Here is a 55,118-nt window from a genome sequence, read left to right as displayed (position 1 = left end):
GAATTCATGCTCGTCCTGCCGAGAACGTCTCTTGCCGAGGGGCGGGACATTGTAGAGCGGCTGCTGCAGCGAGTTCGGCTTTCGCGACCTCTCGCGGATTTTCCGGATTTTTCCTACAGCTGCTCGGCCGGCATGACGGCCTATCGGACGGCGGAAAGCGCGGACGATATTTTCACGCGTGCCGATCAGGCCCTTTATGCGGCCAAGGAGAAGGGCCGCGACCGGCTTCTGGCGGTAACGGTTTAGATGAGTTCCGCCGCAACCAGCCCATGCAGCGAATTGCCGACGAAGAGCCTGCGGCCGGCAATGTCTTCCGGCCTCAGCGCCTGGCCACGCGCCTTGCGTTCGCGGATCAGATCGGCGCGCAGCACGCCCGGCAGAATGCCGCTGTCGAGCGGCGGCGTCAGCAATTGCCCATCTGGCATTTCCACGAAAATGCTGGTCGATGATCCCTCGCACAATTCACCGCGTTCGTTGAGCAGCAGCACCTCGTCGGCCTCTCCGGCTGAAAATTCAGCACGGGCGGCGTCATAGGGTTCGCGGCGCGAGGACTTGTGGCGATAGAAGGTATCAGTGGAATCGAGTGTGACGTTCCGGGCGATACGAACCCGCCAGACCGCATCCTGTCGCAGGGGCTCGAACTCGGTGGTTTCGATGTCCAGTTCCCCCTTGTAGTTCATCACCAGCCTGACGCAGAGCGGCTTGTCGCCGCCCACCGCCTTTTCCAGCGCCTGAACCGCATTGGCCGGGGCACGGAAACCGAGCGCGTCGGCAGAGCGCAGCAGCCGGCGGATATGCTGGTCAATGCGCTGAAAGCCGGTCTGTGGCTCCCAGCGCAGCGTTTCCCTCAAGGTCAGATCGGCGGGTTTGCGTTTCATGGCCTGTGCTCGTCGTCCGAAATTGATGACCGGCATCCTGTGCCGGCACCATCAACCGGCAAAGCTTGTCCGAAACAGGATAGCCCTGCCGGTGGATGAGATTAAGCCTGCCTGTTATCCAGCGCTTCCAGCTCGTCGATCAGCCCCTCGATCATCGAAAGCCCCTTGTCCCAGAAGGAGGGATCGGTCGCATCAAGGCCGAAGGGCTTCAGGAGTTCCGAATGGTGCTTGGTGCCGCCCGCCCTCAGAAGCTCGAAATACTTCTCCTGAAAGCCCGACTCGGCCTTCTGGTAAACCGCATAAAGCGAGTTTACCAGGCAATCGCCAAAGGCATAGGCGTACACATAGAAGGGCGAGTGGATGAAATGGGGGATGTAGGTCCACCAGGTTTCATAGCCTTCGGAAATCCGGATCGCCGGACCCAGGCTCTCGGCCTGAACCGAAAGCCACAAGTCGCCGATCTGCTCGGAGGTCAGTTCACCCTGCTTGCGCGCGGTATGAAGCTTGCGCTCGAATTCATAAAAAGCAATCTGGCGCACGACCGTATTGATCATGTCCTCGACCTTGCGGGCGAGCATGGCCTTGCGTTCCCGAACATCCTTCGTGTCATCGAGCAGTTTGCGGAAGGTCAGCATTTCCCCGAACACCGAGGCCGTTTCAGCCAGAGTGAGAGGCGTCGCGCACATCAGGGCCCCCTGTTCGCCGGCCAGAACCTGATGCACGCCGTGGCCAAGCTCATGGGCAAGCGTCATCACGTCGCGTGGTTTGCCGAGATAGTTGACCAGCACATAGGGATGGGCCGAGGGCACGGTGGGATGTGCGAAGGCACCCGGCGCCTTGCCGGGGCGGGCAGGGGCGTCGATCCATTCTTCATCGAAGAAGCGGCGGGCAATATCGGCCATTTCCGGCGCGAAGTCGCCATAGGCGGAAAGTACGGTATCCTTTGCCTCATCCCACGAAATGATCGTGTTCGACGTATCGGGAAGGGGTGCGTTGCGGTCCCAATAATTCATCTGCTCCATGCCAAGCCACTTCGCTTTCATGGCGTAATAGCGATGCGAAAGGCGCGGATAGGCTTTTTTGACTGCCGCCGCCAGCGCATCGACAACCTCGCGCTCGACGCGGTTCGCCAGGTGGCGGCTATCGGCAATATCCTCGAATTTGCGCCAGCGGTCGGAAATATCCTTGTCCTTGGCGAGCGTGTTGGTGATGAGCGTGAAGACCCGCAGATTGGCCTTGAAGGTGGCGCTCAGCGCTTCCGCCGCCTTCTTTCGGGTTTCCGGTTCCGGCTCCTGAAGCATGTTGAGCGTCACTTCCAGCGGCAAGCTTGCACCGTCTATGTCGAAACGCAGATCTGCCATCGTCTCGTCGAAGAGGCGGTTGAACGCCGCCGCGCTGGTCATCGATTTTTCGAGGAAAAGCTGTTCAAGCTGATCATCGAGCTGGTGCGGCTTGTCCTTGCGCAAATCCACGAGCCAGGGGCGGTAATGCCCTGCAGCTGCATCATTCGCCATGCAGGCGTCCATCGTGGCGTCGTCGATGCGGTTGAGTTCGAGCGTGAAGAACAGGAGGTGGGAGGAAATATCCGTCAGTTTCGCCTGGGCGTCGCCGTAGAGTTTGCCGTTTGCCGGATTGGATGTGTCGGAAAAATAGGTGAGCCCGGCAAAAGAGCCGATGCGGCCGATAAGATCGTCCAGCGCTTCATATTCCTTCAGCGCCGCGCCGATGCCCTTTTCGCCTGTCGCCTTTGCGGCGGCCTCAAGCTTGCCCCTCCATTTCTGCTCAAAAGCAGCCGCCATCGACGCCGCTTTCTCCAGGTCACCCCTGTATTCGGCCGAATCTCCCGACGGATAAAGGTCCGAAAGCTTCCAGCCGGGCAGGTCGCCGAGCACTGGGGCGGCTGTTTCGGCGAGGGCGAAGACAGGCTGCGGAACGGGTTGGTTGAGGGTCATCGGATATGTCCTTCTGATTATGCTTTGCGCAGCATATGGGGCCTTTGTTTCCCGCGGCAATGGATAAAATGCAAGCAATTCTCAAAACTGGATGTTCAAGTCTCCCGTGCCAGAGTGCGGCACAAGGGACCGCATGACGCAGGTCCATAAACCGGAAACCGGAGCTAAAAATGACCGCGCATGTTCTTGTGATAGACGACGATCCCGTCCAGCGCCGCCTGCTCAAAAATGCGGTGGAACGTTATGGGCACCTGGCCCTGCTTGCCGAGAACGGCAAGGCCGGCCTGGAGCTCCTCAAGCAATATAGCGGTGAAATAAATGTCGTCGTCCTCGATCTCATGATGCCGGAGATGGATGGTCTCGGTTTTCTGAAAGCCGTTGGTGAACTGGGCGTCGACGTTCCGGTCATCGTCCAGACGGGGCAGGGCGGCATAGACACGGTGGTGCAGGCAATGCGCGCCGGCGCCTTCGATTTCGTCGTCAAGCCGGTCTCACCGGAAAGGATCGGCGCCGCCATCTCCAATGCGCTCAAGCTCGACAGAAGAGAGGCAAAGGCCCGCACGGGCAGGCGCGGACGGAGCAATGCAGTGAATTTTACCGATATCGTTTCCGCAAGCCCCGCAATGCTGAGGGTGATCGAACTGGCGCAGCGCGCCGCCCAGTCCAGCATTCCCGTGGTGCTTGAGGGTGAGTCGGGCGTGGGCAAGGAAATGGTCGCCCGGGCCATCCAGTCCGCCGGCGACCGGGCGAACAAGCCCTTTATTACAGTCAATTGCGGCGCTATTCCCCATAATCTCGTGGAAAGCATTCTCTTCGGTCACGAGAAGGGCGCCTTCACCGGCGCGACGGAAAAGCACGTCGGCAAATTCATGGAAGCGGATGGTGGCACGCTGTTCCTGGACGAGATCGGCGATCTGCCGCTGGACGTGCAGGTCAAGCTGCTGCGCGCCGTCCAGCAAGGCGAAATAGAAACCGTCGGTTCCGCTCGGGTGCAGAAAGTAAATGTGCGGCTGATCTCGGCCACCAACAAGAATCTCATCGAGGAGGTCAAGGAAGGCCGCTTCCGCGAGGATCTTTATTATCGCCTCAACGTCTTTCCGATTACCATTCCCGCCTTGCGTCGCCGGAAGGAAGATATCCCCCACCTCGCACGGGTGTTTGCCGAACGTTTTTCCGCGGAGCAAAAGCTGCCCAATCCCGTCGGCCTGGATGCCAGCGCGCTGGCGCTGCTGACCGCTTATGACTGGCCCGGCAATATTCGCCAGCTTGAAAATGCCGTCTTCCGCGCCGTCGTGCTGTCGCAGGGCGGGGAACTGTCGGATGCCGATTTTCCGCAGATCGCGCTGCAACTGCCGGAATTCTCGACAGGCGATGACGCGGAGGATGTCATCCGCTCGCCATCCGGATCGTCACTGAAGCTCGCAGCCTATTCGCCACCGGCACCAGCCGTCGAAAACCATGTCGTCACGGATGAACCGGCGGATGTTTCCACCACCATTTACAGGGGAGGAAGCCTGATCTCCAGCACGGATGAGACAGGCAACATCCGCAAGCTGGCGGAGATCGAAGAGGAGCTTATTCGTTTCGCCCTGCGTTTCTATCGCGGGCAGATGAGTCAGGTCGCCAGAAAGCTCGGCATCGGCCGCTCGACACTTTATCGCAAGCTGAAGGATTACGGCATCGATCCCGATGATCCGCTTCGAGACGTCGCATGATCGCGCAAGGCACTTATTCGAGGGCAGATCGCAAAATTCGTTAACTTCTGAGCAAGGATATCCGCTTACCGTCTATAAACCTCTTGTTAGTGGCTGATTCACTATATAGAGGAAGGTTGTATGTGTGTGGCAATTTTGCCATCGTGTCACCGTATTTGACGTTCATTTGAGGCAATGTGACAGAAATTGTCTTCCAGGCGGGGATCGAATTGCCATATCTGCATCGGAATAACGCGCTTTCAGGCAAGATGGCGCGCGGCTTGATCAAGGATATATGCACGAAGCTGTCGGCACGCGCTGTCACCTTTGCCTGCCTGATGCTCGCCGCAATGCCTTTCGTTGGTGTTTCGGCGACGGAAGCCGCCGCCGAAACGCGCAGTCTCAAGCTGTATTATATCCACACACGCGAGAAGGCGGTCATCACCTTCAAGCGCAATGGAAAATATGACCAGAAGGGTCTGCAGGAGCTGAACCGATTCCTGCGCGACTGGCGTCGCAACCAGCCGACACGCATGGACCCGCGCCTTTTCGATCTCGTCTGGGAAGTCTATCGCCGCAGCGGTGCCACTGATTATATCAACGTCGTGTCGGCTTTCCGCTCGCCTGAAACCAATGGTCTTCTGCGCACGCGCACCAAGGGTGTCGCAGAAAAGAGCCAGCACATGCTGGGCAAGGCCATGGACTTTTATATCCCCGGCGTGAAACTTTCCCGTCTTCGCGAGATCGGCATGCAGATGCAGATCGGCGGCGTCGGTTTCTATCCGACATCGGGATCTCCTTTCGTGCATATGGATGTCGGCGGCGTTCGTGCCTGGCCGCGCATGAGCCGCCAGGAACTCGTCCGCATCTTCCCGAATGGCAATACGCTGCATCTTCCTTCCGATGGTAAGCCGCTTCCCGGTTATGAGCAGGCGCTTGCCGATTACAAGAAGCGCGTCAGTTCCTCTTCCATTCAGGTTGCTTCCAGTGCCGGTGCCGGTCCGGCCTCTTCGGGCGGCGGCAAGCGCAAGACCCTGTTGCAGGCCCTGTTTGGCGGCGGTGACGAGGATGAAGATCCCGATAGCATCGCAGCGCCCGAGCCCGCCGAACGTCCGGCGGTTGCTCGCCCGGCAGCTCCGCAGCAGGCGGCTCCTGAGCCCGAACCGACAATCGCCGTTGCTTCGGCCCAGGCACTTCCGGGTGTGACCGATGCCCCGTTGCCCACGGCCCGTCCCGCATTCGGCAACCAGCCGCCTGCCAATACCGGCCTTGCGACCGCGCTTTATTCGCCGGCGCGTAACGCAGCCCAGGATGCGCTGCAGGCAGCGACCACACCGACGCCCACATCCGCGCCTGCCGAGCGTCAGCAATTTGCCGATCTCGCCGAGGTTTCAGTTCCGGTGCCGACGCTTCTCGGGCCGCGTGGCATGAAGGGGGATGCCGAGGGTTCTGTTCTCACCGCTTCCGCTGAAGGCGCAACGCCCGCAGCAACGAGCGAACTGGCCTCTGTTCCGGTCCCCGCCAACCGTCCGGCTGTTGCGGAAGCCCTGCTGGCGGCCGCGAATGCCGATCCGGAGGGTGAAGACGACCTCGCCGAGACGCAGCAGGACACCCTTTCACCAACGGTGGTCGCAGCTCTGGAACAGAGCGGTCAGGCTGCCCGGTCGCAGGTTCAGTCAGCCGTCACGCCGACAGCCGCTCCTTTCCCGGCCGCCGTCAATCACAAGGTCACGGTCGCACCTGCTGAAACGGCCAAGGCAGAACCACAGTCCGGCTTCGGTGACGCTTTCGATCTGAAACCTGCCATCAATAGTGGTCTCACTGCCGGCCTGCCGACCAAGGGTGCACGCCCGAGCAAGCAGGATGCTGCGGTTTCCCACCAGGCCATGGTCGGCGGCGGGCGTCTGACACAGGACCTGATTTCGGATTGGGCCCTCAATCAGAACAAGGGCACGACCGGGCGCTCGGTCAAGGCGCCGCGGGTTGTCGCCAACCGCATGCTGAGCCACGATATGTCGGCTTCCGCGACGTCGGCAAGCTTCAAGCCGGGCGCGGTCGCCATCGAATCGAGCCGCTTCAGCACGCCGGTCAAGATGCACTGAGCCTTCATTGCCAATGCGGCCCGAGAGGCCAATAAAAAACCCGCCGGTGACGGCGGGTTTTTTTGTTCCTGATATCTGTCCGTCAGACGCCGCTCTGGCCGTCCGAGCCGATATAGGCAATACGCACCATGTTGGTCGCGCCGGGTGTGCCGAGCGGAACGCCGGCGGAGATGATGATACGGTCACCCGGCTTGCCGAAGCCTTCGGAAACGACGATGCGACAAGCGCGGTTCACCATGTCGTCCAGATCGCTGGCGTCGCCGGTGACGACGCAGTGCAGACCCCAGACAACCGACAGTCGGCGTGCGGTCTGGATGATCGGCGAGAGGGCGATGATCGGAACCTGCGGCCGCTCACGCGACGCGCGCAGACCTGTCGTGCCCGACGATGTGTAGGTGACGATCGCCGCAAGCTTCAGCGTTTCGGCAATCTGGCGGGCGGCCAGCGAAATCGCGTCGGCGCCTGTCGGTTCCGGCTGGGCGCGCTGCGCGTAGATGATGTTGGAATAATGCGGATCCTGTTCCACGGTGCTTGCGATGGAGGCCATGGTGGAAACGGCTTCGACCGGATAATCGCCAGAGGCAGACTCGGCAGAGAGCATGATCGCGTCAGCGCCTTCGAAGACGGCGGTGGCGACGTCGGACACTTCAGCGCGGGTCGGTACAGGCGCTGTTATCATCGATTCGAGCATCTGCGTGGCAACCACGACCGGCTTGCCTGCGCGGCGGCAGGCGCGGGTCAGCTGCTTCTGAATGCCGGGAACTGCTTCCAGTGGCATTTCGACGCCAAGGTCGCCACGGGCAACCATCAGGGCGTCAGAAAGCTCGATGATTTCTTCGATGCGCTCGACCGCCTGCGGCTTTTCAATCTTGGACATAAGGCCGACGCGGCCGCGTGCGATCTTGCGCACTTCAGCCAGGTCCTCAGGACGCTGGACGAAGGAAAGCGCGACCCAGTCTACCTCGTTGGTTTCCAGCACGGCATCGAGGTCGACGCGGTCCTTGTCGGTGAGAACGCCGACGCCGAGCAGAGTGTCGGGCAGGCTGATACCCTTGCGGTCGGAAATGCGCGTGCCGGAAATGACCGTGGTGACGATGCTCTTGCCGTCGCTCTTTTCAGCGCGCAGATGCAGCTTGCCGTCATCGATCAGCAGGCGATGGCCCGGTTTGACCGCCTCGAGAATTTCGGGGTGCGGCAGGAAAACGCGGGTGTTGTCGCCAGGTGCGTCGTTGTTATCAAGGGTGAAGGTCTGGCCAGGTACGAGCTCGACCTTGCCTTCCGCAAATTTTCCGACGCGCAGCTTGGGACCCTGCAGGTCGGCCAGAATGCCGATGGGGCGGCCGTTGCGGCTCTCGACCGAACGGATGCGCTGAATGAGCGTCCGCATCAGGTCGTGGCTCGCATGGCTCATGTTGATCCGGAAAAGATCCGCGCCGGCGAGATGCAGCTTTTCGATCATGGCCTCATCGGAGGAGGCAGGGCCGAGAGTTGCAAGAATTTTGACTTTGCGGTTACGCTTCATCAGTTTTGATTTCCCTGTGTGCCTGGCGTATCGGAAAGCTGGACCATCCAGCTGCCCTGTCTGCCCGTGTCATATTCCTTGAAACCCATTCTCTGGAAGCTGCGGGCATAACAATCATCCACACCGGTGATCTTGAACTCGTTTTCCGCCACGCACATGTTGACGTCACCGGTCCAGCGGCCGCCATGAGCGGCATCCTCGGCATAGAGATAATAATAACGTGACTGCAGTTCACCTTCGATCAGCGTCGCGCAGGTCGAGGCGGGGACCTGCCACCAACCTTCGCTGACCCAGCCCTCCTGTGCCCGATAGCCAATTGCGACCCCCACGAGATTCTGCGTGCTGTTGCAGACGCGAAAATCCGCATACGCGGGCGCCGCGATCATGAAAGGGGTCAGAAACAATGCCGCTATGGAAAAAAGACGGGCGAGGTGCCTGATGTGGCGGGGACGAGCGAGAGATGACTGAGTCACGGCTTCCATCCGGATTCCATGGTTATAATGAACACACTTCTTGGCGTGGCCGCCCAAGAAAGTCAACGCGAGTTTAATCGATTATATTGTTCGTGGGATCGTGAGTGCGATAAGGTAGATGGCTGTTCTTCCGCCGTAACTTGCGCCCGGCCTCAAGCCATGCCATCAAGCTTCTCTCCTCAATGCTGCCCCAGAAAAATCATCGATGAACGACTTCATACCCTATGAAATCATAGAAGGCGATTATGACAAAGGCATGGTTCTGCTGGCAGACCACGCCATGAACCTTCTGCCGGCACACTACGGCAATCTTGGTCTTCCGCAAACCGCTTTTCATCGCCACATCGCATTTGATATCGGTATAGAGGGGCTAACGCGCTCGCTGGCTGCGCGCCTTGGCGTGCCGGCGGTGCTCGGGCGTTTCTCGCGGCTGCTGATCGATCCGAATCGTGGTGAGGATGATCCAACTCTCATCATGAAAATCTCGGACGGAGCGATCATCCCCGGAAACCATCCGATTTCCGACGAGGAATGGCAAAGGCGGATCGAGACTTTTCACCGGCCTTATCACAATGCCGTGGACAGCGTGCTGACCCGTGTGGCCGAGGCCTCGGAAGAAGCGCCGCTCGTCCTGTCACTGCATTCCTATACACCGTTCTGGAAGGAAACGCCGAGGCCATGGCATGCGGCGGTTCTGTGGGATACGGATCATCGCGCGGTCGATCCGCTGCTGGCGCATCTGCGCGCTACCGGCGACATTCTCGTCGGCGACAACGAACCCTATGACGGAGCACTCAAGGGCGATACCATGTATCGTCATTGTATGGCGAAGGGTATACCGCACGCACTTCTGGAGGTCAGGCAGGATCTGATCGGGAACGAGGAGGGGATCGCCGAATGGTCAGACCGGCTCGCTCCCATTTTTGCCGCAATGAATGACGATCCGGTTCTGCATGAATATCAGCTGTTCGCTTCCCGCACCGGCCCCTATTGAGCCTGGAGTTTCGCCATGACAAATGAGAACGACAACGGGCAGATCGAGTTTGAGGCGGCCGCATTCCGGCGTCTCGTCAAACATCTTCGTGAACGCCACGATGTGCAGAACATCGACCTGATGAATCTCGCGGGCTTCTGCCGCAACTGCCTTTCCAACTGGTACCGTGAAGCGGCCGAGGAAGCGGGTGTTCCGCTCAGCAAGGAAAAATCCCGGGAAATCGTCTACGGCATGCCCTATGAGGACTGGAAAGAGAAATACCAGGGCGAAGCGAGTGGCGACCAGAAAGCCGCTTTCGAGCAGAACCGGCCCAAGGAATAAGTCTTCACCGACGGAATCGACTTGACGGGACGCCTTTCAGTGGGCAGTTCACAGGCCTGAATTTTGCTGCCTGCTGGCAGCGACCGGCGAACGCCTTGCCAGTTTGAATGAACAAGGCCCACATGCGGGCCGCCAATGAAGGATGATATGATGGACGAAACCAGCACCACCGAAACCGTCGCCGCCGCCGAACTGCGTCAGTTCATCGAGCGCGTCGAGCGCCTCGAAGAAGAAAAGGCTGCTATTCAGGGTGATATCAAGGATGTCATGGGCGAAGCGAAGGGGCGTGGGTACGATACCAAGGCCATCCGCACCATCATCCGCCTGCGCAAGAAGGATGCCAACGAGCGCATCGAGGAAGAAACGATTCTTCAGACTTATATGGCCGCGCTCGGCATGGAATGATCGGCTGAAAATGCCTCAATGAAAAATCGCCGCTTCTGCGGCGATTTTTGTTTAAACTGCCCTCGACATCAGCCGCGCGTGCCAGCCAGCTTTTCTGAAAGGTCGATGGCTTCCTTGCGGGCATCCTTGTCTGCAGGATAAAGCGCCAGATAACGCTCCCAGGCTTTTAGCGCCAGCTCGTCGCGGCCGGAGGCTTCGAGGATGTTGGCCAGGCTTGCGAGGGCAGGGAAATAGCGCGGCTCTTTTTCCAGCGTCAGGTTGATATCCGCCATTGCCTTGCGGGTGTCGCCATCGGCGAAATGGACCATGGCGCGGCGATAGGGCGCCTGCACATAGTCGGGATCGAGCAAAACAACCTGGTCGAGAAAATCGTAAGCGGCGGCGTTGCGCTTTTCGTCGGCAGCTTCGCCTGCCCATTGCATCAGGAGATTGATCGTTGCGCTGCCGGAATCATTCCATTCGGAGGCGATCTGGTTGGCGATGCTGCGCGCCTTGACCGCATTCCGTTCCTTTTTCAGCGAAGCGAAAAGCGTGTCGATTGTCTTGGCGGGTGATGGCGCTGATTCGACAGCAACAGCTGGCTTTCCGTCTGCCGCTTGAGCAACAGCAGCCGTTCCCGCAAACGCGAGGCTTGAGACCATGAAGCCCTGAGCAATAATAAGAGCGGTGCAAAAACGATTTGGGCGCATGGGTTAAAGCTTAACCCGACTGCGCCCAATATCAAATGCAAACTTCTGGTCTGTCAACAAAGTGATCCGCGATCTGATCGCGAACCGCAGTCGCAGTCAATCAGCCCTGACGAGCCTTGAAGCGCGGGTTCTGCTTGTTGATGATGTAGACGCGGCCCTTGCGGCGAACCAGGCGGTTATCGCGATGACGGGCCTTAAGCGCTTTAAGCGAATTCTTGATCTTCATTTTACTGGTCCGCAGTTTTGCACGGTTTGTGCCGTGCTATTCAAACAATCAAAAGCGCGCAACGGGGCGCGCTCTTTTCGGTTGGCAGGCAGATACCTGTTTGAGCCCTGCCTGTCAACACTTGCCCGCGTCTTTGCCTTAAAAGACTAGGCTTTTCCTGTGTGCAGAAGCTGCGTCACGTGGCCCATCTTGCGGCCCGGCCGTGCTTCCGTCTTGCCGTAGAGGTGGACGAGACAGTCTTTTTTCGACAGCCATGCCGGTACGTCGTTGATGTCATCGCCGATCAGATTGGTCATGATGCAGTCGGAATGGCGATCAGTGTTGCCGGGGTTAAGGCCCGATACGGCTCGGATATGCTGTTCGAATTGCGAGATCACACAGGCCGCCTCCGTCCAGTGGCCAGTATTGTGCACGCGGGGCGCCATTTCATTGGCGACCAGCGATCCATCCGGCAGGACGAAAAACTCAATGCCGATAACGCCGACGTAATCCAGAGCGGCCAGCAGCTTTTCCGCCGATTTCACGGCAATATCCCTTGCGGCATCCGAAAGTGCGGCCGGCACGGTGGATGTGTGCAGGATGCCGTTCAGATGAACGTTCTCGGCCGGATCGTAACAGGTCACGGTCCCGTCCCGGAAGCGGGCGGCGATGATCGAAATTTCGCGTTCGAAGGCGATGAAGCTTTCAAGAATCAGGGGCACGCCGCCAAGCGCTGCAAACGCGCCCGCGAGGTCTTCGCCACCCCGGAAGAGGCGCTGGCCCTTGCCGTCATAACCCATGCGACGGGTTTTCAGCACACCTTTGCCGCCAAAGGCGGCCAGCGCGGCTTCCAGTTCTTCCTGGCTATCCACGGCGCGGAAATCGGCGGTTGGAATGCCGCAATCGTTGAGGAAGCGTTTTTCCGTCAAGCGATCCTGTGAGGCGCTGAGCGCCTGTGCCGGCGGATAAACGGGAACCGAGGCGCTGAGTTTTTCTGCTGCGGCAACGGGCACGTTCTCGAACTCGTAGGTCACGACATCACAGCGGCTTGCGAGTTGCGCAAGTGCGTTTTCGTCATCATATGCTGCCACGATCTGGTCGTTGCAGGCCTGTGCCGCGGGACAATCCGCCTGCGGCTCCAGCACGATGGTACGATGGTTGAGACGCGCCGCGGCCATCGCCAGCATGCGGCCGAGTTGCCCGCCACCGATGATGCCGATGGTGAGGTTGGTTGTCTTTGCCATGTCGTGTGTCGTCACTGGGCGCTGTCCATGGGGTATTCCGCGACAGCCGCCGACTGGCGCGCACGCCAGGCGTCCAGACGATCGGCAAGGTCTTCATCGCCAAGCGCCAGCACCGCGGCCGCGAGAAGGGCCGCATTGATCGCGCCGGCCTTGCCGATCGCGAGCGTGCCGACAGGGATGCCGGCGGGCATCTGCACGATGGAATAGAGGCTGTCCTGACCGGACATGGTCTTCGATTGGACCGGAACGCCGAAGACCGGAAGCGGCGTCATGGCAGCTGTCATGCCCGGCAGATGGGCAGCGCCGCCGGCGCCCGCAATAATGACCTTGAAGCCTTCGTCTTTCGCGCCGTTGGCGAAATCGTAAAGCCGGTCAGGGGTGCGATGGGCGGAAATGATGCGGGCTTCGTATTCGATGTCGAGCGCATCCAGCGTGTCGGCGGCGTTCTTCATGGTCTCCCAGTCGGACTGGCTGCCCATGATGATGGCGACGGGGGGCGTTTCTGCTGTCACGTAATGTCTCCGGGCTCAGGCGATGATATCGGGAATGACCTGATCTTCCAGCTGGGTCATCTTGTCCTTGACGGCCAGCTTCTTCTTTTTCATGCGTTGTATCCGCAGCGCGTCGCAGCTGGTCTGGATCATCGCATTGATCGCCGCGTCATAATCCTCATGCTCCTGGCGCAGCCGCGCCAGCGTGAGCCTGATGTCCGCCTGGTCCTGATCGGGCATCTTGTCATCCCCATTTTATGCCAGCCGGATAGCCTCCGGCGCGTATGTGATCGTTCACGAGCCTCTATCATCAAATCGCGGTAACGGGAAGTTATCCGTTGCGACCAAATTGCCCACTTATTGCCTTCATTTCGCCTTCGACAAGCCGACCGATCCGTGTCACATTGTCGTCGCAAACCTGAAACTCCAGCGATGGAGAGCTGGAGGTAGGTTCAAAAAGGAAGGACGTGCCGCATGACCATTCAGGCTCATATTGCATCGCTCGAAAAGAAACACGGTGCTCTGGAGGAGGAGCTCGAAAGTATTCTTGCTTCCCCGTCGTCTGACGATAGAGAGATCGCGGACCTTAAACGTCGTAAACTGCGCCTGAAGGATGAACTTCAGAGGCTCAAAGCCTCCACAAGACATTGATTTATGGCAGATCGCTGGCCCTCGATGAATGAGGGGTCGGCGGTCTGACCCTTTCGAGCTCTGGCGGCGAAAACCTGCTGCCAGAGCTTTTTTATTGCCGTATTAGAACGGCAGTCCGTCCCACAGCAGTTTCAGTGCCGCAATCAACGCCATGGCATACATCAGCGGGTAAAACACGGATGGTTTAAGGTATTTCACCACTCTTGCACCGGCCAGCGTCGCCAGCATCGCGACGGGCAGCAGACTTGCCGATGTCTTGAGGTTGGTGGCGTCGAGCGCGCCAAGTGCGAAATAGGGTATGAGCTTGATCGCATTCATGATGGCGAAGAAGCGCACGCTCATGCCGGTATAGGTCTTCGGGTCGAGTTTCAGCGGCAGAACGTAGATCTGGAAGGGCGGTCCACCCGCATGGGCCACGAAACTCGCATAACCGGACAGGCTGGACCAGAGCGTGGCGGCGGCCGGCCTTTGCGGTTTTGCCGGAATTTCCTGACCGTTGCGGCTTTTGAAACTCTCATAAAAGTAACGCAACACGAACAGGATCGTGACCGAGGCGACGACGAGACGCATGGCATCTGCGGAGATCATGCTCGAAGTTGCCCAGCCGAGCGCAATGCCGGCGATAGCCCCCGGCAGCATGATAAGGAGCGTCTGGCGATGGTTGTAGTGCCGCCAGGCGAAGAGCGCGACAATATCCATGACGATCAGGATCGGCAGGAATATCGCCGCCGCCTGCACGGGCGATACGGCAAGCGCCATCAGTGGCACGCCCATCAGCGCCAGCGCGCCGCCCAGTCCCCCTTTGGAAAGGCCGACGAGAACCACTGCGGGAATGGCGACGAGATAAAAATGAAAATCGGTCAGCATGGATGTATGGTTGATCCTTTCGCCGGTCCGGTTTATCGGATTTGTCATATGAAAACGAGTGCAGATCGCGTCGGAAGCGTCGTCTGCCTGAAATGGACGAAACGATGAGCATTGTTGAAGACCGTTGCCGCCTTGTCCTGATCGTCCCGCAATCGGACGATGCGCAAAAGCAGGCGGCAGATGTGGAAGCCGCGCTGCGGGGAGGCGATGTCGCTTCGGTCATCATTCCGCAATACGGCCTGGATGACGCCGCTTTCCAGAAACGCGCCGAACTGATCGTACCCCTCGTCCAGGCGTCGGGTGCCGCAGCGCTCATTGCCGGTGACAGCCGTGTCGCCGGCCGGGTGAAGGCGGACGGGCTGCATGTGGTCGGTAACGCCGAGGCGCTTTCGGAGGCTGTGGAAAAATTCACCCCGAAACTGATCGTGGGCGGCGGAAATGCCGATGACCGCCACAAGGCGCTGGAGCAGGGCGAGGCCAATCCGGATTACGTGTTTTTCGGGAAGCTCGAAGGCGACATCAAGCCCGAGGCGCATCCCAAGAACCTGGCGCTCGGTGAGTGGTGGGCGTCGATGATCGAAATCCCCGCCATCGTCATGGGCGGCACGGACCTCTCGTCCGTGGTTGCCGTGGCGGAGACGGGCGTGGAGTTCGTGGCTATGCGCAGCGGTGTTTTCGATAATGTCGGTGGCGCCGCCCAGGCCGTTTCTGAAATCAACGCTTTGCTTGACGAAAAAGCGCCACGGTTTGACGGTTGATACAGGCGATGATCATGCGCTCGCTTCATTTCTGCCTCTCTGTTTCGCTGCTGGCGTTTGCTTTCGCCGCGCCGGCGGGTGTCGCTCTTGCTCAATCCGGGCCGCAGAGTGAAAACAATGCGCTTTCCCGACAGCTGGAAAATGAGGCTCAGCCGACCCGTCAGGGCAGGGTGCAATCTGAAGAGCAGAAGGACTTGCAGCCCTCAGCCGGCGTGAACGTCTATCAGCGCATGGGTGCGGATCTGCCGGCACTGCCGCCTGAGAAGGAATTCAAGGGCCGGGTGGATGAGGCCTATGGCCATTTCCAGCGCGGCGAATATGTGCAGGCGCTTGATAAGGCACTGAACCGCGCGCAGAACGGTGACGCACCCGCCCAGACGCTGGTGGCGGAAATGATGTCGCGCGGACTTGGCATTGCGCGTGACGAGAAAACAGCCGCGTTCTGGTATCAGCAGGCCGCACAGGGCGGCGATCCCGTCGCCATGTTCAAATTTGCCCTTATCCTGATGGAAGGAAAATTCGTTACGCGTGACAAGGCGAAGGCCGATGATTTCATGCGTCGTGCAGCGGAAGCCGGCAACGCCTCTGCCCAGTTCAACTGGGGCCAGATATTGGTTTCGGAAAATCCGGGCGCCAAGGGTCTGCTGATGGCTTTGCCCTTCTATGAAAAATCCGCCGAACAGGGCATTGCCGATGCGCAATATGCGGTATCGCAAATTTACTGGTCCGTGAAGGATGTGCCGGCCGAGAAAAAGGCAAAGGCGCGCGACTGGTTGATGCGCGCCGCAAAGGCCGGCTATGACACTGCACAGGTCGATCTCGGTATCTGGCTGGTCAACGGATTTGGTGGCGAGCGTAATCTCGACGAAGGCTTCCGCTGGCTCTATGGCGCAGCACAGCGCGGTAATGTCGTGGCGCAGAACAAGGTTGCGCATCTCTATATTCAGGCACTCGGTACCCGGCCTGATCCGGTTGAGGCAGCCAAATGGTACGTGCTTTCCCGCCGCGCCGGATTGAAGGATCCGTCCCTCGAGGACTTCTATCTCGGCATCAATGACGAGCAGCAGAAGAAGGCGATCGAGGCCGCAAATCGTTTCCGTCCGACCTAATGGAAGGGTTGCGTTCCCTGACCGGGGTTGACCCATGGGCTTTTTACCTTGAATTTCCGCGCGTTTTGTGGTCTTGAACCGCAAACTTTCAATTCAAGAAAATAATGACGTGCCTGCCCGGTGAGCTTCCGGGCGGTTCGCAAGCTTTCCAGGAAAAAACATCGATGGCCCGTTCAGCCCTTCTCAATGTCATGGTTCAGGCCGCCATCAAGGCGGGTAAGTCTTTGTCGCGTGACTTCGGCGAAGTGCAGAACCTGCAGGTCTCGGTCAAGGGACCGAGCGACTTCGTTTCGCAGGCGGATCTGAAGGCCGAGAAGATCGTGCGCGAGGAGCTGATGAAGGCGCGCCCGACCTATGATTTCCTTGGTGAGGAAGGCGGCGAGGAAAAGGGAACCGATGGTGCACATCGCTGGATCGTCGATCCGCTCGATGGCACAACAAACTTCCTGCACGGCATTCCGCATTTTGCGGTTTCCATCGCACTGGAGCGTAACGGCGAAGTCGTCGCCGGTGTGATCTTCAATCCTGCTACCGACGAACTCTACACCGCCGAGCGTGGCGGCGGCGCGTTCCTCAACGATCGCCGCATCCGCGTTGCCGCGCGCAAGGCGCTGACGGATTGCGTCATCGGCTGCGGCGTGCCGCATCTCGGCCGCGGCAACCACGGCAAGTTCCTGGTCGAGCTTCGTCACGTCATGGGGGAGGCTGCAGGCATCCGTCGCATGGGTGCGGCGTCGCTCGATCTCGCCTACGTTGCCGCTGGCCGTCTCGACGGTTACTGGGAAGCCGATCTTTCGCCGTGGGACATGGCGGCAGGCCTCGTGCTGATTCGGGAAGCCGGTGGTTTCGCCTCCGACATCAAGGGCGGCACGGATATCTTCGGCAGCAGTTCCGTTGCTGCAGGCAACGAATATATCCACAAGGCGCTCGTTGAGGTGGCCAACCGCCCTATTCCGGGCCGCTGATTGGTTTTCAGCAGAAAACCTGCCGTTTTCTGCAAGTTTTCGATGCCCGGCGAATGTTCGCCGGGCGTTTTTGTTTTCCCTCGCTCGGCTCCATGCCTTTTTTCGTGAAAGGCCTGTCACGAAAGACCGGCTTTTCGCTTCAAATCGTCGCAATTTTCAAATAGCTTCCGCTGGATAGCTGACCAAAGGGAATGCGAACGTTATGGCGGATTCGGAGCTGCTCGATCTTGGCGTCGAGAAACCGGTGACCACACGGGAATACAGCCACAAGCTGTCCAGCCCCACACCGTTTCTCTGGACGATGGTTCTGTTTCTGATCCTCGTCGGTTTTCTGGCAGCGATTCTCTATCGGCAGGCGCACACCGCCTTCATGACCAATCCGGGGCTCAACGGCTTCATTCTCGGTGTGCTCGCCATCGGCATCATTCTGGTGTTTACGCAGACGATGAGCCTGCGTTCGGAAGTCCGCTGGTTCAACGCCTTTCGTGCCGCCGGCAGCGTCGAAAAGGTCGGTCGCGCGCCCAAACTGCTTGCGCCGATGAGCACGCTGATCGGCAAGCGTGGTGAAGTCCGCCTTTCTGCCGTTACGCAACGCACGATCCTCGATTCCATCGCAACGCGCCTCGACGAGACGCGTGATACTTCGCGTTATCTCGTCGGCTTGCTGGTATTTCTCGGCCTGCTCGGCACCTTCTGGGGTCTTATCGGCACCATTGGCGCCATCAGCAACGTCATCCAGTCTCTCGACCCAAGCGCCGGTGACAGCAATGATATTCTCGGTTCGCTCAAGGCCGGTCTCACCGCGCCGCTGGCGGGTATGGGAACGGCCTTTTCCTCGTCACTGCTTGGTCTCTCCGGTTCGCTTATTCTCGGTTTTCTCGATCTTCAGGCCGGCCGCGCCCAGAACCGTTTCTACACCCAACTCGAAAACTGGCTTTCCTCGGTGACGGATACGACGGACGCCCCAAGGGAGTCCCGGGGCGACGCAGGGGCCGTGGTGAGCACCGAGCGTTCGCTCGCGGCCATGACCAGCCTTGCCGAAGGCATTCAGGGTCTGGTCAAGAACATGCGCAGCGAACAGCAGATGTTGCGCGACTGGATCGAGGCGCAACAGGAGGAATCCAAATCGCTCCGCCGCACGCTCGACCGGCTTTCGGCGCGGATTGACAGCGATACGAAGTCTTCCGGACGCACCCGGCACGATAACGGGAGCGAATAGCCATGGCGCTTGCGCGCAACCGCCGCCGCGACAGGGGTGTGGATTATTGGCCGGGCTTCGTCGATGCGCTGTCGACGCTGCTGATGGCCATTATGTTTTTGCTGACGGTCTTCGTGCTCGCGCAATTCGTGCTGTCGCGTGAGATTACCGGCAAGGACGAGGTGCTGACGCGTCTCAACAGCCAGATTGCCGAATTGACCGAACTTCTGGCCATGGAAAAGGGCAACAAGCAGGATGTGGAGGACGCCTTGGCGAGCCTGCAATCCACTCTTGCCGCGTCTGAGAATGAACGGTCGCGGCTGCAGGCACTGCTCGACGCCGGCTCGGGCAACAATGCCAGCGCCAACGCCCGTATCGGCAGTCTCACCGGTGAACTGGACGAGCAGCGGCAGGCCAATTCCCGCGCCTCCGCGCAGATCGAGTTGCTCAACCAGCAGATTGCGGCGCTGAGGGCGCAGATTGCCTCGGTCGAAGCCGCGTTGCAGGCTTCGGAAGCCAAGGATGCCTCTTCTCAGGTCAAGATCGCCGATCTCGGCCGCCGCCTCAATGTCGCGCTGGCGCAGCGGGTGCAGGAACTGAACCGCTATCGGTCCGACTTCTTCGGGCGGTTGCGCGAAATTCTGTCCGATCGTGAAAACATCCGCATCGTCGGCGACCGATTTGTCTTCCAATCCGAAGTGCTCTTCCCTTCCGGCGGCAATGAACTCAATCCGGAAGGGCAAGCGGAAATGGCGAAGCTCGCAACCGCGCTGCTTGATCTCGCAAAGGAAATCCCGGCGGAGATCAACTGGGTCCTGCGCGTCGATGGCCATACGGATAATGTCCAGCTCTCCGGCTCCGGCCGCTACCGCGACAATTGGGAACTCTCCTCGGCCCGTGCCACTTCGGTTGTGAAGTTCCTGATCTCCAAGGGCGTGCCGGCAAACCGTCTGGTCGCCGCCGGCTTTGGAGAATATCAGCCGATTGCAGAAGGTGACTCACCGGAGGCACGGCAGCAGAACCGCCGTATCGAGCTCAAGCTGACCGAGCGCTGAAATCGCGGACCGCATCCGGGCGGTTGCCTTCCGACGAAAGTAAACTTACGTTCGCGTAAAAGTAATTCCGTCATATCTGGGAGGGGCTGATGGAACGCTATGATGTGATCGTTGTCGGGGCGGGGCTTGCCGGGCTGGTTGCGGCAACGGAGGCTGCCGAGCGAGGTCTCAGCGTCTGCGTGGTTGATCAGGAGGGTGAGCAGAACCTGGGCGGACAAGCCTTCTGGTCGCTTGGCGGCCTGTTTTTCATCGATAGCCCAGAACAACGTCGGATGCGCGTGCGAGACAGTCTCGACCTTGCGAGGCAGGACTGGTTCGGTTCGGCCGGTTTTGATCGCCCGGAAGATCACTGGCCGCGTCGCTGGGCAGAGGCCTATCTCGATTTTGCTGCCGGTGAGAAGCGGGAATGGCTGCACCGCATGGGTATGCGCTGGTTTCCCGTTGTCGGCTGGGCCGAGCGTGGCGGCGGTTTGGCCGATGGCCATGGCAATTCTGTTCCACGCTTCCATGTCACCTGGGGCACAGGCCCCGGGGTGCTTGCTCCCTTCGTTAAAAAGGCAAAGCTTATCGCGGCAGATGGGCGACTATCCTTCCGCTTCCGCCACCGGGTTGATCGGCTGGATATCGCCGATGGCGGGGTGACCGGCGTTTCCGGCGCGGTTCTTGCGAGCGATCCCGTGCAACGCGGAGAGGAGAGCAGCCGGGAAGAGCAGGGCGAATTCAGTCTTTCCGCTGCTGCGGTCATTGTCAGTTCCGGCGGCATCGGCGGAAATCAGGAGCTGGTACGGCGCAACTGGCCCGTGGAACGACTGGGCCAGCCGCCGCAAAACATGGTTTGCGGTGTGCCGGCGCATGTGGACGGCCGCATGATCGCCATCACCGAGGCGGCGGGTGGCGGGGTCATCAACCGTGACCGCATGTGGCATTACACCGAGGGTGTCAAAAACCACGACCCGATCTGGCCAGGTCACGGCATCCGCATTCTGCCCGGTCCTTCGTCCTTCTGGTGCGATGCGAATGGTGACCGGCTTCATGCGCCGGCCATGCCTGGCTTTGATACGCTTGGCACACTGAAGATGCTGGGTGAACGTGGCAGCGGTTACAGCTGGTTCATTCTGACCAAAGCGATCATCAAGAAGGAGTTCGCGCTTTCAGGTTCGGAGCAGAATCCTGATCTGACGGGCAAGAATATGCGCCTGTTGCTGAAAAGGTTGGGAAAGGAGCCGCCTGGACCCGTGCGGGCTTTCATGGAAAGGGGCGAGGATTTCGCCGTTCGTGATACGCTGGAAGAATTGGTGCCTGCGATGAACGCCATCGCCGGAAATGATCGTCTGGACACCAGCCACATCCGCCGGCAGATCGAAGCGCGCGACCGCGAGATTGAAAACGGCTTTAGCAAGGATACGCAGGTAACGGCGATCCACGGTGCGCGCCGTTACCTCGGTGACCGGCTGATGCGAACGGCGAAACCGCATCGCCTGCTCGATCCTGCCATGGGGCCTTTGATTGCCGTGCGTCTGCATGTGCTGACGCGCAAGACCCTGGGTGGCCTGCACACTGACCTTGAGGCGAGGGTGCTGGACGCCGGCGGTGAGCCGGTACCGGGGCTTTATGCCGCTGGCGAGGTGGCTGGTTTCGGCGGTGGCGGCATGCATGGATATAACGCGCTTGAAGGCACTTTCCTTGGAGGATGCCTGTTTTCCGGGCGCGTTGCGGGGCGCAGCGTGCTGACGTAACTCAGGCCTGTGCGCGCAGTTCTTCGGGCCCGGTCTGGAATTGCAGACGGGCGAGCCGGGCATAGAGACCGTTCTGGCGAATGAGACTCTGATGCGTGCCTTCCTCGATGATGCGGCCTTCATCCATCACCAGAATGCGGTCGGCTTTGAGAACGGTGGCAAGGCGGTGGGCGATGACAATGGTGGTGCGGCTGCTCATGAGCTCATCGAGAGCCTTCTGTACCAGTGTCTCGCTTTCCGCGTCGAGCGCCGAGGTGGCCTCGTCCAAAAGCAGGATAGGTGCGTTGCGCAGGATGGCGCGGGCAATGGCGATGCGCTGGCGCTGCCCGCCGGAAAGCGTCACGCCGCGCTCTCCCACCTGGGTGTCATATCCGTCGGTAAGGCGTTCGATGAAGCTGTCGGCCTGCGCGGCGATGGCTGCGGCGCGCACTTCTTCCCGTGTCGCGTCAGGCCGCCCAAAGGCGATATTGTCATGGATGGAGGAGGCGAATATCGCCACATCCTGCGGAACGATGGACAGGCGCGCCCGCAGATCGGCGAGCTTGACGTTGCGGATATCAGCGCCGTCAATGGTGATACGGCCCTGCTGCGGATCGTAAAAGCGCATCAGCAGCGAAAAGACCGTGCTCTTGCCCGCACCGGAGGGTCCGACGATGGCGACGGTTTCGCCGGCGCTGACTTTGAAGGAGAGGCCGGAGACTATCGGCCGTCCTGCCGCGAGCGGGTAGACAAAATCGACATTCTCGAATGCGGCTTCGCCACGCGGTGGCTGGGGCAGAGTGACGGGCGCGACGGGATCGAGAACCGGCGAGCGCTCGTCCAGCAGTTCGGACAGCCGTTCCGCCGCGCCGCCGGCCTGCGCCAGTTCTCCCCAGACTTCCGAGAGCTGGCCAAGGCCGCTGGCCGCGATGACCGAATAAAGCACGAACTGACCGAGCGTTCCCGCGGTCATGCTACCGGACAGGACGCTTTGCGCCCCATACCAGAGAATGCCGACAACGCTGCCGAAGACGAGCGTGATGGCGACAGCGGTGAGGATGGAGCGTGCGCCGATGGCGGCGCGTGCGCCCTGATAGGCCGCTTCCACCGAAGCGCCATAACGGGCATTCGCCAGCGTCTCGGCATTGAAGGACTGTACGGTGCGGCTCGCCGCAATCGTCTCGGAAGCATAAGCGGCGGAATTGGCCAATGTGTCTTGTGTCGTACGGGAGCGGGCGCGGACCGAGCGCCCGAAGGCAATCAGGGGAAAAACGATAAAGGGAATGGCCAGCAGCGCGAGTCCGGAAAGACCGGGGCTGGTATAGATCATCATCGCCACGGCGCCGCAGCACATGATGATGTTGCGCAACGCCACCGACGCAGATGAGCCGAATGCGGAGCGGATCTGCACCGTGTCGGCCGTCAGTCGCGAGGTGAGCTCGCCTGAGCGGTTGGCATCGAAGAATTGCTGTGACAGCGTGGTGAGATGGGCGAACACATCGCGGCGCAGATCGGCAACGACCCTCTCGCCGATCGTCATGACATAATAATAACGCATCGCGCTGGCGAGTGCGAGAACAACCGCAATGGCTAAAAGCATGGCGAAGTAGCTGTTGATCATACCGCCATCAGGCGTCTGAAAACCGTGATCGATGATGCGGCGAACGGCGAGCGGCAAGGCGAGAGTCGTGGCGGAAGACAGAACAAGTGCAAAAAGAGCCGCAGCCATCAAGCCACGATAACGCCTGAGATAAGGAAACAGGCCAAGGAGCGGTTTCAGGCTTCTCTGTTTCACCGCTTTATGCTGTTCGATGTCTGCCACGTCCTCTATGCTCCTCGTTCTTCGCCATTTTTCGGCCTTTTGCGGGCGAATTTCCGGTCTGCGGTAAAATTCCTGCCCGGCGGCCATCTCCTTTCACAAGGGGATAGCAGGCTCTTGTTATCTCGGCGACCTTCATGTATAGGCTCCGCATCGAATTGGGAAGCCATAGCCCATCTGGACTATGGCTTCATTTATTGAATTGGCTCAGTTGACGCAATTGCGGCAAATGGACCGCACGTCACTTAACCAGGAAGATTGTCATGAAGGCTGATATCCATCCCGATTATCACACGATCAAGGTGGTCATGACCGATGGCACCGAATACGAAACCCGCTCTACCTGGGGTTCGGAAGGCGCCGTCATGAACCTTGAAATCGACCCCAAGTCCCATCCGGCATGGACGGGCGGCAACCAGCAGCTTATGGACCGCGGTGGTCGCGTTTCCAAGTTCAACAAGCGTTTCGGCGGCCTCGGCCTCTGATTCCCTTGCGGACGGATTGTTAAAAAAGCCCGGTTTTACCGGGCTTTTTTGTTGCGCTGTTTTGGCGACGGCATCTACCCGCATGACCGCTGAAACAAAAAAGCAGGCCGGTGAGCCTGCTTTCAAATTGTCCACTCAATGTGGTGTTTTCTCAGTTGATCGAGAAAGCCGTGCGCAGAAGGTTGAGCTGCGCCTGAACGCTGTTCTCATTGTCCGGCACCTTCGCGGCTTCGGAGGGGCGATAGATTTCGCGGTCGAGCAGGGCGATGCGGTTCTGGAGACGCAGCGAGCGCTCGATAAGATCGCGGAAGGACTCCGGCAGGTCGTTCCAGCCGGGCGCGTTGCGGTCGACGTTGAAGCTGTCGAGGCGAACCTTATTCTTCTCGCTCAAAACCTGATCGCGGGTCATTTCACCGTTGTTGACGGCGCGCTGGAGAAGCAGCCAGGAGGCCATCTGCATCAGGCGAGTCGTGAGGCGCATCGATTCCGCGGCATAAAGCACTGAGGCCATGCGCGGCAGAACTTTTGAGGCAGCGCGGCCGGCGCCGTCGAGATAGCTCGCAGTTTCCTCCACCAGGGTCATGCCTTCGGTATAGAGGGTCTTGAACTGGTTGGAAGCAGCCGCGCGCCCCGCAAAGCTTATGGTATTTAAAACCTGTTCCGACATTTCTTTAAATCCCTGCTCACGCACCACACTGTCAGGCAACGACGATCCGGATATTTTGTTCCGGCCTTTAGTATTTTCAGGATGGTATCTTTACCTGAAATGCGCAAGGCAATTATTAAAGAAGGGTTAATACCCACAGTTTTACCGAAGCCGGCGGCGGCAAAAAAAGAGCCGCGAAAGCGGCTCTCAAGGTAAAACAGGGAGAAAAATCAGACCAATTCGCCGAATGGAGAAGATGCCTGAAATCCAGAAGAACTGGACATGTATAGTAATCTCTCAGAAAGCTTAATTTTTGGTTAATGGTAAACGAAAGACTGACCCAAAACCTCTTATTTTGGAACGCACGTTGAACCGAGTCTGCCATTAGGCACGTGCGGGCCGGGTTTATTGGTCACCGCGCATCAGGATCGGAAAAGATTCTCCGCCGCCTGTCTTCCCGCGGATTTCCGCTTTCTTTCCTCTTCGAGTCGGGTGATTTCGGCCTGGAGAAGCTCGATCCGGCTGTCCAGTTCGTCCACGGAGAGAAGGCTGAGATCGCTGCCAATCTGGTGTGCAGCGGGTTTTTGCGGGCGGTCGTCGTCAAAGAGGCTCATATGCCTGCTCCTTTTTCCACGTAGTCCCCATCCTCGCCGGGATATTGCGGCGCGCGCGGGTCAAGCGCAATACTCTCCGGTGTCACCAGCGGCGAAGGCGTCGTCGGCATCATCGTCGAGAAATTGTCTTTCTCGTCGGTTGAAAGCGCGGCGCGCCTGCGGCTTCTGATAATGGCATAGGCAGTAATCAAAATATGGGCGACGGCTGTGACCAGAAACAGCGCATAGGGCCCGGAATAGGTCATGACAGCGCCGCCGAGCGTCGGTCCGATAATGGTGCCGACGCCGTAAAGCAACAGCAACCCGCCTGAAACCTTGACGAAATCCTCGGACGCCGCAAAGTCGTTGGCGTGCGCCACGGCGATGGGATAGAGCGCATTGGCGGCTGCACCGTAAACGGCGATCATCGGAATCAGAACGTAGACGTGATGCGGCTGCACGGCTGCGACCGCAAGTCCCGCGACGGCGCCAAGCCCCGCGAGGCCGGCCAGCACGTAACGACGGTCTATCCTGTCCGAAAGGCGACCCGCCGGGAACTGCGCCAATGCGCCGACGAAAATCGTGACGGACACCATGATGGCGATCATGGTCGGATCCAGGCCTGCCCGGGCACCGAAGACGGCGCCGAGCGTGCCGTACGCACCGTTGGCGATGCCGATCATCAAAATGCCGACGAAGGAGACCGGGGAGTTGCGATAGAGCGCCGGCAAATCCAGTTTCACCTTCTGCAAAGGCTGTGGACTGGCCGCCTTTGAAAGCGTTGCCGGCAGAATGGCGATGCAATAAATGATGCCGCAGATCATGAACAGCGAGGTATTGCTGATATCTCCCATCGGCACGATCATCTGTCCCGCCACGACGCCCAGAAGCGTGATGGCGATATAGAGCGAAAAGATCATGCCGCGGCTTTCGTTCGTGGCACGCTCGTTCAGCCAGCTTTCGATGATCATTGAGGTGCCGGCGGTGCAGAAGCCGGTAAGAGCACGTAGCGTAATCCACCAGACGTCATCAACGATGAGACCGGTCATGAGCACGGTCAGGCATACCAATGCGACGAAAGACGCAAAAGCCCGCACATGGCCAGCACGGCGCACGATGGCCGGCGCGACAAAACAACCAACAACGAAGCCCGCAGCCCAGGAGGTTCCGAGGAAACCAAGGATCTCGTTGGAGTAACCTTCTGCCGAGCCACGCACTGGCAGAACGAGGCCCTGAAGACCGTTGCCGAGAAAGAGAAACAGAGTGCTGGATAAAAGAGCGAATACGGGTAGAAGATTTCTGCTCATGACAACACTCTCATGCGTTCGGACGGACGGTCGGACAGGTCATACAACGGGAGTTACCCGAATGAGTTGCACTCTTCTGGTGAACGGTAAAAATGTCCAGCCTGTGACGATGCAGAAATAAAGAAAAGGCTCAATAAATGACGAAGGCGATCGGCCTTTTTTTACTGCTGGCCATGGCCGTCCAGATTATCCGGCCGCTCGGCCTGCCGGGGCTGAAGAAACGGGGCGATTGCTGGAAGATAGCGGTTGCCGCCTTTGTCATCTGGTCGGTAACGCTGCTTCTGCGCCCATAAGAAAAAGCCGCCCCGGGAGGCGGCTTTCATTCACTAAAGCTCTGGAGCGAAGCCTCAGGCTGCCTTTTCGAGTTCCTGCTTCCAGTTGCCCTTGGCCGCCAGGCTGTTCATGGCGGCGCGGTGCGTGAAGGCGCGCTGGCCGGCAGCGACATTCTCCTGCTTGCCGCCCCAGGTCTTGAGGGCCGTATCCTGAAGCGCACGGCCGTAGGAGTAGGTGAGAGACCAGGGCAGGTCATAGCCGGAATTCATGGCGGAGAGATGCGCCGTTGCTTCTTCGGAGGACTGGCCGCCGGAAAGGAAGGCAATGCCCGGAACGGCGGAAGGTACGGTCGCCTTCAGGACCTTCACTGTCTTTTCCGCCACTTCCTCGACGGAAGCCTTGCGGGCCTTCTTGCCGTCGATGATCATGTTCGGCTTGAGGATCATGCCTTCGAGGTTCACGCGGGCGTCGAACAGGTCCGCGAAGACGGTCTGCAGAACCCATTGCGTGACTTCCGCGCAGCGGTCGATGTCATGCGTGCCCGGCTCGCCGTCCATCAGGACTTCAGGCTCCACGATCGGCACGATATCCGCCTGCTGGCAGAGAGCGGCATAACGGGCGAGCGACTGGGAGTTTGCCTTGATCGAACCCCAGCTCGGGCGCTGTTCACCGATGGTGATGACGCCACGCCACTTGGCGAAGCGCGCACCGGCTTCGTGGTACTTGCGCAGGCGCTCATAAAGACCGTCGAGGCCTTCGGTAATGAATTCATGCGGGTGGAAGGCCATCGGCTTGGCGCCGATATCCACCTTGATGCCCGGCAGGCTGCCAGCCGCCTTGATGATATCAACGAAAGGTGTGCCGTCGGCAGCCTTCTGGAACAGGGTCTCTTCATAGAGAATGACGCCGGAGATATATTTCTTCATGGCGTCGTCGGAACGGAACAGCATCTCGCGATAGTCGCGGCGGGCGGTCTCGGTGGACTCCAGATTGATGCTGTCGAAACGCTTTTTGATCGTTCCCGTGGATTCGTCGGCGGCGAGCAGGCCCTTGCCGTCGGCGACCATTTTGATTGCGATGTCTTCGAGACGTTCGGTCATTTGCTATTCTCCCAAGGCACAATAAATTTCCGATAACAGAAGTTCCAGGGCAGGGAAATGGCACGCTAACTCATTGAAACGATTGAAATGATTTCAATCGTTTGAAACTTTTCCTCCCGCGTGCACCTACCAAAAAACAAGGCCGGACAAGCATCGCTTGTCCGGCCTCGTGTCAGGCAAGTGAGATAAGTTTACTTGGCGGCGTTCAGGATGGCAACGCCCGGCAGTTCCTTGCCTTCCATCCATTCAAGGAAGGCGCCGCCGGCGGTCGAAACATAGGAGAAATCCTCGGAAACGCCAGCATGGTTGAGCGCGGCCACGGTGTCGCCGCCGCCTGCGACGGAGACGAGCTTGCCGGCCTTCGTGCATTCCGCGGCATGTTTTGCGGCAGCCACGGTGGCTGCATCGAAGGGTTCGATTTCGAAGGCGCCGAGCGGCCCGTTCCAGACCAGCGTTTCCGCGCGTGAAATCCAGGCCTTGATGCTTTCAACCGATTTCGGGCCGACATCGAGCACCATGGCGTCAGCGGGAATGGCATTGATGTCGACCGTTTCACTGGCCGCACCGGCCTTGAATTCGCGGGCAACGACGCCGTCTTCCGGCAGCACGATGGCACAGCCGGAAGTCGCGGCCTCGATCATGATCTGCTTTGCGGTTTCGGCCAGATCGTGCTCGCAGAGCGATTTTCCAACCTGGGCGCCACGGGCGGCGAGGAAGGTGTTGGCCATGCCGCCGCCGATGACGAGGGCGTCGACCTTCTTGACGAGGTTCATCAGAAGATCGATTTTGCTTGAAACCTTCGCGCCGCCGACGATGGCGACGACGGGACGCACCGGCTGGACGAGGCCCTTTTCCAGAGCCTCAAGCTCGGCCTGCATGGTGCGGCCGGCATAGGCGGGCAGGTGGCGGGCGAGGCCCTCGGTGGAGGCGTGGGCGCGATGCGCGGCGGAGAAGGCGTCGTTCACATAGATATCGCCATTGGCCGCCAGAGCCTCGACGAAGGTGGGGTCGTTCTTTTCTTCGCCCTTGTGGAAGCGCGTGTTTTCCAGAAGCAGGATGTCGCCGTCATTCAGTTTCGCAACGGCTTCCGCCGCCGGCGCGCCGATGCAGTCGGACGCGAAGGAGACGGCGTGGTCCAGCACTTCCTCAACTGCTGGTACGATCTGGGAAAGCGACATGTCAGCCACGGGTTCGCCCTTCGGACGGCCAAAATGGGCAAGCAGAATAACCTTTGCGCCCTTCTTGGAAAGTTCCAGAATGGTCGGCGCGACCCGCTCGATACGGGTCTTGTCCGTAACTTTGCCATCCGCGACCGGCACGTTGAGATCAACGCGGACGAGAACGCGCTTTCCGGCAATGTCGTTGAGGTCATCGATGGTCTTGAAAGCGGGCATAGGTCGATCCTGATTTGTTGCGAGTTCGGCAGGGACCATACTATGCCTGATTGCCGACGCAAGCCGGTCAGGCTTCATTTTCTCTCACGGTGTTTGAAGGTACGACCACGTCTTGTGCGGTAGCGGTGGAACGCGACTGACGCCGCTGCGCCAGATAGTCGCGCACCCGTTTGAAAATTTCCGAGAAGCTGATGAAGATCGGCAGGGTGGTAGCCGGTTCGACCGGCTCCAGCGAAATTCCGACACCCGCTATCGCCTCATGTTCGTCCAAAGTTCGCACGATCAGGACGATGGAGCCGAGGCGCACGCGGTCGGCATAGTCGGCCCGTCCGGCAAGACGTGTCTCGATGAGTTCTGCGATGCTCATTGCCTGTTCTGCTGGCGCAAGCAGGCCGGGACCATAGGCGGCATCAAGCTCCTTCGCCGGGCGGGCGGGAGAGATCGCGAAGGTGCCGAAGAAATCGGCGTCGTCATCGGCGACGGGCAGGGCGCTCGCGAAGAGCCGGTCGATCAGGCGGGAGTAACCGGGGGCGATGAAGAGATAGACAAGATCATTTTCACGCAGTCGCCCGGCATATTGGTAGCGAATCGATTTACCGTCACGCACCACCAGCGAAGGCATCGCCCAGCGGGGAATGCGCTCGCCCTGCAGGATGGCGCTGCCCTTTGCCACGCGGTAGGAAATCAGTTCGTGATTGGCCGTGCCGGGAAGGTCAACCTCCAGCTTGTCCACCTCGCCCATGCGCGGCGGCACGATCAGCCCCAGCCTTGTTGCCACTGGTTTGATGGTCCAGCCCTGCACGAGGAGCGATACCAGCACGATGATGAAGGCGGCATTGAAATAGATCTGGGCGTCATCAAGTCCGCCGAGGATGGGCATGATGGCAAGCAGGATGGAGACGGCGCCGCGCAGGCCCACCCAGGCGACGAAAGAGGTTTCCTGTTGGGTGTAGTTAAACGGCATGAGGCTGAGCCAGACCGCGAGCGGACGGGCGACGAAGATCAGGAACAGCGCCAGCAGGATGGCTGGAATTGCGATTGCAGGAAACTGCGACGGCGTGGCAAGCAGGCCGAGCATCAGGAACATGATGATCTGTGCCAGCCACGTCAGCCCTTCGTGGAAGCGACGGATCGTTTCCTTGGCGAAGATTCTGCGATTGCCGGCGACAATGCCGGCGACATAGACCGCCAGAAAGCCGCTGCCGCCAATCGTGCCGGTGAAGGAAAACACGAGCAGCGCCAGCGCAAGCACAAAGATCGGCGCCAGCCCGCGATCGGCGGCAAAACGGTTGACCACGGCGGCGATCATGAGACCGCCCAGCACGCCGACGATCACACCGAGGCCCATTTCCTCAACAAAAAGCAGCAGAAAACCGCTGTCGATACCGGCCAGGCCCTGTCCTTTGGCGATGATCTCGACCAGGGCGACTGTGAGGAAGATGGCCATTGGATCGTTGGTACCGGATTCGACCTCCAGCGTGGAGCGCACCTGATCGCGGATGTGGATGCCGCCGATGCGCAGCAGGAAAAACACCGCTGCCGCATCGGTGGAGGCGACGATGGCACCGAGCAGCAGGCCCTCTAGCCAGGAGAGCCCGAGCAGGAGGGCGGCTGCGCCCGCGAAAAAGACGGATGTGAGAATAACGCCGACCGTGGCAAGCGCCATTGCCGGTGCCGCGGAAAGCCGGAAAGACTGGATCGACGTGCCAAACCCGGAGTCGAACAGGATGACGGCAAGTACCAGCGAACCGAGCATATAGGCGAGAGGGTTGTTGGTGAATTCGATACCGAGTCCGTCCACACCCGCCGCAAGTCCAATCACAAGGAAAAGCAGCAGCAGCGGCGCGCCGAAGCGGTAGGCGATGAGGCTCGAGAAGGCAGCGACGAGGACAAGAACAGTTGCCACCAGCAACAACAGATAAAATGATTCCACGTCCACCGCCTCTTTCACGCCGCGCTGGCCACCGCAATGATTGCTCTGCACGTTCGCAGTCAATGCGCCACGGGTTGCGGTCTGTCAGCGCTCGGTCGGCGGCGTTGAAAGGTAACGCAAGGCGGGGTGTATCGAAAGATACGGCAGGGCCGAAGTGCATTGCGCACGACCGTTATCCCTGCGTCCCTTGTCCGTTTCAAAATGGACCAGACAAAGGCAGGAAATTGAAAACATGGCGGCACTGTAGAGGAAAACCGGGAATAAAAAATCCGGCGGGATTGCTCCCGCCGGAATGCATCGACTGATGGGTATTTGTTAGATGGTCTTCGCGAAGGCGACAGCCGTATCCGACATGCGGTTGGAGAAGCCCCACTCGTTGTCGTACCAGGACAGGACGCGCACGAAGTTGCCTTCCATGACCTTGGTCTGGTCATTGGCGAAGATCGACGAGTGGCTGTCGTGGTTGAAATCGCGGGAAACCAGCGGCTCGTCGGTATAGCCGAGGATGCCCTTCAGCTGGCCGTCGGAAGCCGCCTTGATGGCTGCGTTGATTTCGGCAACCGTCGTGCTCTTCTTGGCCACGAACTTGAAGTCGACGACCGACACGTTCGGGGTCGGAACGCGGATCGACGTGCCGTCAAGCTTGCCCTTGAGGTGCGGCAGGACGAGGCCAACAGCCTTTGCGGCGCCTGTCGAGGTCGGGATCATGGACAGGGCTGCGGCGCGGGCGCGGTACAAATCCTTGTGCATGGTGTCCAGCGTCGGCTGGTCGCCGGTGTAGGAGTGGATCGTGGTCATGAAGCCATGATCGATGCCAACGGCGTCATCGAGAACCTTCACGACCGGCACGAGGCAGTTGGTGGTGCAGGATGCGTTGGAGATGACGAGGTGATCTTTCGTCAGCTGGTCATGGTTGACACCGAAGACGACGGTGAGGTCGGCGCCGTCAGCGGGAGCCGAAACGATGACGCGCTTGGCGCCGGCCGTCAGATGGGCAGCAGCCTTGTCGCGGGCTGTGAAGATGCCGGTGCACTCAAGCGCGATATCGACGCCCAGTTCCTTGTGCGGCAGCGTTGCCGGGTCGCGAACGGCCGTCACCTTGATCGGCTTGCCGCCGCCAACGATGATGGTGTCGCCTTCGACCTTGACGTCGGCCGGGAACTTGCCGTGGATCGAATCGTAGCGCAGCAGGTGAGCGTTGGTTTCAACCGGGCCGAGGTCGTTGATGGCGACGACTTCGATATCGGTGCGGCCGGATTCGACGATGGCGCGCAAAACATTGCGGCCGATGCGGCCGAAGCCGTTAATGGCAACTTTTACAGTCATTTACAGTCTCCCGATCAAGAATGGGCTTGGTCTTTGCTGAATGGTGAGGGCTTGGGAAGCCCTTACGCAAGTTTTGCCTCGACTGCGGCGACGACAGCTTCTGCCGTGATACCGAAGTGCTTGAAGAGATCCTTCGCCGGGGCGGACGCTCCAAAGGAGTGCATGCCGACGAAAGCGCCATCGTTACCGATGAAATAATCCCAGCCCTGGCGGATGGCGGCTTCCACCGCGATCTTGACCGGAGCCTTGCCGATGATGGCGTTGCGATAGGTTTCCGGCTGTTCCTTGAAGAGTTCGAAGCAGGGAACGGAAACGACGCGGGCGGATACGCCCTTGTCCTTCAGCGTTGCGGCCGCTTTCAGAGCCACTTCGACCTCCGAACCGGAAGCGAAGATCGAAACCTTGGCGTCGCTGGCGGAAACGAGTTCGTAGGCGCCGTAAGCAGACAGGTTCTTCTCTTCATATTCCTTGCGCGAAGGTGCAAGGTTCTGGCGGGTTAGGGCCAGCGCAGACGGACGATGCTTCTGTTCCAGCGCCAGCTGCCAGCATTCCGCCGTCTCGGTTTCATCCGCCGGGCGGAAGACGAGCAGGTTCGGAATGGCGCGAAGGGCAGCGATCTGCTCCACCGGCTGGTGGGTAGGGCCGTCTTCGCCAACGCCGATGGAATCATGCGTCAGAACGTGGACGACGCGGATGCCCATGAGGGCAGCAAGACGGATCGACGGACGGCAGTAGTCCGAGAAGATCAGGAAGCCGCCCGCATAAGGAATGAGACCGCCATGCAGTGCGATGCCGTTCATGGCAGCAGCCATGCCGTGTTCGCGGATGCCGTAGTGCAGGTAACGGCCGGAGAAGTCCGTCGGCGTGATGGACTTCATCTGGCTGGTCTTGGTGTTGTTGGACGGCGTCAGGTCGGCAGAACCGCCGATCATTTCCGGCAGCACGCCGTTAATGACTTCGAGCGAGTCTTCCGAGGCCTTGCGGGTCGCAACGGTCGGGTTGTTCTCGATGATCTTCTTCTTGAAAGCATCGATCGAGCTATCGAAATTGCCCGTCAGGTCGCCGGCGAAGCGGCGCTTGAACTCGGCTTTCTTGCCGGCCTCAGCGGCTTCGAGGCGGGCTTCCCAGTCCTGACGCGTCTTGGTGGAGCGCAGACCGGCAAGACGCCATGCATCCAGCACGTCTTCCGGAATGACGAAAGCTTCGGCTTCCCAGTTCAGGCTCTTGCGGGCCGCAGCGATTTCTTCTGCGCCGAGCGGGTTGCCGTGAACCTTATGGGTGCCCTGCTTGTTGGGCGCGCCGAAACCGATGACGGTCTTGCAGGCGATGAAGGTCGGGCGGTCCGATTTCTGTGCGGCTTCGATGGCAGCGGCGATCGCATCCGGATCATGGCCGTCAACACGGATGGTGTTCCAGTGAACCGCCTGGAAACGGGCAATCTGATCGGTGCTGTCGGAGAGGCCAACTTCGCCGTCGATGGTGATGTTGTTGTCATCCCAGAAGAGAACGAGCTTGTTAAGCTTCAAATGGCCGGCAAGCGCGATGGCTTCGTGGCTGATGCCTTCCATGAGGCAGCCGTCGCCGCACAGTACATAAGTGAAGTGGCTCTGCAGGTCGGAGCCGAACTCCTCTTCCAGCTTGCGTTCGGCGATTGCCATGCCCACGGCGTTGGCGATGCCCTGGCCGAGCGGACCAGTGGTCGTTTCGATGCCGGTGGCGTGGCCATATTCAGGATGGCCGGCGGTCTTGGAACCGAATTGACGGAAACGCTTGATCTCGTCGATCGTCATGTCCTCGTAGCCCGTCAGATAGAGCAGCGAGTAAAGAAGCATCGAACCATGACCCGCCGACAGCACGAAACGGTCGCGATCCGGCCAAAGCGGCGCCTTGGGATCGAATTTCAAGTAACGGGTGAAGAGAACGGTGGCGACATCAGCGGCGCCCATCGGCAGACCGGGATGGCCTGAGTTGGCCTTCTCCACTGCATCCATGGCAAGAAAGCGGATCGCATTTGCCATCCGGTTGTGTTTGTCGCGAGAAATCATGGCTTTTCCGTCTGTTTCCGGGTGAAAGGAGATAGTTTTACGCAACTATCCAAAAAGCGGGTTGATCCATAGCAGGTGAGGCAGGCAAGTCAATAAATCGACGGGCAATTGCGGTTCTGCGGTCGATAAAAATCGTTTCGCAAAGCGGGGGCTGGAACGGATTTCGTGTCCCGCCCGGCCCGGTTTCTTCGTTCATCCACAGAGCAAAACGCCACAATGCACTGGTTTGATTGACGGGATGGTAAATCGGGTAATAACCTCGTGAGCGTTTAAATGGCCTGAAACCGGACGATTCGGCCGGTGGCGTGCGAGTTGGAAAAAACGATGTCGGCTGAGAAGACCTTACAATCTGCGCTGACGGAGCTGAATGCTGCCATCACAAATCTCGAAAATGCCATCGATATGCGTATCGAGCGGCAGAGAGAGACCGGCGAGATCGATAACGAGGTGAAGCGCGTCCATGTCGACCGCGCCAGACTGGCGCAGGAACTGGACCAGGCCGAGTTTCGCGCTAACCGTCTTGAAGAAGTCAATCGCGAGGTTTCGCGCCGGCTGGTGACGGCCATGGAGACGATCCGCGCGGTGCTGGATCGATAGGAGCGGGTATCATGGCGCAAGTTACTGTTATGATCGACGGAAAGGCCTATCGCATGGCGTGCGAAGCAGGCCAGGAAGACCACCTGACCGACCTTGCCACCCGTTTCGACCGGTATGTCGGGCATCTCAAGAGCCAGTTCGGAGAAATCGGCGACCTGAGGCTAACGGTGATGGCTGGTATCATGGTGATGGACGAGCTTTCCGAGCTCAACCGCAAGATCGAGAAGCTGGAAGGTGAGGTCGCATCCCTCTCCCGCAATCGCGATGGCATGGCCGAGCACAAGGCGAAGTCGGATGAGATGGTGGCGCTTGCCATCGGCGATCTGGCTGACCGGCTGAACGGCATTACCGAAAAATTGCTGGACCGCCCAAAACCGGCGGCACACTGATCATCCGGAATTCCGAAGCGATAAAATTTCGCTCTGCGCCTCTGGCGGTTTTTCCCGATCCGTCCTATATCTTGAATGCGTTCTGCGCTTCTCGACAGGAACCACAATCCCTGGGGCCATACTCGATCCAAAGGGAGCTGTCCCTGGCCAGTCCCGTGGGGCTGGACACACGGTGCCCACCTACTTTTGTAGGCACCCAGGATCGTAAATCTCCATCGGTCGCCGTGGAACGCGCTTGAAGTTTCGGGACAATTCCGATGCTTCCCTGTACCCTCGAGATAGTCGACAGTCATTTTTCATAACTGCCGGGCACGGCTTTTTTATATTCCTGTCATTGCAATGGCGGAACAATTCCCTATTATCCGGATTGGTATGTCTGTCATGCCCTTTAAAAAGGGGCGCTGCGGCCAAAACCGCGACGTGCCGTTCAACAGCCCAAAGAGCTAAACTTGTTTACTGAAATTATGATCGTGGTCCTGCTCACCGTATTGAACGGTGTGCTTGCCATGTCCGAGCTTGCCGTTGTCTCCTCCAGACCGGCGAGGCTAAAGGTGCTTGCCACGCAAGGCAGCAAGGGCGCCACACAGGCGCTCAGCCTTTCCGAAAACCCCGGACGCTTTCTTTCTACAGTGCAGATCGGCATCACGCTGGTCGGCGTCCTCTCGGGCGCATTTTCCGGCGCCACGCTCGGTGCCCGCTTTACGGCGTGGCTTCTGGAGCAGGGTGTTCCTGACCGTGCGGCCGATGCAATTGGCGTCGGCTCGGTCGTCGTCGCCATTACTTACCTGTCACTGATCGTCGGGGAACTGGTGCCAAAGCAGATTGCGTTGCGCGATCCTGAAAAGATTGCCGCGCGTGTTGCGCCTACCATGATGCTACTGTCCAAGGTCGGCGCGCCGCTGGTGTGGCTGCTCGACCGGTCGGGTAAGGCCATTCTGGCGCTTCTCGGCCATAGTGGCGAATCCAACGCGTCGGTTACCGACGATGAAATTCGCACCGTCCTGGCCGAAGCCCATAGCGCCGGCGTGATCGAGACCGAAGAATCGGCGATGATCACCAGCGTCATGCGCCTTGCTGACCGCAACGCGCGCGGCCTGATGACGCCGCGTCGCGACGTGGAGGTGGTCGATATCGAAGACAGCGCCGAGGAAATCCGCGAGCAGCTTCGCGGGACGCAGCGTTCGCGTCTGCCGGTGCGCAACGGCGCGTCCGACGAAATTCTTGGCGTGCTTTTCGCCAAGGACGCCTTCGATGCGCTGGCCTCCGGCAAGGAGCTCAACATTCGTGAGCTTCTGCGCGAGGTGCCCGTCGTGTCCGACCTGACGAGCGCCGTTGACGTCATCCAGTCGCTGCGTCGCTCCACCGTGCACATGGTCCTCGTTTATGACGAGTACGGCCATTTCGAAGGTATCATCAGCTCCGGCGACGTGCTGGAGGCCATTACCGGTGCCTTTCAGGAAGATGACGACGAAGAGCCGGCCATGGTCGAGCGCGAGGACGGTTCGTTCCTCGTTGCCGGCTGGATGCCTGCCGATGAGTTCGCTTATCGCATGGGCTTCCAGATCAATGAGGACGCCGAGTTCGAGACCGTCGCCGGACTTGTCCTGGACGAGTTCCGTCGCCTGCCGGAACTGGGTGAACATGTAACCCGCAACGGCTGGCGTTTCGAGGTCATCGACCTTGATGGTCACCGCATCGACAAGGTTCTCGTGAGCCGGGCCGCCTGATGCCCGGTGACGTTGCCGAAAAAGCAAGGTTGCGCGGCGAACGGCTCGCCGCGCGAGATGCTCTGACGCTGGCGGAACGGCACGAGAAGAGCCAGTCCATTACCGCCCACGGTGCCGCGGATATTCCCCTTGTGCCGGGGACCGTCATCTCCGGCTTCATGCCGATCCGCTCGGAGGCGGATACCCGTCCGCTGATGGAAGCGTTGCGGGCAAGGGGTGGACGTCTCGTCCTTCCCGTTGTGCTGGATCGTGAAACCATTGTCTTCAGGGCTTTCGAGAGGGGTACGCCGCTGGTGAAGACCGGCTTCGGCACGACCGGTCCGGGTGAGGATGCGGAGCTTCTCGATCCCGATATACTGCTCGTACCTCTTTCCGTCTTCGATGGACACGGGCAACGGGTTGGTTATGGCGCAGGCCATTATGACCGCGCCATCGCGCGGTTGCACGCCAAGGGCAAACAGCCCGTTCTCATCGGTGTCGCCTTTGACTGTCAGGAAGTGGCAGACATCCCCGCGGAACCGCACGATGTCTCGCTTCACGCCATTCTGACAGAAAGCGGTCTGCGCTGGTTTTCAGCCCCGTTGTCGATCTCCGATAGTGGGCAAAAGGCGCTTTAGCACTTTTTAAAAGATGGATTACCCGTTAGAGGGGACGAAATATCGAAACATGCGCAAGATCGGGGCGGGTGAATGAGGCTTCTTTTTCTCGGAGACATGGTTGGCAAGACCGGACGCACGGCTGTCTGGGAGCGATTGCCGGGGCTGATTTCCGATCTGAAGCTGGATTTCGTCATCGTCAACGGTGAGAATGCTGCTGGTGGTTTCGGTATCACCGAGGATATCTATCTCGAGACCATCAATGCCGGTGCCGATGTTGTCACCACCGGCAATCACGTCTGGGATCAGAAAGAGGCGGTTTCCTTCTGCGAGCGCCATGACCAGTTCCTGCGGCCCGCCAATTATCCCGAGGGTACGCCGGGCAAGGGCTCGGGCATTTTTTATGCCCGCAACGGCGCACGCATATTGGTCGCCAACATCATGGGGCGGGTCTTCATGCATCCGGAGCTGGACGACCCCTTCAAGTCGGCGGAAAGCATTCTTGCTGCCTGCCCGCTGAAGGAACAGGCGGATGCCATCATCTTCGATTTTCACGCCGAGGCGACCAGCGAGAAACAGTGCTTCGGACATTTCGTGGATGGCCGTGCAAGCTTCGTCGTCGGCACCCACACCCATGTTCCGACGGCTGACGCACAGATATTGAACGGCGGAACCGCCTACATGTCGGATGCGGGCATGTGCGGCGATTATGACAGTTCCCTCGGAATGGACAAGGAAGAGCCGATCAACCGCTTTATCTCCAAGATGCCGAAGGGCCGCTTTGAGGCAGCGAGCGGGCCTGCCACGATCTGCGGTGTCGGGGTGGAGATTTCCGACCGGACTGGGCTTGCGGAAAAAATTGCGCCGCTGCGCATCGGGCCGCGACTTTCGGAAACGCTGCCTTCCTTCTGGGTTTGATCCCGCCGAAGCGTTCACAATGACGAGAGTGCCAGCCTTCAGTTGCTGATGTAACTGGACGCTCGGCAAAACCTGTCCCATCCTCTCAGCTTCGCAAGTTCAGGGGAGTGGCATGATGCTGCGCGTGCTAATGCTTGCAATAACAGGACTGATCGCCTGTTCGGGAGCGGCCTTCTCCCAGTCGGCGAGCCGTCCTCCCGTCAGCCAGTGCCAGGCGATCGCCAGCGCCATTCCGGGCGTGATGTTCGCGCGCTTCGATGCGCGCAATGTTCAGCTGGCTCAGGCCACGGCGAAGGAAGAGGTGAAAATCAGCTTCATCGGCCACTCCACCTACCTGATCGAAAGTCCCGGCGGGGTAACGATTGCCACGGATTATAACGGCGTCTATCGCCCTCCCGTCATGCCGACGGTGGTGACCATGAACCGGGCGCACTCCACACATTTCACCCTCAATCCGGACCCGGCCATTCAATATGTGCTGCATGGCTGGAGCGATACGCCGGGAGAAAAAGCCGAGCACAAGGTGCTCGTGGGCGACGTTTACATCCGCAATGTCTCAACCGACATCCGCAACCGCTGGGGAGATTATGAGTCTTTTCAGGAAAACGGCAATTCCATCTTCATCTTCGAGGTTGCCGGGCTGTGTATCGGCCATCTCGGCCATCTGCATCATGAGTTGACGGACACGCATTATGCCGAGATCGGCCGCCTGGATGTGTTGATGGTGCCTGTCGATGGTGGTCTGACCATGGGGGCCGACAGCATGAGCAGGGTGGTCAAGCGCCTGCGCTCTGCGCTGATCCTGCCGATGCATCGCACCGGCCCGCCGCTGGAGCAGTTTCTGACCATGTTTGGCGAAAATTTCGCTATCGCCTATGCGAGCGATCCGGTCATCCGGGTCTCGATGAGAAACCTTCCCCGCCAGCCGCAGATACTGGTGCCGAAAGGCATGTAAATGGCGACGGGCGGGGAAAGGCTCGGGGAGCGGGTTCTCAGGCAAAGGTGAGGTGCTGGCGAACGCCGACGTCCGGCGTCTTGTCATCCGACATGTTTGCCTTGGCGATTTCCCAGCCGAATTTCAGCGTACTGTCCGTCGAAGCCCAGATATCGGCATCATCGACATGCAACGCCAGCATGGTCAGTTGCGGATCGCTCTTGCCGTGCTCGTACCAGGCGGCGGTGACTGAATTCCAGTATTCGTCGATCTTTGATTTGTCATCGCGCGCTTCGAGTACGCCCGAAAGGCAGGCGTGATAATCATGATCCTTGCCCACGAGGCAGAAATGCGCGCGGGATCCGGATTTGAGCGATTTTACCAGATCCGTGTCTTTTTTGGAAAAAAACCAGATCGTGTTGGTCTTGGGGTCAGCATGGGGCGCCATAGGCTGCATGTGACTGTGCAGGCCCTCAAGGCCGAGCATGCCGGCATGGACGGAATTGATCTCGTCCCAGAGCTGGCGGGCCGGGGCTTCTCTTGCTTCAGTCAGGCTGACCATATGTCTTCTCCTTCCGGTTTGGGGCTGCGGCGGAGTGGACAAGATGGCCTTCTCCGTCGCGTTCATGATCAGAACGAAGAGCGGATAAATCAGTTCCTTCTGTTGTTGCGGCAAGAGAAAGCGCCTGCGGGCTTGAACGATGAGCCTATCGCACTTATAAGGCCCGCAATCTCCAAATTACGATAAATCAGGTTTTCCATGGCTGGTCATTCACAGTTCAAGAACATCATGCACCGCAAGGGCAAGCAGGACTCCGTGCGGTCCAAAATGTTTTCCAAGCTTGCGCGCGAAATCACCGTTGCGGCCAAGACGGGCATGCCCGACCCGAACATGAACCCGCGCCTGCGTCTGGCCATCCAGAACGCCAAGGCCCAGTCCATGCCGAAAGACAATATCGAACGTGCCATCAAGAAGGCTGCGGGTGCCGAAGGCGAGAACTATGATGAGGTCCGCTACGAAGGCTACGGCCCTGGCGGCGTCGCCGTCATCGTCGAGGCGCTTACAGACAACCGTAACCGCACTGCCTCCAATGTACGATCCATCTTCACCAAGGCTGGTGGTGCGCTGGGTGAAACCGGATCGGTCTCCTTCTCCTTCGACCGTGTCGGCGAGATTTCCTACAAGGCGGAAGTCGGCGATGCAGACAAGGTGATGGAAGCGGCCATCGAGGCCGGTGCGGACGATGTTGAATCTTCCGAAGACGGCCACATCATCATCTGCGGTTTCGAAGCGATGAACGAGGTATCCAAGGCGCTGGAAGGCGTGCTGGGCGAAGCCGAAAGCGTCAAGGCCATCTGGAAGCCGCAGAACACGGTACCGGTAGATGAAGAAAAGGCACAGTCGCTGATGAAACTCATCGACAACCTCGAAGACGATGACGACGTGCAGAACGTCTATTCGAACTTCGAAGTGTCGGAAGAAATTCTCGCCAAGCTTTCAGCCTGATATTTTCACGTTCTTAAAAAAGCCCCGGCAGCGATCCGCTCCGGGGCTTTTTGTTTAGGCGGCCTTTTTGATGGATGTCCGCACGTCGGCGAAAATCTCGACCGACCGCAGCCGCTTTTCGATGTCGTGGATCGGCATCGAGACAATCAGTTCGTCAGCCTGTGTTTCAGCCAGAAAACCGTCGAGATGACGCTGGATCGTTTCAGGCGCGCCAACGGCGGCAAAACGCAACGTATGCTCCACGGAGAAGCGCTCCATCTCGTTCCAGTAGCCTTCCATGCTGTGCACGGGCTTCGGGAACTGCGTCCGCACATTGCGCCGCAGATTGACGAATTGCTGCTGTGACGAGGTAAAGAGATGCTGCGCCTCCTCGTCGGTATCGGCGCCTACACCCATCACGCCCACCATCACATAGGGCTTGTCCAGCACCTCGGAGGGCTGGAAACGCTCGCGATAGATATGGATCGCTTCCATCAGCATGTCAGGGGCAAAATGAGATGCGAAGGAATAGGGCAGGCCAAGGGCTGCGGCCAGATGCGCACTATAGGTGCTGGAACCGAGCAGCCAGAGAGGCACGTTCGAATTCATGCCGGGTACGGCGAGGATCGCCTGATCCTGCTGGGGCGGGCCGAGATATCTTTGCAATTCGACGATGTCGTGCGGGAAATTCTCCGCACCGGCGTCGAGATTACGGCGCAGCGCCCGTGCGGTTCGCATATCCGTTCCGGGGGCGCGGCCCAGGCCAAGATCGACCCGGCCGGGCAGAAGTGCTGCAAGCGTCCCGAACTGTTCGGCAATGACGAGCGGGGAGTGGTTGGGAAGCATGATACCGCCCGAGCCGACGCGGATATGTTTCGTGGCCGCACCCACATGGGCGATAACGAGCGACGTCGCGGCGCTTGCGATGCCGGGCATGCCGTGATGTTCGGCCAGCCATATGCGGTTATAACCTTGTTCTTCAGCCTTGATCGCCATCCGGCGGGAGTTTTCGAGCGCCGCGCTGACGCTCTCGCCTTCGCCAATGGGCGAAAGATCGAGAAGGGAAAAGGGGATCATCCGACGCTCCTGCGTAATCTGGGTCTTTGCAGCGGATGTAAGGCGCGGCTGCGGATTTACCAGACAAGTCGCGTAGAATTGAAGGATGGATCAAAAAAATTGGCCTTTGCCAAAGGTCGGCACTGGGGCGACTTTGGCCCCTATTTGACGCCTGTACCCGGGAATGTTGTCGTTTTGTTCACTTATCGCTGGCAGTCTCGCGGCCGGAAAGATAAGGTACCTCATGCAAAAGACGATTCGGATCATCGGCATCGACCCCGGACTACGGCGCACCGGCTGGGGCGTGATCGACACATTGGGAAACAGCCTGCGTTTCGTCGCTTCCGGTACGGTGACTTCAGATGGCGACATGGATCTCGCCTCCCGGCTTTGCCAGCTTCATGACGGCCTGGCGGAAATCGTGCACAGCCATCAGCCCGATGAGGCGGCTGTGGAGCAGACTTTCGTCAACAAGGACGCGGTGGCCACGCTGAAACTCGGACAGGCGCGCGGCATCGCCATGCTTGTTCCGGCGCGTGCCGGTTTGCCGGTGTTCGAATATGCGCCGAACGCCGTGAAAAAAGCTGTCATCGGCGTGGGGCATGGTGAAAAGCAGCAAATTCACATGATGCTGAAAATCCTGATGCCGAAGGCCGAGTTCAAGGGTAACGATGCGGCGGACGCCCTCGCGATCGCAATCTGCCACGCCCATAATCGCGGCGGTGACAGGATGCGTCGGCTGCTGGCGGCCGGTTAATTTTAAGTCTCATTGCAGCGGGCGCGATCATGATCGGAAAACTGAAGGGCAGCATCGAGGAAATCGGCACGGATTACGTGTTGGTGGATGTGCATGGCGTCTGTTACGTCGCCTATTGTTCGGCGCGCACGCTGTCGAAAATAGGCTCCGTCGGAGAGGCCGTGATCCTCTTCATCGAAACCTATGTACGAGAGGACCAGCTCAAGCTTTTCGGCTTTCTTTCGGCGCTGGAGCGGGAATGGTTCAACCTTTTGCAGAGCGTGCAGGGCGTCGGATCGAAAGTCGCTCTTGCGGTGCTTTCCACCCTGTCGCCCACCGAGCTTGCCAATGCCATAGCGCTCCAGGACAAGGCGTCAATATCGCGTGCGCCGGGGGTTGGGCCCAAAGTGGCCGTGCGGCTCGTGACCGAATTGCGCAACAAGGCCCCGGCTTTCGCGGGCGAGGCGTCCGGGGCTATCGGACTGAAGCAGGAACTCGGGGAGGGTGTAGCCTCCGCGCCGGTGGCGGACGCCGTATCTGCACTCACCAATCTCGGCTATTCGCGTGACCAGGCCGCCAATGCGGTCGCCGCGGCGCTGAAAAATGGCGGTGAGGGCGCGGATAGCGCCAAGCTGATCCGGCTGGGGCTGAAGGAGCTTTCACGGTAAGGTGAGCCCGTTACACAAGCGTCCGGATGCGGTGTTGAATTTCGTGACGCGCCCTGGCGCGACAGCCATGTTATAGCGGCGAAGACGACCTCATGAATTCTAGAAATAATGGAATGCCCTGAATGAGCGATGCGGACAGACTGATCACCCCGGAAAAGCGCGGTGAGGACATCGACACCACCCTGCGCCCGCAGTCGCTGGACGACTTTACCGGGCAGGCGGAGGCGCGCGCCAATCTCAAGGTCTTCATCGAGGCCGCCAAGAATCGTGGCGAGGCGTTGGATCACGTGCTGTTCGTCGGTCCGCCCGGCCTCGGCAAGACCACGCTGGCGCAGATCATGGCCAAGGAGCTTGGAGTAAACTTCAAGTCCACCTCAGGGCCGGTGATCGCCAAGGCGGGCGATCTCGCCGCGCTCCTGACCAATCTTGAAGAGCGCGATGTTCTCTTCATCGATGAAATTCATCGCCTCAACCCGGCCGTGGAAGAAATCCTGTATCCGGCGATGGAGGATTTCCAGCTCGATCTGATCATCGGGGAAGGCCCGGCGGCGCGTTCGGTGAAGATCGATCTTTCCAAATTCACGCTTGTCGCCGCCACCACCCGCCTCGGCCTCTTGACGACACCGCTGCGCGACCGTTTCGGCATTCCCGTGCGTTTGTCCTTTTACACGGTTGATGAACTGGAACTTATCGTCCGTCGCGGTGCGCGGCTGATGGGTCTCAACATGACGGATGAGGGTGCCCGCGAAGTGGCGAGGCGGGCGCGTGGCACGCCCCGCATTGCCGGACGGCTTCTGCGCCGGGTGCGCGACTTTGCCGAGGTGGCGCGGGCGGAAGCCGTTACCCGGGATATCGCCGACGAGGCTTTGACGCGGCTGCTGGTGGATAATATGGGTCTTGACCAGCTGGACATGCGGTATCTGACCATGATCGCCGTCAATTTTGGCGGGGGCCCGGTCGGCATCGAGACCATTGCTGCCGGACTGTCGGAGCCGCGCGACGCGATCGAGGATATCATCGAGCCCTATATGATCCAGCAGGGTTTCATCCAGCGCACGCCGCGCGGGCGTATCCTGACTGCCACGGCCTGGAAACATCTGGGCATGCAGCCGCCGAAGGATCTCGAGGCAGCACAGTTCCGGCTCACGCTTGAGGACGATTGAGGGGAACAAACCCGCCTTGCCGGCTTTGATCGTCTTTGGCACGGAGATGGTCATGTCTGGATATCGCAAGGGTACGAAGGTCCGCTGGAACTGGGGCACGGGTACAGGTGAAGGGAAAATCCTTGAAGTCTTCACCGAAGATGTCGAAAGAACGATTTCCGGTTCCACGATAAAGCGTAAGGCCAGCAAAGACGAACCCGCTTATCTCATCGAACAGGAAGATGGCGGCAAGGTTCTGAAAAGCAGATCAGAGCTCGAACGCACCGATTGAACGACGCCGTTAGGTGTTACGGGAGGGATGCCGATGCCTTATGATCCGCTGCGGGTTTTCCGCAAACTTGCGCGCAACAACCGGCTCGCCAATTACCGGCTGCATCAAGCCTGTCTCCAGCTTTCGCAGGAGGCGTTTGTTGCCCGCCGCATCAGTTTCTTCCCGACGCTGCGTGCGACGCTCAATCATATCTACACTGTCGACCGCTTTTATATCGATGCGTTGCAGGGCGGCACACTGGGACTGGCCGCCTTTGCCGTAGAGGAACCCTTTGCCAACATGCTGGCGTTGCAAGGCGCCCAGACAGAGCTTGACGAGGTGTTGATCGCCCTTGTCGACGGGCTCGATGAAGATCGCCTCGCCGCTATTGTCAATATCCACCGCGGCAGGCGTATCCAGCAGGATCGCTGCGACGACGTTCTGTCGCATCTCTTCCAGCACCAGACGCATCATCGCGGGCAGGCGCATGCGATGCTGTCCGGGACCCCGGTCAAGCCGCCGCAACTGGATGAATTCATTGTGGGAGATGATGCAAAGGCGAGAAAAGACGAGATGGATGCATTAGGGTGGACGGAAACCGATTTGATGTTTCCAGCCCGCAGGCCTGCCCAATGACACACGATACCAAGCAGGACACCCGCATCCGCATCAAGTTCAAGCCGAAGCGCATTTTCCAGATGCGGGTCGCGGGGCTGGCCTTCCGCGATGGCCACGTCCTGGTGCACCGGGCCACACATGAAAAATTCTGGACCTTTCCAGGCGGGCGTGCCGAAATGGGTGAGCGCTCAGAAGAAACGCTGGCGCGAGAAATGGTCGAGGAGCTCGGTGTGGAAGCCAAGATCGGGCGGCTTCTCTGGGCGGTCGAAAATTTCTTCCATTACGAAGGCAAGGACTGGCACGAACTCGGCTTTTATTACCTGATGGACCTGCCGCAAACGCTTGCCTTTCATCCCACCGACATTATTCACCGTGTTCAGGATGGCGATAACGAGCTTGAGTTTCGCTGGGTCGCGGCAACCCGGCAGGCATTGACGGAGCTCGATATTCCCCCCTATTTCATCGCCGACGAAATAGAGAACCTGCCCAGGGCCACGCGACACCTTGTCTGGCACGACGGCGATCTGGACGATAAATGATCTCTCCGCCCCAACGTCACATGATCCGGTTGGATCGCAGACCGCAGCTTTTCAGCATGCGCGTGGCAGCCCTCATTTTTCAGAGTGATCATCTTCTGGTGCAGCGTGGCGCAGGGGATGACTACTGGGCCTTGCCTGGCGGTCGGGCTGAAATCGGTGAAAGCTCCGAGCAGACCATTGTTCGCGAGATCGGTGAGGAGCTTGATCGGACGTGTTCGGTGGAGCGCCTTTTATGGTCGGCCGAAAACTTTTTCGCCTATGACGGTTATTCGGCCCATGAGTTGGGATTTTATTATCTCGTTTCGCTGGGCCATGCCCTGCCATTCCATGAAAACCACATCGTCCACAGGGTGATGGATGGCGTTGAGGTCGAATTCCGCTGGCTGCCTTCACGAACTTCCGCGCTGATCAGGAACGATCTGCGCCCGCGCTTCATCGCAGAGCGCATCGAGGCCTTGCCCCTGCGGCACGAGCATCTGATTGTCCGCGAGGGCCGCTCTGACGCTACTGAAAATCCCAAGGAGACATTATGAGCGAGCTTTTGGTTTCGCTGTCGGGTGAACTGATCGAACACGGTCACCGCCTGATGCAACGCGTCTATTACGAGGACACCGATTTTTCCGGCCTGGTTTATCACGCGCGGTACCTGCATTTTCTTGAGCGCGGCCGTACCGATTACCTGCGTTGCCTCGGCTGTGAACAAAGTGCGCTTCTGACCGCTGATGAAGAAGGTCTGGTCTTCGTCGTGCATCGCATGGAGATCGATTTTAAAAGCCCCGCCCGGATGGATGACGTGCTGACGGTGACCACCATCACCGAGAAGGCCGGGGGCGCAAAAATGGTGCTCAATCAGGAAATCAGGCGCGGTGAAACGCTGCTCGTCGCCGCCAAGGTCATCATAGCCGTCATCAATGCCAATGGCCGGCCAAGGCGTCTTCCCGAGACGGTGGCGGAAAAATTTCTGAAGTAATTGACGGGCCGGATCAGTAAATCCGCCGGGCGTGGCCGGGTTGTAACACTCCTTTAACCATAATGGTGTCTTACTTTAGCAACTGGCATTTGTGCAGCGCACGCCTTCCTTTCACCAAATTTATTGGCAAGTAAGGCTTACTGGCAAGTATCGGGGTATGGCTAAGGGGTTGGCGGCTGTTGCCGCAGGACTTCGAGCGTTAACACGCGTTTGAATCGCCCGGTCCCGTACCGGGCGTTTGGATTCGGGGATTGGATATTTATGGAACAGGCAGGTTTGGCAGCGGCGACGCATGATGTAAGTCTCTGGGCGCTGTTTATGCAGGCGGGCCTCATCGTTAAGCTCGTGATGATCGGGCTTATCGCCGCCTCGGTCTGGACGTGGGCAATCGTCTTCGACAAATATGTGAGCTTCGGCAAGGCGAGGCGCCAGTTCGACCAGTTCGAACAGGTGTTCTGGTCGGGCCAGTCTCTTGAAGAGCTCTATCGGACGCTGGCGGAGCGCCAGAATGGCGGTCTGGCCGCAATTTTCGTTTCGGCCATGCGCGAATGGAAAAAATCCTTCGAGCGTGGCGCACGTTCGCCCATCGGCCTGCAGATGCGTATCGACCGGGCAATGGACGTGACCATGGCGCGGGAAAGCGAGCAATACGAGGCGCGCCTCGGCTCGCTCGCCACCATCGGTTCGGCCGGCCCCTTTATCGGTCTCTTCGGCACGGTTGTCGGTATCATGACCTCGTTCCAGGCGATTGCCGGTTCGAAGTCCACCAACCTCGCGGTCGTGGCTCCCGGTATCGCGGAAGCGCTTCTTGCAACCGCGATCGGCCTTGTCGCGGCTATTCCCGCGGTTATCGCCTACAACAAGTTCACGGCTGACGCGCACAAGCTTTCCGCCCGAATGGAAGGTTTCGCCGACGAATTTTCGGCAATCCTGTCGCGACAGATCGATGAAAAACTTCAGACACGGCAGGCCGCCCAGTAAGCGGCCGACTGCAATGCCGTCGAGTGATTTGCCGCAAGGCAAAACGGAGTAGATGATATGGGTATGTCAGCAGGTGGCAGCGGCGGCGGTTCCGGCGGACGCCGGGGTGGACGCGGCGGACGGCGCAGAGGCGGCGCGATCAGCGAAATCAACGTGACGCCGCTGGTCGACGTCATGCTCGTGCTGCTCATCATCTTCATGGTGGCGGCGCCGATGATGACTGTCGGCGTGCCGATCGACCTGCCGCAGACCTCCGCCAATGCGTTGAATTCGGACACGCAACCGATCACCATTTCCGTCAATGCCAATGGCCAGATCCATTTGCAGGAAACGGAAATCCAAGCGGCTGAAGTGGCGGACAAGCTGCAGGCAATCGCCACGACCGGCTATAACGAACGCATTTTCGTGCGCGCGGATTCCGTTGCCGCCTATGGCGTCGTTGCGGATGTGATGGCGCGTATCCAGGCGGCCGGTTTCAAAAATATCGGCCTTGTGACCCAGCAGAAACAGGACAATTGACGTAAAGCGATGAAGGGCAGCCTTACCACATCCGCGATCGTGCATGCGTCGCTTCTGGCTTTCGCCCTTGTCTCCCTGGGCTCGCCGGAACCCCTCGACGTGTCTCAGGCTGAGGCACTGCCGGTGGAGCTGGTGAATGTTGAAGAGCTAACCCAGATCCAGCAGGGTGATAAGAACGCTCCGAAGGCGGAAAAATCTGCTCCTGTTCCGACGACCCGGCCTGATATCATCGAGAACGCTCAGAATGTCGGTAACAATACGGCAGATATAGAGGCGCCGCCGACGCCGACGACCAAGCCAAACGACAATATGAGTGCGGCCGCCCCGCCCAAACAGGAAAAGCCACTTCCGACCGTCGATACGAAAGCGAACGACGTGAAGGAGATCGTCAAGGAAGAAACCTCGGCTCCGAAGCAGCAGGAAATGGCCGCCCTGCCGCAGACGAAGCCTGAGATTACACCGCAGCCGAAGACCGAGCCGCCACCGCAGGAAACCAAAGCGGAAGAGCCTCCGCCGGCAACGCAGGAGCCGGCCGAAATCCCCGTGCCGCAGAACATTCCGCGCCCGAATTCCAGGCCTGAGCCACCCAAGCCAGAAGAGCCGAAACAGGCCGAGACGAAGCCCGCCGAGCAGAAACCAGCCGAAAAACCAGCTGAGAAGAAGCCCGATCAGGCCAAGTCCACGGACAAGCCTTCGGATAAGAAACCCGGTGAGAAGAAGCAGGAGACGGCGAAATCTGCTTCCTCTCAGGCGAGTGAATTTAACGCCGACGAAATTTCTGCGCTGCTTAACAAGCAGGCACCTTCGGGCGGCGGCGCAAAGCGCTCGACCCAGACGGCGTCTCTTGGCGGCAAGAAGACCATCGGTACGGGATTGAGCGCCAGCGAAATGGACAATGTCAGAGGCCAGGTTCAGAAGAACTGGTCGATGGTCGCCGGCCTGACGGGAGTAGCCGAGGTAAGGGTGCAGGTCCGGGTTTCGCTGGATAAGGCGGGGAACGTGGTGGGCGAGCCGGAGGTAACGGCATCGGGTGGTCCTGAAGGTACCCGCCGTGCAGTGGAGAGCAGCACCCGGCGTGCCGTTCTGCGCTCATCGCCTTTGCAGAACTTACCGCCCGAGAAATATGATGGCGAAAAGGGTTGGAACACGATCGTTTTCAACTTCGACGCCTCCGATTTCGCGACTTAAGCCGACAGATTCTGGAGTCGACACTATGCGTCTGAAATATCTGTCCCATTTTCGTAAGAAGCTGAAAGGCTTGTTTCAATGATCAAGAATTCTGTCCTCCGCGCCCTCATGGTTGCAACGGGCATGTTGTTTTCGCTGGTTGCTGTCGTGCCTGCCAATGCGGAAGTTCAAATCAACATCAACAAGGGCAATGTACAGCCGCTGCCCATCGCCATCACGGATTTCATATCCGGAGATGGGATCGGCGCGCAGGTTTCTGCCGTTATTGCGGCCGACCTCCAACGGTCCGGTCTCTTCGCGCCGATCAACAAGAATGCTTTTATCGAGAAGATCAGCAATCCGGATCAGCAGCCGCGTTTCGAGGACTGGAAAGTCATAAACGCGCAGGCGCTTGTGACGGGTCGCGTGACGCGCGAAGGGGATGGTCGCTTACGTGCGGAATTCCGTCTGTGGGACACATTTGCAAATAAGCAGATGGCAGGCCAGCAGTTCTTCACCCAGCCAGAAAATTGGCGTCGCGTCGCCCACATCATCGCGGATGCGATCTATGAAAGCATCACCGGTGAAAAGGGCTATTTCGACACCCGTGTCGTTTTCGTCTCCGAAAGCGGACCAAAGACCGCCCGCAAGCGGCAGCTGTCGATCATGGACCAGGACGGTTTCAACGTCCGCAACCTGACCAACTCGAACGACATCGTCCTGACACCGCGTTTTTCGCCGAGCCGTCAGGAAGTGACCTACATGTCCTTCGAGGGCCAGCAGCCACGCGTTTATCTGCTGCAGCTGGAAACCGGACAGCGTGAAGTCGTCGGCAACTTCCCAGGCATGACGTTCTCGCCGCGCTTTTCGCCTGACGGGCAGAAGGTCATCATGAGCCTTCAGCAGGATGGCAACGCTAATATCTACACCATGGATCTGCGCTCTCGTACCACGACACGCCTGACCAACACGTCGGCGATCGATACGGCCCCGTCCTATTCGCCTGACGGTCAGCGTGTTGCCTTTGAAAGTGACCGTGGCGGCCGCCAGCAGATTTACGTCATGAATGCCGACGGTTCCGGCCAGCAGCGCATTTCCTTCGGCGATGGTTCGTATTCCACGCCGGTCTGGTCTCCGCGCGGCGATCTGATTGCCTTCACCAAGCAGTCTGGCGGCAAGTTCTCGATCGGTGTGATGAAGACGGATGGTTCGGGCGAACGAATCCTGACCAGCGGCTTCCACAATGAAGGGCCAACCTGGGCACCGAATGGCCGCGTACTGATGTTCTTCCGCCAGAACGCGGGTGCGGGCGGTCCGCAGCTCTATTCGATCGATCTGACGGGCTATAATGAACAGCTCATCAAGACACCGACCTTCGCTTCAGACCCGGCCTGGTCGCCGCTTCTGGACTGATATGACTGCCATCACGGCGCCGGCTTGAACCGGTGCCGTGATGTTTTACGCATACCACAGGGAAATGTGCCTCTTTCTTGCCGCAAAGTGTTGTGAGGGAGCAAAAAACTGGGACATTTCCTTTCTGTTAACCATAAGCGTTTGCCGGCTATTAACCGCGATCAGTTAGTGTCCGGCAACGTTATTGAAATCCTAAGGAGAGACCGGCGATGAGCCGTACACATATTTCGGCACTCAGCCCCATGCAGAAACTGGCCCGTAACCCGGCTGTCATCGCCATGACGCTCGCGCTTGCTCTTGCAGGCTGCGCGAACAAGAAGAACATGCCGAACAGCGCCGGTGAACTCGGCCTTGGTGGCGCAGGCTCTGCAACGCCGGGCTCCCAGCAGGACTTCACGGTCAATGTCGGCGACCGCATCTTCTTCGACACGGACTCCACCTCGATCCGCGCCGACGCCCAGCAGACCCTGCAGCGCCAGGCACAGTGGCTTGCCCGTTACCCGAACTACGCCATCACGGTCGAAGGCCATGCCGACGAGCGCGGCACGCGTGAATACAACCTGGCACTCGGCGCCCGCCGTGCGGCAGCAACCCGCGACTTCCTGGCCTCTCAGGGTGTTCCGGCAAGCCGCATGAAGACGATCTCCTACGGCAAGGAACGCCCGGTCGCGGTTTGCGACGACATTTCCTGCTGGTCGCAGAACCGTCGCGCGGTCACGGTTCTCGGCGGCGCAGGCATGTAATCGCCTGACGTTTTTGTGAACGTAAATAAAGGGCGGTCTTCGGGCCGCCTTTTGTTTTTTTCATAGTTTGGCCGAAGTTAAGTTGCTTTTTCGGTCGATATGGAAAAAATCCGGCTTGCACTATTCCGGTGCAAATCAGTTAAGGCAGGACGAATGAGATGAAGAAACTTGTCGTGGCGGGAATGCTGGGGCTTGCAGCCTGCACCGGCTTGAGCGGCACAGCCGTTTCGGGTCCGCTGTTCGGTGCGGGGGGTAGCTTCGGCACGATCAATTCTCAGCAGCAGCCCCCGGTCGTCCGGGTTCAGGCCAATGAAGCCTATCGGGTTCAGCAGCTTGAAGAACAGATCCGGCAACTCAACGGCCGTATCGAGGAAATGAGCTTCCAGCTTTTGCAGATGCAGGAAACGATCCGCAAGGCGCAGGAAGACAATGAGTTCCGCTTCCAGGAACTGGAAAGCGGAAAGGGCGGAAGTCCTGCAGCAACGCCGAAAAAGAAGGCGGAGGCAAGTCCGGTCAGTCCGGCGACGCCCCCGACCGACGACGTTGCAACGATCATCGAAACGCCACCCGAGGGTGGCGCTTCCGTTTCACCGTCTGCTCCCTCCAGTGCTCCGACAGGCGCGCCGGGTGAGACCACGCTCGGTTCGATCGAACTTGATTCCAAGGGGATGCCTATTGGCGGCACGCTCAATTCAGGCGCCAACAATTCTTCCGGCAGCCTTCCCGGCGTGACAACAGGCAACAGCACGCGCAAGACCGATCCCGTCAATACAGCGGCGCTGACCAGCGAAGGCGATATCTACCAGGCCGCTTACGGTCATGTCCTTTCCGGTGATTACAAGCTGGCGGAGCAGGGGTTCCAACAATATCTGCAGGGTTACCCCAAGGGCACGAAAGCCGCGGATGCGAGCTTCTGGCTGGGTGAAGCGCAATATTCTCAGGGCAAGTTCAACGAAGCCGCGAAGACCTTTCTTAACGGCCACCAGGCCTATGGTAAGTCTCCGAAGGCTCCGGAAATGCTGATGAAGCTTGGCATGTCCCTTGCCGCTCTCGATAATACCGAAACGGCCTGCGCCACGCTGCGCGAGGTGCCGAAGCGTTACCCCAATGCCTCGAAGACCGTGCTGAACAAAGTCGCCAGTGAACAGAAGCGGCTGAGCTGCTGATCTCTTCCCTGCCATTGCGGCGGTCTTTCCATGCCGGTTGATGCCCGCATTCCGAACGAACAGCCAATTGCGCCGCTTGCGGCCGCACGGTGCTTTGTCGAAAAATTCCGCGAACCTGCGCATATTCTCGTCGCAATCTCCGGCGGCAGCGATTCCACCGGCCTGTTGCTGGCATTGCATGAGGTGATGTCCGAGAAGGGGCGCGATCTGCTTCGGCTTTCTGCCGTTACAGTGGATCACGCTCTGCGAGTGGAATCCGCCGATGAGGCCCGCAAGGTTGCGACACTTTGCGCCGAGCTGGGCATTCCGCACGTCACACGCCGGTGGGAAGGTTTAAAGCCGGTCTCCGGCATTTCGGAAGCGTCCCGTCTTGCCCGCTACCGGCTTATCGCGGAAGCAGCCGTCGCGTTCGATGCCGATCTCGTGGTGACGGGTCACACGGCCGGCGATCAGCGGGAAACCGTCGCGATGCGCGCTGCCCGCAACAGCGGCGAGGACAATCTCGGCCTTTCCGGCATGGCGGACGCGGTTTTATACGCTCGGCGCCATTGGATCATGCGGCCATTCCTGAGGTGTGAAAGGCAGGCGATCCGCGATTACGTGTCGTCCCGTTCGCGGCGCTGGCTCGACGATCCAAGCAATGAAAATCCACGATATGAGCGTGTTCGCATGCGGCAGGCCTTGCCTGATGTTCCGCTTCCGGCCGATGGGGGAGAGGCGGAAAAAAGGCGTATATCCTCTGAAAAAACGGCAGTTTTCCTGCGCGCACACGCCGAGGTCTTTTCTGGTGCGCTCGCGAAATTGCAGCCGGACGGCGTGTCGCCTGATCGGGCGGATTTCCGGCACGGGCTGGCAGTGCTGATAGCAAGTCTCGGCGGGCGGCCCTATCTGCCGGCCGCGGGCAGCATCGAGCGCGTTCTTTGCTTCCTCAAAACCGGCAATTACGGACGTATGACAGTCGGTCGTGTCCTGCTCGATCGCCGACGGGATGGGCTATATATCTTCCGCGAGCTACGAAATCTGCCGGAGCTTCGTCTTGAGGCATATCAGAAGGGCCTGTGGGATGATCGCTTCATCGTGGAAAACCGGTCGCCTTTCCCTGTCCGGGTCAGCGCGGAGGAGGCTGGTACTGGAGCGGGTTTTCCATCGGTGCCGCCGGGAGTGACCAGATTGGCGCTATCGGGCCTTCCGCAAATCGCCGCAGCGGAGGCGGGGCAAACGGCCGGGGAGTTGACGGTCGATGTGACGCCAAGGCTGGCGCCCTTCGATCTTTTTCTGCCGCGCTTCGACCTTGAGTTGGCAAATACGATCGCTGTTTTGTTCGGACGGCCGGCATATCCACAGCCCCCGGTTTAAATCGGGCCTCATTTTCGTGAATTGCCTTGGAACAGTTTTTACACCAAAACGCATCAGATAATGCGCTTTGCCTTGGCAAGGGCAGATGTCGTCCTTATGTTAAGGGCACGTAATAGCGGGCAGTAGTTGTGCCCGTGTGAGTTCGGGGAGTTCGATGAACCCAAATTTCAGAAATTTCGCCTTGTGGGCCGTGATCGCCCTCTTGCTGATCGCGCTGTTCAGCATGTTCCAGACTTCGCCGACGCAAACGGGTTCACGGGAAATTCCGTATTCCCAGTTTCTCCGCGACGTGGATTCCGGGCGAGTTCGCGACGTGACCGTCACCGGTAACCGGGTTCTCGGAACCTATACCGAAAACGGCACGGCCTTTCAGACCTATTCCCCCGTCATCGACGACAGCCTGATGGAGCGCTTGCAGAGCAAGAACGTGACCATCGTGGCGCGCCCGGAAAGCGATGGCTCCTCGGGCTTCCTGAGCTATCTCGGCACGCTTCTGCCGATGTTTCTCATTCTTGGCGTCTGGCTGTTCTTCATGCGGCAGATGCAGGGTGGTTCGCGCGGTGCGATGGGCTTCGGCAAGTCCAAGGCCAAGCTCCTGACGGAAGCCCATGGCCGCGTGACGTTTGACGACGTTGCCGGCGTGGATGAAGCCAAGCAGGATCTTGAGGAAATCGTGGAATTCCTGCGTGACCCGCAGAAGTTCCAGCGCCTCGGCGGCAAGATTCCGCGCGGCGTTCTGCTTGTTGGTCCTCCGGGCACCGGTAAGACGCTTCTTGCGCGTTCCGTCGCAGGTGAAGCCAATGTGCCGTTCTTCACGATTTCCGGTTCGGATTTCGTGGAAATGTTCGTTGGCGTCGGTGCCAGCCGTGTGCGTGACATGTTCGAGCAGGCAAAGAAGAATGCGCCTTGCATCATCT

Annotated in this window: 58 protein-coding genes, 1 other RNA gene and 2 pseudogenes (2 of these 61 running past the window's edge); 40 read left to right on the top strand and 21 right to left on the bottom strand. The window is 59.3% G+C overall.

Going from position 1 to position 55,118, the window contains the following annotated elements:
* Positions 1-246, top strand: the 3' portion of a protein-coding gene (locus EYD00_RS17275) for a sensor domain-containing diguanylate cyclase (protein ID WP_006697187.1). It extends 663 nt beyond the left edge of the window; the window shows 246 of its 909 coding nt (coding positions 664-909); the start codon falls outside the window, past its left edge; its stop codon occupies positions 244-246.
* On the opposite strand, the gene EYD00_RS17270 is transcribed toward EYD00_RS17275, so the two are convergent.
* Together EYD00_RS17270 and EYD00_RS17265 are read right to left on the bottom strand one after the other, a co-directional pair.
* On the bottom strand, positions 243-878 hold the full coding sequence (locus tag EYD00_RS17270; RefSeq protein ID WP_034497644.1) for an aminotransferase class IV family protein: 636 nt from the start codon (positions 876-878) through the stop codon (positions 243-245). The two genes, EYD00_RS17275 and EYD00_RS17270, sit on opposite strands and share 4 nt — an antisense overlap.
* Positions 879-979: 101 nt before the next feature.
* Positions 980-2,830 carry a M3 family oligoendopeptidase gene (locus EYD00_RS17265; RefSeq protein ID WP_034497317.1) on the bottom strand — a complete coding sequence of 617 codons (1,851 nt, stop codon included), beginning with the start codon at positions 2,828-2,830 and terminating at the stop codon, positions 980-982.
* A 170-nt stretch (positions 2,831-3,000) separates the two neighbouring features.
* Between EYD00_RS17265 and EYD00_RS17260 the strand changes: the two are divergent.
* From EYD00_RS17260 to EYD00_RS17255, 3 genes and pseudogenes are all read left to right on the top strand, one after another.
* A pseudogene (locus tag EYD00_RS17260) lies at positions 3,001-4,191 on the top strand (sigma-54-dependent transcriptional regulator); the annotation flags it as partial.
* 183 nt (positions 4,192-4,374) lie between these two features.
* Positions 4,375-4,545: pseudogene (locus EYD00_RS26430) on the top strand (helix-turn-helix domain-containing protein); the annotation flags it as partial.
* 176 nt (positions 4,546-4,721) lie between these two features.
* Positions 4,722-6,626: a peptidoglycan L,D-endopeptidase MepK gene (locus EYD00_RS17255; RefSeq protein WP_034497315.1), complete on the top strand. Its 1,905-nt coding sequence runs from the start codon at positions 4,722-4,724 to the stop codon at positions 6,624-6,626.
* Between the two features lie 82 nt (positions 6,627-6,708).
* Here the strand turns inward: EYD00_RS17255 and pyk are convergent, their stop codons facing one another.
* A complete protein-coding gene (gene pyk / locus EYD00_RS17250; protein ID WP_004445813.1) occupies positions 6,709-8,148 on the bottom strand; it encodes a pyruvate kinase in 1,440 nt (479 codons plus the stop codon).
* Positions 8,148-8,534: a DUF1036 domain-containing protein gene (locus EYD00_RS17245; protein WP_318252556.1), complete on the bottom strand. Its 387-nt coding sequence runs from the start codon at positions 8,532-8,534 to the stop codon at positions 8,148-8,150. Before EYD00_RS17245 ends, pyk begins: the two co-directional genes overlap by 1 nt.
* Before the next feature lie 292 nt (positions 8,535-8,826).
* On the opposite strand from EYD00_RS17245, the gene EYD00_RS17240 reads away from it, so the two are divergent.
* The 3 genes from EYD00_RS17240 to EYD00_RS17230 all read left to right on the top strand — a co-directional run bounded on the left by EYD00_RS17240 (position 8,827) and on the right by EYD00_RS17230 (position 10,341).
* Complete coding sequence (locus EYD00_RS17240; RefSeq protein ID WP_034497313.1) at positions 8,827-9,615, top strand: N-formylglutamate amidohydrolase; 789 nt, start codon at positions 8,827-8,829, stop codon at positions 9,613-9,615.
* A 15-nt stretch (positions 9,616-9,630) separates the two neighbouring features.
* The gene (locus EYD00_RS17235; RefSeq protein WP_006697181.1) at positions 9,631-9,936 is read left to right on the top strand and encodes a DUF1244 domain-containing protein; all 306 of its coding nucleotides are present in this window, start codon (positions 9,631-9,633) and stop codon (positions 9,934-9,936) included.
* Positions 9,937-10,083: 147 nt separating this feature from the next.
* On the top strand, positions 10,084-10,341 hold the full coding sequence (locus EYD00_RS17230; RefSeq protein WP_006314683.1) for a DUF2312 domain-containing protein: 258 nt from the start codon (positions 10,084-10,086) through the stop codon (positions 10,339-10,341).
* A 68-nt stretch (positions 10,342-10,409) separates the two neighbouring features.
* Here EYD00_RS17230 and EYD00_RS17225 read toward each other — a convergent pair whose 3' ends face one another.
* The 5 genes from EYD00_RS17225 to EYD00_RS17205 all read right to left on the bottom strand — a co-directional run bounded on the left by EYD00_RS17225 (position 10,410) and on the right by EYD00_RS17205 (position 13,210).
* Complete coding sequence (locus tag EYD00_RS17225; protein WP_034497310.1) at positions 10,410-11,030, bottom strand: tetratricopeptide repeat protein; 621 nt, start codon at positions 11,028-11,030, stop codon at positions 10,410-10,412.
* A gap of 100 nt (positions 11,031-11,130) precedes the next feature.
* A complete protein-coding gene (gene ykgO / locus EYD00_RS17220; RefSeq protein ID WP_003497670.1) occupies positions 11,131-11,256 on the bottom strand; it encodes a type B 50S ribosomal protein L36 in 126 nt (41 codons plus the stop codon).
* Positions 11,257-11,402: 146 nt separating this feature from the next.
* Positions 11,403-12,479 carry a 5-(carboxyamino)imidazole ribonucleotide synthase gene (locus tag EYD00_RS17215; protein ID WP_034497308.1) on the bottom strand — a complete coding sequence of 359 codons (1,077 nt, stop codon included), beginning with the start codon at positions 12,477-12,479 and terminating at the stop codon, positions 11,403-11,405.
* Between the two features lie 11 nt (positions 12,480-12,490).
* Positions 12,491-12,958, bottom strand: coding sequence for a 5-(carboxyamino)imidazole ribonucleotide mutase (purE, locus tag EYD00_RS17210; RefSeq protein ID WP_034497641.1), 468 nt, complete (start codon positions 12,956-12,958; stop codon positions 12,491-12,493).
* Between the two features lie 48 nt (positions 12,959-13,006).
* Entirely contained in the window at positions 13,007-13,210 is a 204-nt protein-coding gene (locus EYD00_RS17205) for a YdcH family protein (RefSeq protein ID WP_003497661.1), read from the bottom strand.
* Positions 13,211-13,444: 234 nt separating this feature from the next.
* On the opposite strand from EYD00_RS17205, the gene EYD00_RS17200 reads away from it, so the two are divergent.
* Positions 13,445-13,621, top strand: a complete 177-nt coding sequence (locus tag EYD00_RS17200) for a YdcH family protein (RefSeq protein WP_003506164.1) — start codon at positions 13,445-13,447, stop codon at positions 13,619-13,621.
* Between the two features lie 102 nt (positions 13,622-13,723).
* Here EYD00_RS17200 and EYD00_RS17195 read toward each other — a convergent pair whose 3' ends face one another.
* Positions 13,724-14,488, bottom strand: a complete 765-nt coding sequence (locus tag EYD00_RS17195) for a sulfite exporter TauE/SafE family protein (RefSeq protein WP_034497639.1) — start codon at positions 14,486-14,488, stop codon at positions 13,724-13,726.
* A gap of 104 nt (positions 14,489-14,592) precedes the next feature.
* On the opposite strand from EYD00_RS17195, the gene EYD00_RS17190 reads away from it, so the two are divergent.
* The 6 genes from EYD00_RS17190 to EYD00_RS17165 all read left to right on the top strand — a co-directional run bounded on the left by EYD00_RS17190 (position 14,593) and on the right by EYD00_RS17165 (position 21,309).
* The gene (locus EYD00_RS17190; protein ID WP_034497636.1) at positions 14,593-15,246 is read left to right on the top strand and encodes a thiamine phosphate synthase; all 654 of its coding nucleotides are present in this window, start codon (positions 14,593-14,595) and stop codon (positions 15,244-15,246) included.
* An 8-nt stretch (positions 15,247-15,254) separates the two neighbouring features.
* Complete coding sequence (locus tag EYD00_RS17185) at positions 15,255-16,355, top strand: tetratricopeptide repeat protein (RefSeq protein WP_022563054.1); 1,101 nt, start codon at positions 15,255-15,257, stop codon at positions 16,353-16,355.
* A 164-nt stretch (positions 16,356-16,519) separates the two neighbouring features.
* Positions 16,520-17,320 (top strand): inositol monophosphatase family protein, encoded by an 801-nt coding sequence (locus EYD00_RS17180; protein WP_004445792.1) that lies wholly within the window; start codon positions 16,520-16,522, stop codon positions 17,318-17,320.
* Between the two features lie 202 nt (positions 17,321-17,522).
* The gene (locus EYD00_RS17175; protein WP_004445790.1) at positions 17,523-18,539 is read left to right on the top strand and encodes a hypothetical protein; all 1,017 of its coding nucleotides are present in this window, start codon (positions 17,523-17,525) and stop codon (positions 18,537-18,539) included.
* A 2-nt stretch (positions 18,540-18,541) separates the two neighbouring features.
* A complete protein-coding gene (locus EYD00_RS17170; RefSeq protein ID WP_004445789.1) occupies positions 18,542-19,573 on the top strand; it encodes a peptidoglycan -binding protein in 1,032 nt (343 codons plus the stop codon).
* A gap of 89 nt (positions 19,574-19,662) precedes the next feature.
* Positions 19,663-21,309 carry an FAD-binding dehydrogenase gene (locus EYD00_RS17165; protein WP_034497306.1) on the top strand — a complete coding sequence of 549 codons (1,647 nt, stop codon included), beginning with the start codon at positions 19,663-19,665 and terminating at the stop codon, positions 21,307-21,309.
* Between the two features lies 1 nt (position 21,310).
* Here EYD00_RS17165 and EYD00_RS17160 read toward each other — a convergent pair whose 3' ends face one another.
* A complete protein-coding gene (locus EYD00_RS17160; protein ID WP_034497633.1) occupies positions 21,311-23,110 on the bottom strand; it encodes an ABC transporter transmembrane domain-containing protein in 1,800 nt (599 codons plus the stop codon).
* Between the two features lie 260 nt (positions 23,111-23,370).
* Here EYD00_RS17160 and rpmE point away from each other — a divergent pair, with 260 nt between their 5' ends.
* Positions 23,371-23,592, top strand: a complete 222-nt coding sequence (gene rpmE / locus EYD00_RS17155; protein ID WP_003497640.1) for a 50S ribosomal protein L31 — start codon at positions 23,371-23,373, stop codon at positions 23,590-23,592.
* Positions 23,593-23,743: 151 nt separating this feature from the next.
* Here rpmE and rcdA read toward each other — a convergent pair whose 3' ends face one another.
* The 3 genes from rcdA to EYD00_RS17140 all read right to left on the bottom strand — a co-directional run bounded on the left by rcdA (position 23,744) and on the right by EYD00_RS17140 (position 26,138).
* Complete coding sequence (gene rcdA / locus EYD00_RS17150) at positions 23,744-24,259, bottom strand: protease adaptor protein RcdA (protein WP_003506184.1); 516 nt, start codon at positions 24,257-24,259, stop codon at positions 23,744-23,746.
* Between the two features lie 401 nt (positions 24,260-24,660).
* Positions 24,661-24,852, bottom strand: a complete 192-nt coding sequence (locus EYD00_RS17145; protein WP_004445779.1) for a DUF1192 domain-containing protein — start codon at positions 24,850-24,852, stop codon at positions 24,661-24,663.
* On the bottom strand, positions 24,849-26,138 hold the full coding sequence (locus EYD00_RS17140) for an MFS transporter (protein ID WP_004445776.1): 1,290 nt from the start codon (positions 26,136-26,138) through the stop codon (positions 24,849-24,851). Before EYD00_RS17140 ends, EYD00_RS17145 begins: the two co-directional genes overlap by 4 nt.
* 137 nt (positions 26,139-26,275) lie before the next feature.
* Between EYD00_RS17140 and EYD00_RS25945 the strand changes: the two genes are divergently transcribed.
* A complete protein-coding gene (locus EYD00_RS25945) occupies positions 26,276-26,431 on the top strand; it encodes a hypothetical protein (RefSeq protein ID WP_004445774.1) in 156 nt (51 codons plus the stop codon).
* 54 nt (positions 26,432-26,485) lie between these two features.
* Here EYD00_RS25945 and EYD00_RS17135 read toward each other — a convergent pair whose 3' ends face one another.
* The 5 genes from EYD00_RS17135 to tkt form a co-directional block, all read right to left on the bottom strand.
* Entirely contained in the window at positions 26,486-27,511 is a 1,026-nt protein-coding gene (locus EYD00_RS17135) for a class I fructose-bisphosphate aldolase (protein WP_004445772.1), read from the bottom strand.
* Between the two features lie 191 nt (positions 27,512-27,702).
* Positions 27,703-28,905 carry a phosphoglycerate kinase gene (locus EYD00_RS17130; protein WP_034497303.1) on the bottom strand — a complete coding sequence of 401 codons (1,203 nt, stop codon included), beginning with the start codon at positions 28,903-28,905 and terminating at the stop codon, positions 27,703-27,705.
* Positions 28,906-28,972: 67 nt separating this feature from the next.
* Entirely contained in the window at positions 28,973-30,838 is a 1,866-nt protein-coding gene (locus EYD00_RS17125) for a potassium/proton antiporter (RefSeq protein ID WP_034497632.1), read from the bottom strand.
* 315 nt (positions 30,839-31,153) lie between these two features.
* Positions 31,154-32,164 (bottom strand): type I glyceraldehyde-3-phosphate dehydrogenase, encoded by a 1,011-nt coding sequence (gap, locus tag EYD00_RS17120; RefSeq protein WP_004445768.1) that lies wholly within the window; start codon positions 32,162-32,164, stop codon positions 31,154-31,156.
* 62 nt (positions 32,165-32,226) lie between these two features.
* Entirely contained in the window at positions 32,227-34,209 is a 1,983-nt protein-coding gene (gene tkt, locus EYD00_RS17115) for a transketolase (protein ID WP_004445766.1), read from the bottom strand.
* A gap of 324 nt (positions 34,210-34,533) precedes the next feature.
* Between tkt and EYD00_RS17110 the strand changes: the two genes are divergently transcribed.
* The 7 genes from EYD00_RS17110 (at position 34,534) to EYD00_RS17075 (ending at position 39,391) form a co-directional block, all read left to right on the top strand.
* Positions 34,534-34,806 (top strand): DUF4164 domain-containing protein, encoded by a 273-nt coding sequence (locus EYD00_RS17110; RefSeq protein ID WP_004445765.1) that lies wholly within the window; start codon positions 34,534-34,536, stop codon positions 34,804-34,806.
* Positions 34,807-34,817: 11 nt separating this feature from the next.
* The gene (locus EYD00_RS17105; protein WP_004445763.1) at positions 34,818-35,195 is read left to right on the top strand and encodes a cell division protein ZapA; all 378 of its coding nucleotides are present in this window, start codon (positions 34,818-34,820) and stop codon (positions 35,193-35,195) included.
* Positions 35,196-35,271: 76 nt separating this feature from the next.
* Positions 35,272-35,430, top strand: a non-coding RNA gene (ssrS, locus tag EYD00_RS17100) — 6S RNA.
* Between the two features lie 229 nt (positions 35,431-35,659).
* Positions 35,660-36,922, top strand: a complete 1,263-nt coding sequence (locus EYD00_RS17090) for a hemolysin family protein (RefSeq protein ID WP_004445761.1) — start codon at positions 35,660-35,662, stop codon at positions 36,920-36,922.
* Complete coding sequence (locus tag EYD00_RS17085; protein WP_034497298.1) at positions 36,922-37,539, top strand: 5-formyltetrahydrofolate cyclo-ligase; 618 nt, start codon at positions 36,922-36,924, stop codon at positions 37,537-37,539. The genes EYD00_RS17090 and EYD00_RS17085 overlap by 1 nt, the downstream gene beginning before the upstream one ends.
* A 72-nt stretch (positions 37,540-37,611) precedes the next feature.
* On the top strand, positions 37,612-38,436 hold the full coding sequence (locus EYD00_RS17080) for a TIGR00282 family metallophosphoesterase (protein WP_004445757.1): 825 nt from the start codon (positions 37,612-37,614) through the stop codon (positions 38,434-38,436).
* A 112-nt stretch (positions 38,437-38,548) separates the two neighbouring features.
* Positions 38,549-39,391, top strand: a complete 843-nt coding sequence (locus EYD00_RS17075) for an MBL fold metallo-hydrolase (RefSeq protein WP_034497294.1) — start codon at positions 38,549-38,551, stop codon at positions 39,389-39,391.
* Between the two features lie 37 nt (positions 39,392-39,428).
* Here EYD00_RS17075 and EYD00_RS17070 read toward each other — a convergent pair whose 3' ends face one another.
* Positions 39,429-39,932, bottom strand: a complete 504-nt coding sequence (locus tag EYD00_RS17070) for a pyridoxamine 5'-phosphate oxidase family protein (RefSeq protein ID WP_004445753.1) — start codon at positions 39,930-39,932, stop codon at positions 39,429-39,431.
* Between the two features lie 198 nt (positions 39,933-40,130).
* On the opposite strand from EYD00_RS17070, the gene EYD00_RS17065 reads away from it, so the two are divergent.
* On the top strand, positions 40,131-40,877 hold the full coding sequence (locus EYD00_RS17065) for a YebC/PmpR family DNA-binding transcriptional regulator (RefSeq protein WP_004445751.1): 747 nt from the start codon (positions 40,131-40,133) through the stop codon (positions 40,875-40,877).
* 54 nt (positions 40,878-40,931) lie between these two features.
* On the opposite strand, the gene EYD00_RS17060 is transcribed toward EYD00_RS17065, so the two are convergent.
* Positions 40,932-41,933 (bottom strand): LLM class flavin-dependent oxidoreductase, encoded by a 1,002-nt coding sequence (locus EYD00_RS17060; RefSeq protein WP_004445749.1) that lies wholly within the window; start codon positions 41,931-41,933, stop codon positions 40,932-40,934.
* 223 nt (positions 41,934-42,156) lie between these two features.
* Here EYD00_RS17060 and ruvC point away from each other — a divergent pair, with 223 nt between their 5' ends.
* The 16 genes from ruvC to ftsH all read left to right on the top strand — a co-directional run.
* A complete protein-coding gene (ruvC, locus tag EYD00_RS17055; protein ID WP_004445748.1) occupies positions 42,157-42,669 on the top strand; it encodes a crossover junction endodeoxyribonuclease RuvC in 513 nt (170 codons plus the stop codon).
* A 29-nt stretch (positions 42,670-42,698) separates the two neighbouring features.
* On the top strand, positions 42,699-43,316 hold the full coding sequence (gene ruvA, locus EYD00_RS17050) for a Holliday junction branch migration protein RuvA (protein WP_004445745.1): 618 nt from the start codon (positions 42,699-42,701) through the stop codon (positions 43,314-43,316).
* Between the two features lie 122 nt (positions 43,317-43,438).
* Positions 43,439-44,479, top strand: a complete 1,041-nt coding sequence (gene ruvB / locus EYD00_RS17045) for a Holliday junction branch migration DNA helicase RuvB (protein ID WP_004445743.1) — start codon at positions 43,439-43,441, stop codon at positions 44,477-44,479.
* A gap of 52 nt (positions 44,480-44,531) precedes the next feature.
* Entirely contained in the window at positions 44,532-44,750 is a 219-nt protein-coding gene (locus EYD00_RS17040; RefSeq protein ID WP_004445742.1) for a hypervirulence associated TUDOR domain-containing protein, read from the top strand.
* 33 nt (positions 44,751-44,783) lie between these two features.
* Entirely contained in the window at positions 44,784-45,365 is a 582-nt protein-coding gene (locus EYD00_RS17035; protein ID WP_004445740.1) for a DinB family protein, read from the top strand.
* Entirely contained in the window at positions 45,362-45,886 is a 525-nt protein-coding gene (locus EYD00_RS17030) for an NUDIX hydrolase (protein ID WP_034497288.1), read from the top strand. The genes EYD00_RS17035 and EYD00_RS17030 overlap by 4 nt, the downstream gene beginning before the upstream one ends.
* Entirely contained in the window at positions 45,883-46,419 is a 537-nt protein-coding gene (locus tag EYD00_RS17025) for an NUDIX hydrolase (RefSeq protein ID WP_034497285.1), read from the top strand. The genes EYD00_RS17030 and EYD00_RS17025 overlap by 4 nt, the downstream gene beginning before the upstream one ends.
* Positions 46,416-46,856 carry a tol-pal system-associated acyl-CoA thioesterase gene (gene ybgC / locus EYD00_RS17020; RefSeq protein WP_004445735.1) on the top strand — a complete coding sequence of 147 codons (441 nt, stop codon included), beginning with the start codon at positions 46,416-46,418 and terminating at the stop codon, positions 46,854-46,856. The genes EYD00_RS17025 and ybgC overlap by 4 nt, the downstream gene beginning before the upstream one ends.
* 261 nt (positions 46,857-47,117) lie before the next feature.
* Positions 47,118-47,837: a protein TolQ gene (gene tolQ, locus EYD00_RS17015; protein ID WP_003523238.1), complete on the top strand. Its 720-nt coding sequence runs from the start codon at positions 47,118-47,120 to the stop codon at positions 47,835-47,837.
* A gap of 57 nt (positions 47,838-47,894) precedes the next feature.
* Positions 47,895-48,356 (top strand): protein TolR, encoded by a 462-nt coding sequence (gene tolR, locus EYD00_RS17010; RefSeq protein ID WP_004445732.1) that lies wholly within the window; start codon positions 47,895-47,897, stop codon positions 48,354-48,356.
* A gap of 9 nt (positions 48,357-48,365) precedes the next feature.
* Positions 48,366-49,544: a cell envelope integrity protein TolA gene (gene tolA / locus EYD00_RS17005; RefSeq protein ID WP_034497281.1), complete on the top strand. Its 1,179-nt coding sequence runs from the start codon at positions 48,366-48,368 to the stop codon at positions 49,542-49,544.
* A 78-nt stretch (positions 49,545-49,622) separates the two neighbouring features.
* Positions 49,623-50,936, top strand: a complete 1,314-nt coding sequence (gene tolB / locus EYD00_RS17000) for a Tol-Pal system beta propeller repeat protein TolB (RefSeq protein WP_006697167.1) — start codon at positions 49,623-49,625, stop codon at positions 50,934-50,936.
* A gap of 209 nt (positions 50,937-51,145) precedes the next feature.
* Positions 51,146-51,679, top strand: coding sequence for a peptidoglycan-associated lipoprotein Pal (pal, locus tag EYD00_RS16995; protein WP_004445728.1), 534 nt, complete (start codon positions 51,146-51,148; stop codon positions 51,677-51,679).
* Positions 51,680-51,837: 158 nt separating this feature from the next.
* Positions 51,838-52,845: a tol-pal system protein YbgF gene (gene ybgF, locus EYD00_RS16990; protein WP_022563043.1), complete on the top strand. Its 1,008-nt coding sequence runs from the start codon at positions 51,838-51,840 to the stop codon at positions 52,843-52,845.
* Between the two features lie 30 nt (positions 52,846-52,875).
* The gene (gene tilS / locus EYD00_RS16985) at positions 52,876-54,201 is read left to right on the top strand and encodes a tRNA lysidine(34) synthetase TilS (RefSeq protein WP_034497277.1); all 1,326 of its coding nucleotides are present in this window, start codon (positions 52,876-52,878) and stop codon (positions 54,199-54,201) included.
* Positions 54,202-54,355: 154 nt separating this feature from the next.
* Positions 54,356-55,118, top strand: the start of a protein-coding gene (ftsH, locus tag EYD00_RS16980) for an ATP-dependent zinc metalloprotease FtsH (RefSeq protein ID WP_004445722.1). It continues 1,202 nt past the right edge of the window; the window shows 763 of its 1,965 coding nt (coding positions 1-763); its start codon is at positions 54,356-54,358; its stop codon lies off the right edge, out of view.

It is taken from the genome of Agrobacterium sp. 33MFTa1.1, from assembly GCF_004328495.1.
Taxonomy (GTDB): domain Bacteria; phylum Pseudomonadota; class Alphaproteobacteria; order Rhizobiales; family Rhizobiaceae; genus Agrobacterium; species Agrobacterium pusense.
This window is presented reverse-complemented; position numbering and strand designations above follow the sequence as displayed.

Bases quoted from the DNA above. Each gene is read 5' to 3' on its own strand.
- rcdA (WP_003506184.1), bottom strand. From the start codon at position 24,259: ATGTCGGAACAGGTTTTAAATACCATAAGCTTTGCGGGGCGCGCGGCT.
- EYD00_RS17135 (WP_004445772.1), bottom strand. From the start codon at position 27,511: ATGACCGAACGTCTCGAAGACATCGCAATCAAAATGGTCGCCGACGGC.
- tolR (WP_004445732.1), top strand. From the start codon at position 47,895: ATGGGTATGTCAGCAGGTGGCAGCGGCGGCGGTTCCGGCGGACGCCGG.
- tolB (WP_006697167.1), top strand. From the start codon at position 49,623: ATGATCAAGAATTCTGTCCTCCGCGCCCTCATGGTTGCAACGGGCATG.
- purE (WP_034497641.1), bottom strand. From the start codon at position 12,958: ATGGGCAGCCAGTCCGACTGGGAGACCATGAAGAACGCCGCCGACACG.
- EYD00_RS17270 (WP_034497644.1), bottom strand. From the start codon at position 878: ATGAAACGCAAACCCGCCGATCTGACCTTGAGGGAAACGCTGCGCTGG.
- tkt (WP_004445766.1), bottom strand. From the start codon at position 34,209: ATGATTTCTCGCGACAAACACAACCGGATGGCAAATGCGATCCGCTTT.
- tolQ (WP_003523238.1), top strand. From the start codon at position 47,118: ATGGAACAGGCAGGTTTGGCAGCGGCGACGCATGATGTAAGTCTCTGG.
- EYD00_RS17145 (WP_004445779.1), bottom strand. From the start codon at position 24,852: ATGAGCCTCTTTGACGACGACCGCCCGCAAAAACCCGCTGCACACCAG.
- EYD00_RS17205 (WP_003497661.1), bottom strand. From the start codon at position 13,210: ATGCCCGATCAGGACCAGGCGGACATCAGGCTCACGCTGGCGCGGCTG.
- EYD00_RS17230 (WP_006314683.1), top strand. From the start codon at position 10,084: ATGATGGACGAAACCAGCACCACCGAAACCGTCGCCGCCGCCGAACTG.
- tilS (WP_034497277.1), top strand. From the start codon at position 52,876: ATGCCGGTTGATGCCCGCATTCCGAACGAACAGCCAATTGCGCCGCTT.
- EYD00_RS17035 (WP_004445740.1), top strand. From the start codon at position 44,784: ATGCCTTATGATCCGCTGCGGGTTTTCCGCAAACTTGCGCGCAACAAC.
- EYD00_RS17235 (WP_006697181.1), top strand. From the start codon at position 9,631: ATGACAAATGAGAACGACAACGGGCAGATCGAGTTTGAGGCGGCCGCA.
- EYD00_RS17265 (WP_034497317.1), bottom strand. From the start codon at position 2,830: ATGACCCTCAACCAACCCGTTCCGCAGCCTGTCTTCGCCCTCGCCGAA.
- ruvC (WP_004445748.1), top strand. From the start codon at position 42,157: ATGCAAAAGACGATTCGGATCATCGGCATCGACCCCGGACTACGGCGC.
- ruvB (WP_004445743.1), top strand. From the start codon at position 43,439: ATGAGCGATGCGGACAGACTGATCACCCCGGAAAAGCGCGGTGAGGAC.
- EYD00_RS17175 (WP_004445790.1), top strand. From the start codon at position 17,523: ATGGCGGATTCGGAGCTGCTCGATCTTGGCGTCGAGAAACCGGTGACC.
- pal (WP_004445728.1), top strand. From the start codon at position 51,146: ATGAGCCGTACACATATTTCGGCACTCAGCCCCATGCAGAAACTGGCC.
- EYD00_RS17190 (WP_034497636.1), top strand. From the start codon at position 14,593: ATGAGCATTGTTGAAGACCGTTGCCGCCTTGTCCTGATCGTCCCGCAA.
- ybgC (WP_004445735.1), top strand. From the start codon at position 46,416: ATGAGCGAGCTTTTGGTTTCGCTGTCGGGTGAACTGATCGAACACGGT.
- EYD00_RS17065 (WP_004445751.1), top strand. From the start codon at position 40,131: ATGGCTGGTCATTCACAGTTCAAGAACATCATGCACCGCAAGGGCAAG.
- EYD00_RS17105 (WP_004445763.1), top strand. From the start codon at position 34,818: ATGGCGCAAGTTACTGTTATGATCGACGGAAAGGCCTATCGCATGGCG.
- tolA (WP_034497281.1), top strand. From the start codon at position 48,366: ATGAAGGGCAGCCTTACCACATCCGCGATCGTGCATGCGTCGCTTCTG.
- EYD00_RS17130 (WP_034497303.1), bottom strand. From the start codon at position 28,905: ATGCCCGCTTTCAAGACCATCGATGACCTCAACGACATTGCCGGAAAG.
- ruvA (WP_004445745.1), top strand. From the start codon at position 42,699: ATGATCGGAAAACTGAAGGGCAGCATCGAGGAAATCGGCACGGATTAC.
- EYD00_RS17110 (WP_004445765.1), top strand. From the start codon at position 34,534: ATGTCGGCTGAGAAGACCTTACAATCTGCGCTGACGGAGCTGAATGCT.
- rpmE (WP_003497640.1), top strand. From the start codon at position 23,371: ATGAAGGCTGATATCCATCCCGATTATCACACGATCAAGGTGGTCATG.
- EYD00_RS17195 (WP_034497639.1), bottom strand. From the start codon at position 14,488: ATGCTGACCGATTTTCATTTTTATCTCGTCGCCATTCCCGCAGTGGTT.
- EYD00_RS17080 (WP_004445757.1), top strand. From the start codon at position 37,612: ATGAGGCTTCTTTTTCTCGGAGACATGGTTGGCAAGACCGGACGCACG.
- EYD00_RS17180 (WP_004445792.1), top strand. From the start codon at position 16,520: ATGGCCCGTTCAGCCCTTCTCAATGTCATGGTTCAGGCCGCCATCAAG.
- EYD00_RS17030 (WP_034497288.1), top strand. From the start codon at position 45,362: ATGACACACGATACCAAGCAGGACACCCGCATCCGCATCAAGTTCAAG.
- EYD00_RS25945 (WP_004445774.1), top strand. From the start codon at position 26,276: ATGACGAAGGCGATCGGCCTTTTTTTACTGCTGGCCATGGCCGTCCAG.
- EYD00_RS17090 (WP_004445761.1), top strand. From the start codon at position 35,660: ATGATCGTGGTCCTGCTCACCGTATTGAACGGTGTGCTTGCCATGTCC.
- EYD00_RS17085 (WP_034497298.1), top strand. From the start codon at position 36,922: ATGCCCGGTGACGTTGCCGAAAAAGCAAGGTTGCGCGGCGAACGGCTC.
- EYD00_RS17140 (WP_004445776.1), bottom strand. From the start codon at position 26,138: ATGAGCAGAAATCTTCTACCCGTATTCGCTCTTTTATCCAGCACTCTG.
- EYD00_RS17200 (WP_003506164.1), top strand. From the start codon at position 13,445: ATGACCATTCAGGCTCATATTGCATCGCTCGAAAAGAAACACGGTGCT.
- EYD00_RS17215 (WP_034497308.1), bottom strand. From the start codon at position 12,479: ATGGCAAAGACAACCAACCTCACCATCGGCATCATCGGTGGCGGGCAA.
- ybgF (WP_022563043.1), top strand. From the start codon at position 51,838: ATGAAGAAACTTGTCGTGGCGGGAATGCTGGGGCTTGCAGCCTGCACC.
- EYD00_RS17225 (WP_034497310.1), bottom strand. From the start codon at position 11,030: ATGCGCCCAAATCGTTTTTGCACCGCTCTTATTATTGCTCAGGGCTTC.
- pyk (WP_004445813.1), bottom strand. From the start codon at position 8,148: ATGAAGCGTAACCGCAAAGTCAAAATTCTTGCAACTCTCGGCCCTGCC.
- EYD00_RS17165 (WP_034497306.1), top strand. From the start codon at position 19,663: ATGGAACGCTATGATGTGATCGTTGTCGGGGCGGGGCTTGCCGGGCTG.
- ykgO (WP_003497670.1), bottom strand. From the start codon at position 11,256: ATGAAGATCAAGAATTCGCTTAAAGCGCTTAAGGCCCGTCATCGCGAT.
- EYD00_RS17245 (WP_318252556.1), bottom strand. From the start codon at position 8,534: ATGATCGCGGCGCCCGCGTATGCGGATTTTCGCGTCTGCAACAGCACG.
- EYD00_RS17070 (WP_004445753.1), bottom strand. From the start codon at position 39,932: ATGGTCAGCCTGACTGAAGCAAGAGAAGCCCCGGCCCGCCAGCTCTGG.
- EYD00_RS17060 (WP_004445749.1), bottom strand. From the start codon at position 41,933: ATGATCCCCTTTTCCCTTCTCGATCTTTCGCCCATTGGCGAAGGCGAG.
- EYD00_RS17170 (WP_004445789.1), top strand. From the start codon at position 18,542: ATGGCGCTTGCGCGCAACCGCCGCCGCGACAGGGGTGTGGATTATTGG.
- gap (WP_004445768.1), bottom strand. From the start codon at position 32,164: ATGACTGTAAAAGTTGCCATTAACGGCTTCGGCCGCATCGGCCGCAAT.
- EYD00_RS17040 (WP_004445742.1), top strand. From the start codon at position 44,532: ATGTCTGGATATCGCAAGGGTACGAAGGTCCGCTGGAACTGGGGCACG.
- EYD00_RS17075 (WP_034497294.1), top strand. From the start codon at position 38,549: ATGATGCTGCGCGTGCTAATGCTTGCAATAACAGGACTGATCGCCTGT.
- EYD00_RS17240 (WP_034497313.1), top strand. From the start codon at position 8,827: ATGAACGACTTCATACCCTATGAAATCATAGAAGGCGATTATGACAAA.
- EYD00_RS17025 (WP_034497285.1), top strand. From the start codon at position 45,883: ATGATCTCTCCGCCCCAACGTCACATGATCCGGTTGGATCGCAGACCG.
- EYD00_RS17185 (WP_022563054.1), top strand. From the start codon at position 15,255: ATGATCATGCGCTCGCTTCATTTCTGCCTCTCTGTTTCGCTGCTGGCG.